The 50884-nt window shown below is 44.5% G+C and carries 43 protein-coding genes, 1 tRNA gene and 2 pseudogenes; 38 read left to right on the plus strand and 8 right to left on the minus strand.

Annotation, left to right across the window (positions count from 1 at the left end):
* From ACFQ4A_RS06510 to ACFQ4A_RS06520, 3 genes are all read left to right on the plus strand, one after another.
* A partial coding sequence (locus ACFQ4A_RS06510; RefSeq protein WP_382398799.1) for a hypothetical protein occupies positions 1-233 on the plus strand: 233 nt, incomplete at its 5' end.
* A gap of 694 nt (positions 234-927) precedes the next feature.
* Positions 928-3195, plus strand: a complete 2268-nt coding sequence (locus tag ACFQ4A_RS06515) for a YhgE/Pip family protein (RefSeq protein WP_382398801.1) — start codon at positions 928-930, stop codon at positions 3193-3195.
* A 178-nt stretch (positions 3196-3373) separates the two neighbouring features.
* Positions 3374-4336 carry an alpha/beta hydrolase gene (locus tag ACFQ4A_RS06520; protein ID WP_382398803.1) on the plus strand — a complete coding sequence of 321 codons (963 nt, stop codon included), beginning with the start codon at positions 3374-3376 and terminating at the stop codon, positions 4334-4336.
* Positions 4337-4510: 174 nt separating this feature from the next.
* On the opposite strand, the gene ACFQ4A_RS06525 is transcribed toward ACFQ4A_RS06520, so the two are convergent.
* Together ACFQ4A_RS06525 and dat are read right to left on the minus strand one after the other, a co-directional pair.
* A complete protein-coding gene (locus tag ACFQ4A_RS06525) occupies positions 4511-6511 on the minus strand; it encodes a S9 family peptidase (RefSeq protein ID WP_382398805.1) in 2001 nt (666 codons plus the stop codon).
* Between the two features lie 109 nt (positions 6512-6620).
* Entirely contained in the window at positions 6621-7484 is an 864-nt protein-coding gene (gene dat, locus ACFQ4A_RS06530) for a D-amino-acid transaminase (protein WP_382398807.1), read from the minus strand.
* 112 nt (positions 7485-7596) lie between these two features.
* On the opposite strand from dat, the gene ACFQ4A_RS06535 reads away from it, so the two are divergent.
* The 9 genes from ACFQ4A_RS06535 to odhB all read left to right on the plus strand — a co-directional run bounded on the left by ACFQ4A_RS06535 (position 7597) and on the right by odhB (position 18232).
* Positions 7597-8286: a Crp/Fnr family transcriptional regulator gene (locus ACFQ4A_RS06535; protein WP_382398809.1), complete on the plus strand. Its 690-nt coding sequence runs from the start codon at positions 7597-7599 to the stop codon at positions 8284-8286.
* 221 nt (positions 8287-8507) lie between these two features.
* A tRNA-Gly gene (locus ACFQ4A_RS06540) sits at positions 8508-8581 on the plus strand.
* Between the two features lie 143 nt (positions 8582-8724).
* Complete coding sequence (locus ACFQ4A_RS06545) at positions 8725-10428, plus strand: ABC-ATPase domain-containing protein (protein ID WP_382398811.1); 1704 nt, start codon at positions 8725-8727, stop codon at positions 10426-10428.
* Positions 10429-10461: 33 nt separating this feature from the next.
* A complete protein-coding gene (gene queG / locus ACFQ4A_RS06550; protein WP_382398813.1) occupies positions 10462-11604 on the plus strand; it encodes a tRNA epoxyqueuosine(34) reductase QueG in 1143 nt (380 codons plus the stop codon).
* Positions 11605-11634: 30 nt separating this feature from the next.
* On the plus strand, positions 11635-12141 hold the full coding sequence (locus tag ACFQ4A_RS06555; RefSeq protein WP_382398815.1) for a methylated-DNA--[protein]-cysteine S-methyltransferase: 507 nt from the start codon (positions 11635-11637) through the stop codon (positions 12139-12141).
* A 52-nt stretch (positions 12142-12193) separates the two neighbouring features.
* Positions 12194-13039 carry an amidase domain-containing protein gene (locus tag ACFQ4A_RS06560; protein WP_382398817.1) on the plus strand — a complete coding sequence of 282 codons (846 nt, stop codon included), beginning with the start codon at positions 12194-12196 and terminating at the stop codon, positions 13037-13039.
* Between the two features lie 46 nt (positions 13040-13085).
* Entirely contained in the window at positions 13086-13559 is a 474-nt protein-coding gene (locus ACFQ4A_RS06565) for a tRNA (cytidine(34)-2'-O)-methyltransferase (RefSeq protein WP_382398819.1), read from the plus strand.
* A gap of 517 nt (positions 13560-14076) precedes the next feature.
* On the plus strand, positions 14077-16935 hold the full coding sequence (locus tag ACFQ4A_RS06570; protein WP_382398821.1) for a 2-oxoglutarate dehydrogenase E1 component: 2859 nt from the start codon (positions 14077-14079) through the stop codon (positions 16933-16935).
* On the plus strand, positions 16928-18232 hold the full coding sequence (odhB, locus tag ACFQ4A_RS06575; protein WP_382398823.1) for a 2-oxoglutarate dehydrogenase complex dihydrolipoyllysine-residue succinyltransferase: 1305 nt from the start codon (positions 16928-16930) through the stop codon (positions 18230-18232). Before ACFQ4A_RS06570 ends, odhB begins: the two co-directional genes overlap by 8 nt.
* A gap of 97 nt (positions 18233-18329) precedes the next feature.
* Here odhB and ACFQ4A_RS06580 read toward each other — a convergent pair whose 3' ends face one another.
* Positions 18330-18965 carry a hypothetical protein gene (locus ACFQ4A_RS06580; RefSeq protein ID WP_382398825.1) on the minus strand — a complete coding sequence of 212 codons (636 nt, stop codon included), beginning with the start codon at positions 18963-18965 and terminating at the stop codon, positions 18330-18332.
* Between the two features lie 304 nt (positions 18966-19269).
* Between ACFQ4A_RS06580 and ACFQ4A_RS06585 the strand changes: the two genes are divergently transcribed.
* From ACFQ4A_RS06585 to ACFQ4A_RS06605, 5 genes are all read left to right on the plus strand, one after another.
* A complete protein-coding gene (locus ACFQ4A_RS06585; RefSeq protein ID WP_382398827.1) occupies positions 19270-20460 on the plus strand; it encodes a NupC/NupG family nucleoside CNT transporter in 1191 nt (396 codons plus the stop codon).
* A 292-nt stretch (positions 20461-20752) separates the two neighbouring features.
* On the plus strand, positions 20753-21832 hold the full coding sequence (locus ACFQ4A_RS06590; protein ID WP_382398829.1) for an undecaprenyldiphospho-muramoylpentapeptide beta-N-acetylglucosaminyltransferase: 1080 nt from the start codon (positions 20753-20755) through the stop codon (positions 21830-21832).
* Between the two features lie 524 nt (positions 21833-22356).
* The gene (locus ACFQ4A_RS06595; RefSeq protein WP_382398831.1) at positions 22357-23373 is read left to right on the plus strand and encodes an ABC transporter substrate-binding protein; all 1017 of its coding nucleotides are present in this window, start codon (positions 22357-22359) and stop codon (positions 23371-23373) included.
* 187 nt (positions 23374-23560) lie between these two features.
* Entirely contained in the window at positions 23561-24418 is an 858-nt protein-coding gene (locus ACFQ4A_RS06600) for an ABC transporter permease (RefSeq protein ID WP_382398833.1), read from the plus strand.
* Positions 24418-25626 carry a quaternary amine ABC transporter ATP-binding protein gene (locus ACFQ4A_RS06605; RefSeq protein WP_382398835.1) on the plus strand — a complete coding sequence of 403 codons (1209 nt, stop codon included), beginning with the start codon at positions 24418-24420 and terminating at the stop codon, positions 25624-25626. The genes ACFQ4A_RS06600 and ACFQ4A_RS06605 overlap by 1 nt, the downstream gene beginning before the upstream one ends.
* Before the next feature lie 45 nt (positions 25627-25671).
* On the opposite strand, the gene ACFQ4A_RS06610 is transcribed toward ACFQ4A_RS06605, so the two are convergent.
* Both ACFQ4A_RS06610 and ACFQ4A_RS06615 read right to left on the minus strand, forming a co-directional pair.
* The gene (locus tag ACFQ4A_RS06610) at positions 25672-26226 is read right to left on the minus strand and encodes a beta-class carbonic anhydrase (RefSeq protein WP_382398837.1); all 555 of its coding nucleotides are present in this window, start codon (positions 26224-26226) and stop codon (positions 25672-25674) included.
* A gap of 12 nt (positions 26227-26238) precedes the next feature.
* Positions 26239-27297 (minus strand): hypothetical protein, encoded by a 1059-nt coding sequence (locus ACFQ4A_RS06615; protein WP_382398839.1) that lies wholly within the window; start codon positions 27295-27297, stop codon positions 26239-26241.
* Between the two features lie 297 nt (positions 27298-27594).
* On the opposite strand from ACFQ4A_RS06615, the gene ACFQ4A_RS06620 reads away from it, so the two are divergent.
* From ACFQ4A_RS06620 to ACFQ4A_RS06630, 3 genes are all read left to right on the plus strand, one after another.
* Entirely contained in the window at positions 27595-28413 is an 819-nt protein-coding gene (locus tag ACFQ4A_RS06620; protein ID WP_382398841.1) for a S1C family serine protease, read from the plus strand.
* A 269-nt stretch (positions 28414-28682) separates the two neighbouring features.
* Positions 28683-29408 (plus strand): RNA polymerase sigma-I factor, encoded by a 726-nt coding sequence (sigI, locus tag ACFQ4A_RS06625; protein ID WP_382398879.1) that lies wholly within the window; start codon positions 28683-28685, stop codon positions 29406-29408.
* Positions 29408-30727: an anti-sigma-I factor RsgI family protein gene (locus ACFQ4A_RS06630; protein WP_382398843.1), complete on the plus strand. Its 1320-nt coding sequence runs from the start codon at positions 29408-29410 to the stop codon at positions 30725-30727. The genes sigI and ACFQ4A_RS06630 overlap by 1 nt, the downstream gene beginning before the upstream one ends.
* 62 nt (positions 30728-30789) lie before the next feature.
* Here the strand turns inward: ACFQ4A_RS06630 and ACFQ4A_RS06635 are convergent, their stop codons facing one another.
* Positions 30790-31026: a YhdB family protein gene (locus ACFQ4A_RS06635; RefSeq protein WP_382398845.1), complete on the minus strand. Its 237-nt coding sequence runs from the start codon at positions 31024-31026 to the stop codon at positions 30790-30792.
* Between the two features lie 161 nt (positions 31027-31187).
* Here ACFQ4A_RS06635 and ACFQ4A_RS06640 point away from each other — a divergent pair, with 161 nt between their 5' ends.
* The 8 genes and pseudogenes from ACFQ4A_RS06640 to ACFQ4A_RS06675 all read left to right on the plus strand — a co-directional run bounded on the left by ACFQ4A_RS06640 (position 31188) and on the right by ACFQ4A_RS06675 (position 38308).
* On the plus strand, positions 31188-31874 hold the full coding sequence (locus ACFQ4A_RS06640) for a YhcN/YlaJ family sporulation lipoprotein (RefSeq protein WP_382398847.1): 687 nt from the start codon (positions 31188-31190) through the stop codon (positions 31872-31874).
* A 77-nt stretch (positions 31875-31951) separates the two neighbouring features.
* Positions 31952-32047 (plus strand): annotated as a pseudogene (locus tag ACFQ4A_RS06645) (SAM-dependent methyltransferase); the annotation flags it as partial.
* A 140-nt stretch (positions 32048-32187) separates the two neighbouring features.
* Entirely contained in the window at positions 32188-32655 is a 468-nt protein-coding gene (locus ACFQ4A_RS06650; RefSeq protein ID WP_382398849.1) for an S-ribosylhomocysteine lyase, read from the plus strand.
* A 77-nt stretch (positions 32656-32732) separates the two neighbouring features.
* Positions 32733-33253: pseudogene (locus ACFQ4A_RS06655) on the plus strand (PLP-dependent cysteine synthase family protein); the annotation flags it as partial.
* 652 nt (positions 33254-33905) lie between these two features.
* Positions 33906-35276, plus strand: a complete 1371-nt coding sequence (locus ACFQ4A_RS06660; RefSeq protein WP_382398851.1) for a dipeptidase — start codon at positions 33906-33908, stop codon at positions 35274-35276.
* A gap of 89 nt (positions 35277-35365) precedes the next feature.
* Positions 35366-36124 carry a (S)-benzoin forming benzil reductase gene (locus tag ACFQ4A_RS06665; protein ID WP_382398853.1) on the plus strand — a complete coding sequence of 253 codons (759 nt, stop codon included), beginning with the start codon at positions 35366-35368 and terminating at the stop codon, positions 36122-36124.
* A gap of 532 nt (positions 36125-36656) precedes the next feature.
* Complete coding sequence (gene map / locus ACFQ4A_RS06670; protein WP_382398881.1) at positions 36657-37409, plus strand: type I methionyl aminopeptidase; 753 nt, start codon at positions 36657-36659, stop codon at positions 37407-37409.
* Between the two features lie 134 nt (positions 37410-37543).
* The gene (locus tag ACFQ4A_RS06675; protein ID WP_382398855.1) at positions 37544-38308 is read left to right on the plus strand and encodes a cobalamin-binding protein; all 765 of its coding nucleotides are present in this window, start codon (positions 37544-37546) and stop codon (positions 38306-38308) included.
* Positions 38309-38490: 182 nt separating this feature from the next.
* On the opposite strand, the gene nhaC is transcribed toward ACFQ4A_RS06675, so the two are convergent.
* Positions 38491-39855, minus strand: a complete 1365-nt coding sequence (nhaC, locus tag ACFQ4A_RS06680) for a Na+/H+ antiporter NhaC (RefSeq protein WP_382398857.1) — start codon at positions 39853-39855, stop codon at positions 38491-38493.
* 430 nt (positions 39856-40285) lie between these two features.
* Between nhaC and ACFQ4A_RS06685 the strand changes: the two genes are divergently transcribed.
* The gene (locus tag ACFQ4A_RS06685; protein WP_382398859.1) at positions 40286-41014 is read left to right on the plus strand and encodes an AzlC family ABC transporter permease; all 729 of its coding nucleotides are present in this window, start codon (positions 40286-40288) and stop codon (positions 41012-41014) included.
* A complete protein-coding gene (locus tag ACFQ4A_RS06690; protein WP_382398861.1) occupies positions 41011-41304 on the plus strand; it encodes an AzlD domain-containing protein in 294 nt (97 codons plus the stop codon). The genes ACFQ4A_RS06685 and ACFQ4A_RS06690 overlap by 4 nt, the downstream gene beginning before the upstream one ends.
* 53 nt (positions 41305-41357) lie before the next feature.
* On the opposite strand, the gene ACFQ4A_RS06695 is transcribed toward ACFQ4A_RS06690, so the two are convergent.
* A complete protein-coding gene (locus tag ACFQ4A_RS06695) occupies positions 41358-42224 on the minus strand; it encodes a cation diffusion facilitator family transporter (RefSeq protein WP_382398863.1) in 867 nt (288 codons plus the stop codon).
* Between the two features lie 228 nt (positions 42225-42452).
* Here ACFQ4A_RS06695 and ACFQ4A_RS06700 point away from each other — a divergent pair, with 228 nt between their 5' ends.
* From ACFQ4A_RS06700 to ACFQ4A_RS06735, 8 genes are all read left to right on the plus strand, one after another.
* Positions 42453-43652: an MFS transporter gene (locus ACFQ4A_RS06700; protein WP_382398865.1), complete on the plus strand. Its 1200-nt coding sequence runs from the start codon at positions 42453-42455 to the stop codon at positions 43650-43652.
* Positions 43653-43749: 97 nt separating this feature from the next.
* Positions 43750-43983, plus strand: a complete 234-nt coding sequence (locus ACFQ4A_RS06705) for an IDEAL domain-containing protein (RefSeq protein ID WP_382398867.1) — start codon at positions 43750-43752, stop codon at positions 43981-43983.
* A gap of 70 nt (positions 43984-44053) precedes the next feature.
* Entirely contained in the window at positions 44054-45325 is a 1272-nt protein-coding gene (locus ACFQ4A_RS06710) for an MFS transporter (protein WP_382398869.1), read from the plus strand.
* Between the two features lie 47 nt (positions 45326-45372).
* Positions 45373-45525 carry a hypothetical protein gene (locus tag ACFQ4A_RS06715; RefSeq protein WP_382398871.1) on the plus strand — a complete coding sequence of 51 codons (153 nt, stop codon included), beginning with the start codon at positions 45373-45375 and terminating at the stop codon, positions 45523-45525.
* Between the two features lie 660 nt (positions 45526-46185).
* A complete protein-coding gene (locus ACFQ4A_RS06720; RefSeq protein ID WP_382398883.1) occupies positions 46186-46881 on the plus strand; it encodes a response regulator transcription factor in 696 nt (231 codons plus the stop codon).
* Positions 46878-47879, plus strand: coding sequence for a sensor histidine kinase (locus ACFQ4A_RS06725; protein WP_382398873.1), 1002 nt, complete (start codon positions 46878-46880; stop codon positions 47877-47879). Before ACFQ4A_RS06720 ends, ACFQ4A_RS06725 begins: the two co-directional genes overlap by 4 nt.
* A 102-nt stretch (positions 47880-47981) precedes the next feature.
* Positions 47982-48749, plus strand: coding sequence for an ABC transporter ATP-binding protein (locus ACFQ4A_RS06730; protein ID WP_382398875.1), 768 nt, complete (start codon positions 47982-47984; stop codon positions 48747-48749).
* Positions 48721-50619 (plus strand): ABC transporter permease, encoded by a 1899-nt coding sequence (locus ACFQ4A_RS06735; RefSeq protein ID WP_382398877.1) that lies wholly within the window; start codon positions 48721-48723, stop codon positions 50617-50619. Before ACFQ4A_RS06730 ends, ACFQ4A_RS06735 begins: the two co-directional genes overlap by 29 nt.
* Positions 50620-50884 lie beyond the last annotated feature (265 nt).

The raw sequence follows: 50884 nt of genomic DNA on the forward strand, positions 1-50884 counted from the left end.
TATCTTTAAATTACCATCCACCAGCCCTGTGCCTGGATGTTATACGAAACGTTTTAACGGGAAACGTGAAGATTGGAAGCAAATTTAGACTTTATTTGATGGATTCCGCATCCGAATATGGTATAATTGAATTAAGACAAAAGTATGATTTTATAGGTGGCACTGGAACTTATTGTATAAGTGGGCTAAAAAATTTAAATATCATTTTAATGAATAATGGTCGCTCCAACTAAATAAAATGACATTGGCTGTTTTTTTGGCGGATGAGAAAGATAAATCTTTCTTTTGCATATGTGCAAATTTGGCTTGGCGATAAGCCACGTGATCTAACAAGGCCGTAAACAGGCCGCAAGCGGCAACTTGCGGCCCGGACGGTTATCCTATGAGTGTGGCGGCCTCGATCAGGGACCGAAAAAAGTAATGCCCCCGGATTTTAGCTTGATCATTCGACGGGGGATTACTTTTTTTCATTGGAATCAACAATTAACAATACAAGCGTGCCGAACATGAGCATCAACTCAAGGGTCTTGTCAATTGGAATCACTTACGTCTACCCCCTTCATTTAAGGGATTTGAAGCCGACAAGCAAGGGAAAACCCACTTGCTTTTTTCTCCGTAAGCACACTCCAGAATAACCCGTCCCTTTCATTATACTACATATGGACTGGAAAAGCTTGTAATTCTCAATAAATGGTAAATTGTTCTCATAAGTCTGTTAATTATAATTCCTCTGCGTGCTATTTTGTTTCCTCGTAATGGTTTTTGAAAGACTGCCCTTCAATGAACTCCGTTTTAAAAAGTTTGATAACAAAGCACATGTTCTTTCTAATGTGACTTTTTTGGGGCTGATGCTATAATGTTTAAATATGGCATTATGACAAATACCTAGAATATATAAGTGTCTAGATTGGAACAAGGAGCAAAACCATGAAAAACAGCAGGATGATTTACGTAAGGGATATGAACAATATTGCTAGAAACTGGGTTGCAGCGATTCTAATTGGTGGTCTGATTATACTGCCATCGCTGTATGCCTGGTTCAATATCATAGCGTCCTGGGATCCGTACGGCCAGACAGACCAGATCCCAATTGGCGTGGTGAACGAAGACACAGGTTCGGAGGTACGTGGTGAAGACATCGATGTCGGTAATGATGTTGTGGACACCCTTAAACATAACGACTCGATGGACTGGCATTTCACAAACCGTGAAGATGCTATGAAAAATCTGAAATATGGTGATTATTTTGCTGTCATTATCGTTCCGGAAGATTTTTCGGAAAAACTGACAACCGTTATCTCGGATCAACCGGAAAAAAGTGAAATGGAATACTATGTAAACGAAAAAATTAATGCCATAGCACCTAAAATTACGGATAAGGGCGCCGGTACGATTGTCGAGCAGGTCACCAGCAAATTCATATCCACGGTGAATGGCGTTATTTTTGATATGTTTGACGAAATCGGCATTGAATTAAATGAAAATCTGCCGGATATCCGAAAGTTTGAGGATTATATCTTTACGATGGAAGACGAACTGCCGGAGATTCACGATTTGGTCTCCAGCGGACTTGAGGATACAGAAAATGCTCAGGCCATCATTAAGGAAGCCCAGGAAAAGATTCCAGAGGCCGAGCAGACAACAAACAGTGGTCTTGAAACAGTCAAGGAGACATCTAGCTTATTAACGAAAGCGGCGGATCGCTTGAATGAATTGGCGCCGCAGATTGTGGAAGATTTGCAGAAAGCACAAACCACAGCTGAAGATATTCATCAACTGCTTCAGGATGTCCAGGGACAGGACATTGATTTCAGCAGAGGCAAAGAGCTTGAGCAGAATATCAGTGGCTCATTGGATGATGCCACAAACCGGATCGGTGACATCGAAGCAGCATTGCAGCAGCTGAAGGAAATGAATCGGAACCAGCAGGATGGTGACCCTTCAGGCGGTGATGGCGAGGGGAGTGACAATAGTGGCCAGGACGGTCCAGGAGACTCCTCCAATCAGGGTGATAGTGCTTCGCAGAATACGAACAACCAGAATCAAGTGATCGATGATGCGTTAGAGCAGCTGGTTACACTTCGCAAGGCCCTTGAAGAGGCACAGCAGAACGGTGGTCAAATCACATCATTCATTAACGATAAGCAACAGGAAGTGGATTCAATCCTTTCCGATCTTGAAGACCTATCCGGCAACACGGCAAATCGAATTGGCGATTTTTTGGCAGATTATCAAGAAAATATTGAGCCCGAAGTCAGACAGAAAATAGGTAATGCCCAGCAGACGTTATCGAATGCCAATGAGATTTTAAATGGGATTCAATCAACCATACCAGAAGTGAAGCGCGTTCTTAACAATACGGATGAGGACATTGGGAAAGGTCAGGATTACCTTCATACCATTCTTGGTGAGTATCCCTACGTCAATGAAAAAGTTAATAAGCTTGCTGACAAGATCCGTGATATTCAGGACGAAGCGGATATTAACGAGATTATTGCGTTATTACGGAACGACCCGGAAGCAGAGCGCGGTTTTTTTGAAGAACCGGTCAAACTGAATAAGAATGAGGTTTTTCCAATTCAGAATTACGGCACCGGGATGACACCATTTTACACGGTGCTCGCCATTTGGGTCGGTGGCTTGTTGCTGATTTCTCTGCTGGCTGCAGATGTGCATCATAAGGAAGAGTTGACAGGCCGGGAACGGTATTTCGGTAAACTGTTCACATTTGGCACCATCGGATTATTACAGGCACTTGTTGTGACACTGGGTGATATATTCATTCTGGATATCAATATGGTACACCCGGTATGGTTTGTCATATTTGGTCTGTTCATCAGTCTGGTGTTCATGCTTATTACGTACACACTCGTTTCCCTATTCGGTGATGTCGGGAAGGCAATGGTGATCGTCCTGCTGGTTCTGCAGATTGCTGGAGCCGGTGGAACGTACCCGGTTGTGCTGTTGCCGGAGTTTTTCCAAAAAATCAACCCATTCCTGCCATTCACCTATGCTATTGATCTTATGCGGGAAGCAGTCGGGGGTATTATATGGGAGACCGTTATACACGATGTGGTCATCCTGGCATCATTCGGAATTGGCTTTCTGCTGTTCGGTGCATTGTTAAAAAACGTGCTCAACAAACAGACAGAACAACTGATGAAAAAATCCAGAGAAGCAGGTTTATTCCACTGAAGAGGCGGTTCTCATATGCAGCGGACAGAGCATTCTGTCCGTTTTTGCTATACGGCGATACAATTCTGTTTACTGACTATCAATGAAATTCCATGAATTGCTATACGCTAAACAGCCCGGGTCTTTGTATAGTCCTGTATAATACAGATAGACGATTTTTTGGGAAAGAGGGGAAAATGTGAAACGAAAACGATGGCTAAAAATTATTATCGGCATTGTAAGTGTCGCTTTAATCATAGATATTATCGCCAGTTTTTATTTCTATCAGCTGGCCATTGACCGCAATCAGAAGGATTTTTTGCAGGGGAATGAGGATTTGGAAGTATCGGCTGAAACAATGGAAGAACTGCTGGAAGGTGACTGGCGGACATGGGTTGATCAGCAGACATTTGACGAGTGGGAAATGACATCGGATGATGGGCTGGAATTGACGGGCTACTTTCTTGAAGCAGAAGAGCCGACCAATAAAGTTATCGTCATGGCCCATGGGTATCTTGGAAATGCGATGGACATGGGGTTGTTCGGTCAGTATTATTATGAGCAGGAAGGCTATAACCTGTTTACAGCAGACGCCAGGGGCCATGGTGCAAGCGGTGGTGATTACATCGGTTTCGGCTGGCATGACCGTCTGGATTATGTGGACTGGATTGATAAGATAATTGACACCTATGGGGAGGATACAGAAATCATTCTGCACGGAATCTCCATGGGTGCGGCAACCGTACTCATGACTGCTGGTGAAGACCTCCCGGATAATGTCAAAGCCGTTATTGCTGACAGTCCCTACACGAGTGTGAACGATTTGTTCGCATACCAGATGGACCGGATGTTTCATTTGCCGGCGTTCCCATTTCTGCCATCTACCAGTGTGGTGACGGAATTAAGGGCAGGCTATTCGTTGAAAGAAGCCTCAGCTCTGAAGCAGGTCAAAAAAGCGGATGTTCCAATATTATATATTCATGGGAACGCCGATACGTTTGTGCCCGCCACCATGTCGCAAACACTCTATGAAAATACGAAAAGTGAAGCACAGCTTATGACAGTAGACAATGCCGGGCACGGGGAGTCATTTGTCGTTACCAAAGAAAGATACATTGACAAGCTCAATACCTTTTTGGCTGAGTATGCGAATTGGCCATAAGAAAAACTCGGCTTCCGCCTCGTCTTTCCAGAGGTCAGAGGCCGGAAGTCAGACTTGAAGAAATCGGCGAACCAGCCGATTTCACGATTATAGACTTAACCTGAAATGTTATACTTTTGTATCTTTAAAAAAAGCGGACGTATCCCGTTTGTGGGAACGTCCGCTTTTTGTTTTTTACAAGTATTGCTCAAACCAGCGCGTGATGTGGTTCAAGCGTTCGATACGCATTTCCGGCTTGCCGCTCCGGCTCAATTCATGATTGGCATCGGGGAAGCGGACAAATTCAACGTCTTTCTTCATATGTTTTAATGTCACAAATAGTTGCTCACTTTGTTCGATCGGACAGCGATAATCATTTTCCCCGTGCACAATCAACAAAGGTGTTTCCATGTTTTCGGCATACTTCAGCGGTGAGAAATCCCACAGTTGAGCAGGATCTTCCAGCAGGTTTTTGCCCAGTTCCCACTTTGTAAAGAAATAACCAATATCGCTGACACCGTAAAAACTGAGCCAGTTACTGATACAGCGTTGTGTTACCGCTGCTTTAAACCGGTTGGTATGGCCGATAATCCAGTTGGTCATAAACCCGCCATAACTGCCGCCAGTTACGCCGAGACGTTCCTCATCAATGAAATCATATGTTTCCAGCACGTCGTCAACAGCGCTCATCAAATCGGTATAGTCCTTACCGCCATAATCTGTACGGCAGGCATCGACAAACGCTTGACCGTATCCGTGGCTTCCGCGGGGATTGGTGTACAGGACAACATAGCCTTTAGCAGCAAGCAGCTGCATTTCGTGGAAAAATGTCTGTCCGTACATGGCATGCGGTCCGCCGTGCACTTCCAGCACAAATGGATATTTTTTGCCTTCTTCAAACCCATAAGGCCGTAGCAACCAGCCCTGAATTTCCCAACCGTCGTCTGCCTCGAATGTCAGTGTTTCTGGCTCGCTCAACGCGACCTCATCCAAAAATGCCCTATTGGCATCTGTTAACCGACTGATGTGTCCTTTTTTGTCCAGTTGATAGAAGTTGCCCGGATTGGTCGGTGTACTGATGCCAAGAATAAACGTTCCTTCGTGATACGAAAAGCCAAACACATGGCTGTTTTCCTTGTACATCACTGTTAAGTCACCATCAAGGCTGGCCTGGTAAATACCGGTCGCCCCGAAATCAGTCGCAATAAAAAATAAATGTGCTTCGTCTTCATGCCAAACGGGGCCATTTTCGGATTGTCCCATTCGGGTATCACCGATCATCGCATCACCAAGCTGAATATCCCATACATGGCTTAAGCACGACCGGTCTCCTGTTTCGGCATCAAATACGAATAATTCATTCAAGGTGGCCCCCTGGTAGGCGAAATCATGGCCGAGGCAGGCGATTTTTCCGCCGCTTGGTGAGAATCGTGCGTTTCCATACTGGCCCTTACCGTTCGTTAAAGTCGTGATGTTCTTTGTTGCCAGATCAAGGAGGTAAAGGTCATTGGTCAGTTCGTAATCCCGGTCTTCACTGAGGTTGGCACTGAATAATAGCTGTTGGTCATCCGGTGATATATCCTCGAAATGGTGGTCCGTGTAAGCTGAAGTCAGCTGTTCAAACGTTTCATTCGCAACGTCATAGCGGATAATCTGTGTACGTTTAGCATCGTGGAATCCACTGGCGTCTGATTTATACTTTAACCGGTTGATAACTAGCGGCTGTTTCCGTTTTTTCTCTTTTTCTTTTTGGCGTTCTTCTTCGTTTGGTTCTTGTTGATCGTTTGCGTCGTCCGCTTCTTCCAGTGGTGCGCTGAAAATGATAGATTGGCCATCCTTGGACCATTCCGGGTTACCAGCACCATGTTTGAAGGTTGTCAGCTGTTTCGCTTCACCGCCATCCGTATGTAACAGCCATAATTGTGGTATCCCAGTGCGCGTTGATTGAAACACAACATTTTGGCCATCTGGCGAAAAACGCGGGTGACTATTCTGAGCGTCAGCAAATGTCCATTGTGTCGCCTTTTGGTCGTTTAACGCTTGAAAAAACACGTGCGACGTATAATCGTTGTCATCGTTTGCGGCGGTGGAGACAAAGGTATAGCCGTGTCCATCGGGTGTGAACTGCGGATCACTATAAACATTAATCTTTTTCAGGTCTTTTGCCGTCAATGCCTGCTTTGCCTTATCATTCATAATGGATCCTCCTTGTTAAGATGTGAATTTGTTTCATAGTAAACTATTTCGGGTGACGAATCAAATGTATTTTACTGAAAAAAGAAAAGCCTTTTGAAAAGTCAAAAGGCTAGTGTTTTACTTCAGAGAGATTAGCATCTGTTTCATAGACTTCCTGAATTTGCCGGGTTATTTTTCCTGGTTTCCCATCGGCGACCGGTTCTCCGTCAATTTCCACGACAGGCATAACTTCAGACGTGCTGCTGGACAGGAATAATTCATCAGCATCCGCGATCGCGTCAACGGAAAAAGCTTCTTCCATAAACGGAATTTCCAAATCAGCAGCAAATTGTTCAACGCGCATACGAACACAGCCGTGCAGAATATGGTTTGTGGCTGGGTGTGTGTAAATATGGCCGTCTTTGACAAGGTAAATATTTGACGAACTGCATTCAGTGACAAGGCCATCCTTTTGTAGAATCGCTTCATAACAGCCGTTTTCTTGTGCTTCCTGTTTGGCAAGTACGTTCGGCAGCAGGTTCAGACTTTTAATATAGCAGTTTTCCCAACGGGTATCACGATGGGTAATAGCTGCGACACCGTTTGTCAGTTGTTGCAGTTTACGCGGCATCTCCCGGATATAAGCATAGACATTAGCTGGTGTATCATCCGGAAAAGCATGATTGCGCGGGGCTGATCCACGCGTAGCCTGCAGATAGACAATGCCGTCTTCTGTTATGGCGTTCTTGCTCAGCAATTCCTGTAACAGGCTGGTAATTTCTTGATTGGAAAATGGCAGTTCAATTTTGATCGCATCAGCAGACCGGAATAATCGATCGATATGTTCGGTGAGCAAATAATAGGAACCTTGATAAATGCGGATGACTTCATAGACCCCGTCGCCAAACTGCAGTCCTCGTTCTTCAAAAGGGTATGTCAGATCGTCACGGCTGATAAAGCTAGTTTGTGATAGAATAATAGGATAAACAGACACTTCATATGCCTCCTTAAAAAGTTATTTTCTGTAAAGCGTGATAATCGTCACAGAATAATCGTTTTACATCCCCTAAAATGTGGTATATGCAAGCGTATAGGGGGGACCGGAAATGGAACCATTAATGGAACGGTTAAATCATCAGGAACGTGAAAACCTTATAGCCGCTTCACATCGACTGCATGTGCCGAAAAATTCCTCTGTTTTCAAAGAAGGTGCACGCGCTGATTATTTGTATTTGATACATAATGGGAGCGTACGTATTTTTAAAAGTATTGAACCGGCCAAAGATTTGACCATCTTTACACGCGGTGCAAATGATGGATTTGGTGAAATCGGTGTGTTTGGTGGTGTCAACTACTCAAACTCGGCAAAAGCCATGCAGGATACTGAGCTATACAGGATCAAACGTGAAACGATTACTGACATTTTATCACAAAATGGCTGGCTCAGTCTGCACTTTACCCGCTGGATTGCTGAATCTTTGGAAGCAAGCAAAGCTAAAATGCGTGACTATATCGCTTTCGGGTCAGAAGGTGCTGTTGCTTCTGTCTTTGTCCGTTATGCGAATATGTACGGGGTCGTAACGCCCAAAGGTATTTCGATTACGGAGCCGATCATGATTCAGGACATCAGTAGACATATCGCCGTTTCCCGTGAAACTGTTAGCCGGATCGTTAATAAGTGGAAAAAAATGGGTGTTATTTCCAGTGGGGACAAGCATTTTCAGGTTATTGACATGGCCTATTTCAGGAAGATGCTTGCCTGCCATCAATGCAGTGTCGAAAATTGCGTCTTGTAGCCCTTGTTTATAACTATAATCGTATAGAGGCTGGAAAAGGTGGCGTGAAAAAAATTTTTTAGGACGCCCCTTTTTTGGTTGTGGGTTCGATTATAGTCATAACAGAAGTAAGCTAGAAAAATTAAAAAACGGTTGATTCGTCTTTGTTGAGTTGGTATAATATATTACATTCTTATAAAAATATTCACAGTTCATAAGCAAAAAATTATTTCGGATGCCATGCGGGTGTAGTTTAGTGGTAAAATCTCAGCTTCCCAAGCTGATGTCGTGGGTTCGATCCCCATCACCCGCTCCATACACATATGTCACAACGCAGTGTTTCGCCATATAACGAAGCATTGCGTTTTTTCATAGGATAACCGTTGCTTTGCTATACTTGAATGTGTCTTAATAACCATGTATTCTGAATTTGAAACTAAGATAGTTGAGGGATATGATATGAAACAATTAAGACAGATATTAAAACAGATTGATGGAAAAGGTTATAAAGCGTATAAAGGTATTCAAGGTCATTACAAATTTTCCGACTTTGATTTATTTATCGATTATGTACAGGGAGACCCGTTTGCGTCACCATCCAAAATACGAGCTGTTATACCAACCAAAAAACGCTCACTACAGGCAAGTTGGCTGGAATCCTCCAGGCGCAGAGTGGCGACAGAGGACGTCCTTGCCCGGAAAGTAGGCACGGCCATTGCCAAAGGTCATTTTTCCATTAAAGGATCGGGAAAAAGTGGCAGTATTCAATTTGACCGGCCGGGACAGGAAGTGCTCGAGCGGAGTGCAGTCCAGGCCGATGACGCCTCGATTACAGTCTGTATATCGGTCGGCTTGCCGGCGAACGGCCGGAAAATCAATGGCAAGGAAGCTGAGAAGTTATTTTTCAATGCCATACCTGATATTTTAAAACAGTCCATTTTCGCAATCACCGATAACGAGATTGAAAACGCGGTCCAATTGGCCGATCAGCAGGAAGCCATCCGAGCGGAAATGCGCCAAAACAACTGGATTTCATTCATTGCCAATGGTTCCATCCTGCCAAGAGAAAGTGGCATCAGTCATCGGCCGTTAAAAGCTGCGGTTCCGTTTCAGAGCCCTGAGGAAAATGAAGTGGCGATTGAAATCCCGCATCGAACAGAGCCGGTAAAAGGCATGGCGATTAAAAAAGGCATCACGCTGATTGTCGGTGGTGGTTATCACGGAAAAAGTACGATTCTGGAGGCGATGGAGCGCGGTGTGTATGCGCATACCAGTGGGGATGGCCGTGAATATGTTCTCACCGATCCGGACGCTGTCAAAATCCGGGCTGAAGACGGCCGGCAAGTAACGGGTGTCAATATTTCGCCGTTTATCAATAACTTGCCGCATAAGCAGGATACACATTTTTTCTCAACCGAAAATGCCAGCGGAAGTACCTCTCAGGCAGCCAATGTCATGGAAGCACTGGAAGCAGGGGCCGGGACACTGCTGATTGATGAGGACACGAGTGCGACGAATTTCATGATCCGTGATCAGCGTATGCAGCAGCTTGTCCATAAAGATAAAGAACCGATTACGCCGTTCATTGACAACATTAAGCAAATGCATGATCAGCTTGATGTATCAACCATTCTCGTGATGGGGGGCTCTGGTGATTACTTCGATGTGGCGGATACCGTTATCATGATGGAAGCATATAAGCCTTACAATGTGACAGCAGAAGCGAAACGGATTGTGTCGGAAAACCCGACTAACCGGGAGGCGGTAACAACTGACACGTTTGGCCGCATCAGTGAGCGGTATTTCCAGCAGTCATCACTGCAGACAAGAAAAGGGAATAAATCCAAAACACAGGCGAAAGGACTGACGACCATTTTAATGGGCCGGACCGATATCACATTTGCCGATACAGAGCAGCTGGTCGACACGTCTCAGACACGAATGATTGCAGAAATGATTCAACACCTTGACCGGACCAACGCGCTTGGCAGCAAATCACTGTATGAACTGCTGGATGAAATCGAGCAGCAAATGGATCAAAAAGGGCTGGCATCATTTACAGTGTTTAAAGACCAGCATCCGGGGGATATCGCCCGGCCGAGACGGTATGAAATTGCGGCAGTCCTTAACAGGATGCGTACAGCCAACATTAAGCAGCAATAAGTGCCACAACAAACAGAAAAGGAGGCAGCCCGAATGAATACGAATCAGCTGAGACAGGACATTATTGATTACAGCCAGAAAATCGGCATTGATAAAATCGGGTTTGCTTCTGCTGATATATTTGAAGGATTGAAACAACGATTGAAGCGGCAGCAGGAACTCGGCTATCAGTCTGGTTTTGAAAAAGGGTCGGTTGACGAACGGACCGAGCCGGCGCGGCTGCTGCCGGAGGCCAAGTCGATCATTTCGATTGCCTTGGCCTATCCTTCCCGTATTAAGGATGGCCCCAAAAGCACGAAGGAGGAGCGACGGGGTGTTTTTTGCCGGGCTTCATGGGGGACTGACTATCACGACGTACTCAGGGAAAAACTGGGAAAACTTGAGACGTTTATTAAAGCGCGCGTACCCGATGCCAATACAAAAATAATGGTCGATACCGGTGAACTATCCGACCGTGCTGTCGCTGAACGGGCCGGTATCGGGTTCAGCGGAAAAAATACCGCCATCATCACGCCTGAATTCGGTTCATATGTTTACCTTGGTGAATTGATGACGAATATTCCGTTTGTGCCGGATACACCGCTGGAAGACGGGTGCGGCTCCTGCAGGAAATGTCTCGATGCTTGTCCGACCGGTGCACTCGTCCAGGGCGGTCAGTTGAATGCACAGCGATGTCTGGCGTTTTTAACGCAGACGAAGGATTTTATGCCGGATGAATTCCGTCCGAAAATCGGCAATTTCATCTATGGTTTCGATACATGTCAGGTTGTTTGCCCATACAATAAACAAGTTGATTTTCATAACCACCCGGAATTTGAACCGGAACCGGACGTGGCCAAACCGAAACTGAAACCCATGCTTCGGGTTTCGAACCGGGAATTTAAAGAGACATTCGGGCATATTGCCGGTTCATGGCGCGGTAAAAAACCGCTGCAGCGCAATGCCTTAATAGCCCTTGCGCATTACAAGGATAAGACAGCTGTTGATACTATTATCGTTGTCATGAACGAGGACCCGAGGCCGGTCATCCGGGGGACAGCGGCTTGGTCACTCGGTAAAATTGGCACTGATAAAGCCTATGCTGCTATAAGGGAAGCAATGGAAAAGGAATCGGATGAGCAAGTACTGACTGAAATGGAAAAAGGACTGGCGTTTCAGGAGGTGTCGGCCACCTGATCGAGAATGACCGAAAAAGAGGTGTTCGTTATGAATTTTTATTACGATGAAATGGATTCCCCGGTTGGCATGCTCACCATTATGACGGATGGGGAGAAAGCGATCCGGATTGATTATGGCCCCTTTGCAGAACTTGAAGCCAGCATGCAAAAATGGGCCAAACGTTATTTTGAACATCCAGCGTTTATACAGAATTCCGAACAGGTGGATCATGTTAAAAGTGAACTGCTTGACTATTTTCAGGGAAAACGGCAAGATTTCTCATTTGCTTTTGCGTTCCACGGCACACCGTTTCAGCAAAAAGTCTGGCATGCTTTGTATGACGCGATTCCATACGGTCAGACACGGACGTACAAAGATATTGCTGAAGTGATTGGTAAGCCGAAAGCCATCCGTGCAGTCGGCGGTGCAGTCAATAAAAATCCATTTTCGATTGTGGTGCCATGCCATCGTGTCATTGGGTCAAATGGTAAAATGGTAGGTTATGGCGGCGGCGTGGACAAAAAAGAATTTCTGCTGGCTCATGAAGCGAAATAACAGGATTTGGACAACGATTCTCTCCATATACTGACAATGGAGGGGATTTTTTATGGAGAAACTGAAACATGACTGGCTTGACTTTTTCCAGTCTGATCGTCAGGTGAACAGTTGGTGGCGCCGGAAAAAGGATCTGCATCGCAGCCGCGACGCTGAAGTTGTAAGAATCAGGGGAGAGGGCCATGTTTTTGAGGCGCTTCGATACACCGGGCAAACGGTCTGCCGTTATTTATTGCACGTGTCGTTTCTGATTAAACAGCAGCAGCAATTTTTCCAGGAGGAACAGGTCATTCCGTTCCAGTTCAGATGGGAAAATGGCGAAATAGTGGATCATAAAATAGCAGAAAGGCCGTACCGGACAGACAATAAGGCGGAACTGGAAACGGCCGCGTTAAGAGAACCTGTCGGGGAACGATTTTCCTATGACAGACGTTCAGCCGTTCAGTATGCAGAACGTTGGTGGAACAGTTATAATTCGGCCTATCGGACGTTTGATGTTGATTGTACTAATTTCGTTTCCCAATGCATGCGGGCTGGTGGGGCGCCGATGCGGGGAGCACCTGACCGGGGAAACGGGTGGTGGTACCAGGATGATAATTGGAGCTACAGTTGGGCGGTGGCTCATTCATTACGCTGGTATTTAAGCGGATCAACTTCGGGTTTAAAAGGAAAAGAAATGGAATCGGCCCGTGAACTTATGCCCGGTGATATTATCTGTTATGACTTTGCAGGTGACGGCCGATGGGATCATAACACGATTGTTGTGACAAAAGATGCTGATGGAATGCCGCTGGTGAATGCGCACACTGATAACAGCCGCAACCGTTATTGGTCGTATGAAGATTCTACCGCTTGGACACCGGATATTCAGTATAAGTTTTTCCAGATTGGGGAGTAGTGCTATAATAATAGAGTCATTTTAGTCAAAAGAGGGGAATGGAACAGTGAGCCTGAATATCGTACTATATCAACCTGAAATTCCGGCAAATACAGGCAACATAGCTAGAACCTGCCTGTCAGCAAATGCAACACTTCATTTAATCCGTCCGCTTGGATTTTCAACTGATGATAAAATGGTCCGGCGGGCGGGGCTCGATTATTGGCGATATGTTGATGTGCGTGAATATGCTGGCATAGAAGATTTGTATACAGCTTTTCCCAATGGTATGTATTATTATATTGAAAATGTCGGGTCCAATTATTACACGGATTATGATTTATCGGATGCCAATCAGGATTTGTTTTTTGTATTTGGCCGTGAAGGCAGTGGGTTTCCGGATGATTTTCTGAATGGAAAAGAGGATCGGTGTTTAAGGGTGCATATGGGTGAAAAAGTCCGTTCATTGAATTTGGCCAATACGGCAGCCATTATTGTTTATGAGGCATTAAGGCAGCAGGGATTTCCGGAGATGCGATAGAAAAACGTCACTATAATAAAAGCATCGGCTGAGTCGCCGATGCTTTTATTATAGTGGCCTCTGAAGAATAGGGGTGCAGAGCACGTTTTTTATTGATCTTTTTTTGGTACGCCGGGTTTAGCTTCATACCCCGCTGTAAAGCAGGAAACCAGAAAAGTGACAGCAACGCCCAATATAAGTGCAAGTTTCATGTTATGGCCTCCTCGTATCGTTTATGTATGCCTCGTTGTGTTTTTATTATGCCCCTATTATATCGGATAATTCCTGTTATGTGAACCAAAAGTGTCGTCAATTGCGCAATGTTATATAATGCGAATTATTTTATTTTTCGAACAGTGGGTTCCTTTATTGTATAAGGGGGTAAAATAGAGTATATTAGTTGATGTAATGAAGGATAAAGTTCTATAATGAAATCTGAGTGTGAAAGCCGTAATAGTACGTGTTCAAGTGCGTGTGTGAAACGTTTGAGCTTCATTCTATTAACGGGATATAGTTAACGATTAATGGGGGTATAGACGTGGCACAAAATGAAGAATCTCACGAAAGATTCTGGGGCAGTTTTCATGGACCGAACATGGGGTATATTGAAGAGCAATACGAATTATATAAAGAAGATCATGACGCGGTTGATCCTTCTTTAAAAGAGCTCTTTGACCAGCATGGTACCCCTGTCCGGGTGCAGGCGTCACAGGGCGCTAGCCAGGAATCGGCTCGATCAACATCGTCCATAGGTGATGTCAAAAAGCTAACCTCAGCAATGCGACTTGTTGAGGCTATTCGTCGTTTTGGCCATCTTGAAGCTGACATTTATCCGGTAGGACGTGATGGGCGAAACACAAATCTTGTCGATCCGGAAACATATGAACTGACCGAAGAAGATTTACGGAGTATTCCTGCTTCCTGGCTGTGGGAGCAAGCGCCGTCCGGTGTGGAAGACGGCTATGACGTCATCCGGGAACTGAAAAAGTTATATTCCGGTACCATAACGTTTGAGTATGATCATGTCAACAATGATGATGAACGAGTATGGTTGTTGGATTATATCGAGTCCGGTAAATATGATGCGGCATTGTCTGATGAAAATAAAAAGAAATTGCTGGAACGCCTGGCTCAAGTTGAAGGATTTGAAGAATTTCTGCAAAAAACATTCGTCGGGCAGAAGCGTTTTTCAATTGAAGGTTTGGAGTCAATGATTCCGATGCTCGACCGGGTTGTCAACAATTCGATTGAAGACCGGATTGAACATATCATGATGGGAATGGCTCATCGGGGACGTCTCAGTGTACTGTCACATGTGCTGGGGAAACCGTTCGATAAAATATTTTCCGAATTTCATCATTCACCTGATAAAGAACTCATTCCTTCCGAAGGGTCAACAGGCATTAATTATGGCTGGACCGGGGATGTGAAGTATCACTTTGGGGCAACGAAGGACGTGAGGGAAGGCGATGAAACGGGAACACGCATTACACTTGCCAACAATCCGTCCCACCTTGAGTTTGTCAATCCGGTTGTGGAAGGCTTTGCTCGTGCAGGTCAGGACGATCGCTCACAAAAAGGTTATCCGGAGCAGGATTACAGCAAAGCACTTCCTGTATTGATTCATGGTGATGCGGCATTTATCGGGGAAGGTGTTGTGGCCGAAACGTTGAACTTCAAGGGACTGCCAGGCTATCAGACAGGTGGAACCCTGCATATTATCGCGAATAATCTGCTCGGTTATACGACCAACCAGCAAGACGGCCGATCAACCCGCTACGCCAGCGATCTGGCTAAAGGGTTCGAAATCCCGATTATTCATGTGAATGGTGATGATCCGGCGGCATGTGTCGTTGCCATCAAAATGGCTTATGAATACCGCCAGAAATTTCATAAAGACTTTTTGATCGATTTAGTTGGCTACCGCCGTTACGGCCATAACGAGATGGATGAACCGCGGGCGACACAGCCTTCCTTGTATCAGGATATTGATAATCATCTGACAGCGGCCAATGTTTTTGCGGAAAGACTGCAAAAAGAGGGTATTGTTGAAGCGGATGAACTGACAAATTTAAAAAATAAAACAGAATCCAGCTTACGGGACATTTATGAAAACATGAAAGAAAATGACTCTGGTGAAGCGGAAGCCAGAAGTATGCCTAAAGCGTTAGCAAATGGACTTGATCAATTTGATACAGCTGTACCACTTAAAACGCTGAAAAAGTTGAATGACGACCTGCAAAAGCGTCCTGAAGGATTTAACGTTTTCCGGAAATTAAAACGGATCCTCAGTCGCCGTGAAAGTGTTCTGGAAGAAGGGAACAAAGCTGACTGGGGTGCCGGAGAGGCGCTGACATACGCATCTATTCTGAATGACGGGATCCCGATTCGTATAACCGGTCAAGACACAGAGCGTGGGACGTTTGCTCACCGCCATTTGGTCCTGCACGATGCTGAAACCGGTGAAACGTACTGTCCGATGCACGGCCTTGATGGTGTTGAGGCGTCATTTGATATCCGGAACAGTCCACTTTCCGAAGCGGGTGTATTAGGCTTCGAATACGGGTATAGTGTGCAGGCACCGAATACGCTTGTTATTTGGGAAGCGCAATTTGGTGACTTTGCTAATGCGGCACAGGTTATTTTCGATCAATTCATTTCGGCAGCACGTGCCAAATGGGGCGATAAATCCAATATGGTTATGTTGCTGCCGCATAGTTATGAAGGTCAGGGTCCTGAACATTCCAGTGCTCGTCTTGAACGCTTTTTGCAACTGGCTGCGGAAAATAATTGGATTGTTGCCAATGTCACGTCAGCAGCGCAATATTTCCATTTGATCCGCCGACAGGCCGCCATGCGTGGTAAAGAAGAAGCACGGCCGTTGATTCTGATGTCACCAAAAAGTTTATTGCGTAACCAGCGAGTTGCTTCCAGTGCGGATGAATTTACGGATGGCAAATTCAAACCTTTAAGACAGCAGCCTAATTTGAAAGTGAGCAAGAAAAACGCAACACGCTTATTAATCGGCAGTGGTAAAGTCATGGTGGACATTGAAGAAGCGATTGTCGATTCGAACGAGACATTTGAATGGCTGCGTGCTTTAAGATTGGAACAAATTTATCCATTCCCGACAAAGCAGCTGGAACAAGAGTTGAAGGAATTACCGAACCTGAAAGAAATCGTCTGGGTCCAGGAAGAGCCACAAAACATGGGCAGCTGGGATTTCGTTGATGATTACTTGCGAGACTTGCTAACGGAAGAACAGACACTCAGATATATCGGACGTCCACATCGTGCATCACCGGCTGTCGGGGAACCGAACGTGGATAAAACGGAACAGCGGCAAATCATTGAACAAGCGATTAATCCGTCAGAAGGAGGAGATTCCAGTGAGTGAAATTAAAATCCCGGAACTTGCAGAGTCGATTACAGAAGGCACCATTTCCCAATGGCTCGTTAATAAAGGTGATAAAGTCGAAAAAGGGGATGCGGTTGTTGAACTGGAAACCGATAAAGTCAATGTCGAAGTAAACACGGATTATGCAGGTGTCATCACTGAGATCATTCATGAGGAAGGCGCCGACGTGGAAGTCGGAGATGTGATTGCCAACGTTGATGAAAATGGTGAAGCGGGCGCCAGTGCGTCTGCTGAAGAAAAAGAAGTCCCAGCTGAGGATACGGGTGCAAAAGAGGAAAAAGCGCCTGCTACCTCCTCAGAAGCGCCGAAGGAAGACAAGCAAAAAGAACAAAACGGACAGGATGACGCCTCAGGCAACAGCCAGGATGTCATTGCCTCACCTGCTGCCCGTAAGCGTGCACGGGAATTGGGCATTGATCTGAGCGATGTGCAGGCGCGCGATCCATTAGGGCGTATTCGTCCGGAAGATGTTGACTCCGCTGCAAAAGGCGGCAGTGAGAAAACAGAATCAAAGCCAGCTGCAAAAGCAGAATCCAAGAATCAGTCAGAACAGCCGGAGAAGACGGAATTTGATAAGCCGGTGGAGCGTATCAAAATGTCCCGCCGCCGCCAAACAATTGCTAACCGGCTCGTAGATGTGCAACAAGAATCAGCTATGCTTACGACATTTAATGAAGTTGACATGTCAGCTATCATGAAGCTGCGTAATCAACGGAAAGAGGACTTTAAGGAAAAGCATGGTGTGAAACTGGGCTTCATGTCCTTCTTTACGAAAGCCGTCATTGGCGCGCTAAAAGACTTCCCGCTTCTGAATGCGGAAATTCAGGGTAAAGAAATTGTTAAGAAAAAGTTCTATGATATCGGGATTGCTGTTTCCACCGATGAAGGTTTGGTCGTGCCGGTTGTACGTGATGCGGATAAGCTGGATTTTGCTGGCGTGGAAAAAGAAATCGGCAACTTGGGCCAAAAAGCCATCAATAAAGAATTGGCATTGAACGATCTGCAGGGCGGAACATTTACAATTACCAATGGTGGTACCTTTGGATCTATGCTGTCCACACCTATCCTTAATTCGCCGCAAGTGGGTATCTTGGGCATGCATAACATTCAAAAACGTCCAGTCGTCATGCCGGATGACTCCATTGAAGTACGTCCGATGATGTACCTGGCAGTATCATATGACCACCGGATTGTAGACGGTAAAGAAGCCGTCCAGTTCCTCGTCCGGATTAAAGAGCTGCTGGAAGACCCATATGACTTATTGCTGGAAGGTTAAATTATAAGAAAAAACCCTCGCTGTGACAGATATCATGGCGAGGGTTTTAAAATTGGATTAATTGTGAAAAGTATTATGTGTGGGTTTTGTAAGTGATTTAGTTGATGACAGCTTTTTTGAGCAGTTTAATATCTGAATCCATTTCCACGACTTTCTTGTTGAATGTACTGTCCATTGTTATTTGAAATTCATGATTTCTGGCGGTCTGGTCCCGAATAACGCTCAGGTCAGCCTCAATTCTTGTCATTCTGCCGTTCATGTCGGTCAGCTGCCCATCAATGACTGCAAACTTGTCATCAATTTGATTGAATCGCTGATCGATGTCTGCAAACTTGTCGTCAATTTGATTGAAACGCTGATCGATGTCTACAAACTTGTCGTCAATTTGATTGAAACGCTGATCGATGTCTGCAAACTTGTCATCAATTTGATTGAAACGCTGATCGATGTCTACAAACTTGTCGTCAATTTGATTGAAACGCTGATCGATGTCTACAAACTTGTCGTCAATTTGATTGAAACGCTGATCGATGTCTACAAACTTGTCGTCAATTTGATTGAAACGCTGATCGATGACTGCAAATTTGTCATCAATTTGATTGAATCGCTCATCAATGTCTACAAACTTATTATCAATCTCGTTAAACCGTTTATTAAGTACCTGCTGGAGTGTATCAAATCGATTGTTTAGTTTTTGAATTTCAGCTAATACCACATCCATATTCTCACTCAATGTTTTCACCTCCTTTTGATGTAGTATATCATGTTTGTAGTAAAACGCACATGTCCAAAAGATCATTTTTGTGGTAAGTAGGTGTGCCGAAAATTGCAAAATGACCTGTACGAAATTCAGATTCACCCGACTGGTTTTATATTAAATTTCAATTTTAACGGGGATGACTAATATATTCTGTGTCAATGGAAAATATTTTATTTGCCAGTCGTCTGACAAGCTGTTACAATCACTTATGAAAAAACGCATTTGTAAGCCATTTCAAGCTTTGGATACGTTTTAACATCATAAGGGAGGATCATCAGTGGATATTCTGCTTGGTATTTTAGCAATTATTATTGTATTGGGACTGGCTTATTTAATGTCCAATGATAAGAAAAATATTAATTATAAGGGCATTGGGATCATGATTGTAGCCCAGCTTATCATTACATGGTTCATGTTTAATACGGTCATTGGGCGTTCCATTATCAATGGTATTTCGGCTGGCTTTAATAAATTGATTGAGTTTGGTACGGAAGGTGTCAATTTTGTTGTCGGTGGTATTATGGTAGAGGAAGGTGGCGATGTCTTCTTCTTCAATGTGTTGCTCTTGATAATCTTTTTCTCGACACTCCTTTCTGTGCTTACGTATTTGCGGATTTTGCCGCCTGTTATCAAATATTTGGGCGGATTTTTGTCAAAAATCACCGGACTGCCAAAAGTGGAATCGTTTAACGCTGTTAACAGTATCTTTTTTGGCCAATCGGAAGCATTATTGGCGGTTAAAACACAATTCCATCATTTGAACAATAACCGGTTGTACATCGTCAGTGCATCGGCTATGGGGTCAGTATCTGCGTCAATTGTCGGCGCCTATCTGCAAATTCTGCCGCCTGAGTATGTGCTGGCAGCACTGCCGCTTAATATGTTCAGTGCCTTGATTCTGGCATCCGTAATTGCTCCGGTTAACGTATCAAAAGAGGATGATAAAGTCGATGTAAAGGAAGTCTCAAATGACAAAAGTATTTTCGAAGCAATGAGCAATGGTGCACTGGATGGCGGAAGAATTGCTCTGATCGTGGCAGCGATGCTGATTGCCTTCATTGCTGCTCTGGAACTGGTCAATTGGCTGATTCAGTTTGTCTTTGCCGGCGTCACCCTGCAGGAGATTCTCGGGTATATCATTGCACCAATTGGTATTCTAATGGGGATTTCACCAGGGGAAGTCATTGAAGCCGGCGGCGTAATGGGAACGAAAATCGTCACCAATGAATTTGTTGCGATGCTGGAATTCGAGCAATTACTTGGCAGCATGTCGGAAAAAACAACCGGAATTGTTTCCGTCTTCCTGACAAGTTTCGCCAATTTCTCATCGATTGGGATTATTGCAGGGACCGTGCAGGGAATTGACAGTAAAAAAGCCGTGGAAGTTTCTGGCTTTGGCATGAAATTATTGGTGGGAGCAACACTCGCATCCATTCTGTCCGCAACCATTGCGGGGTTGTTCTTATAAATGAAAAAACCGCCTTTACATGGGCGGTTTTCTTATTCAAGAGCTTTGTTCGGTTTCAGTCATGTTGTCTCAGATACAAGACGCGCCATACATTAAATACATACCAACCTACTTAACCAGGACGGTATGAGGATGATGGTGAATAATGTCAGCTTTTCTTTTAACGTCGATGTTTCGTACACATGGCTCTTCCTTTTTGTGCATTTTTCCCTTAGGATGGAAGAGGTAACGATACATGTAACGATCATTATATCGTTTAATTTTGTTTCGCGAAAGAAGGAGTGCTTCGTTTATGGGTACTAATAGAATTTTATTTACAGGCGGAGGCACTGCTGGTCATGTGATTGTCAATCTTGCCCTTATTCCTGTCTTTCAGAAGGAAGGGTGGGAAATTGATTATATCGGCTCCCACAACAGCATTGAACGGAAGCTGATTGAATCACTTGATGGTGTCACCTATCATCCCATTTCCACCGGAAAGCTGCGCCGCTATCTATCAAAAGAAAACATAAAAGACCCCTTTAAGGTGTTGAAAGGGACGATGCAGGCATGGCGTATTATCGGGAAGCGAAAACCGGCTATTATTTTTTCCAAGGGAGGTTTCGTGTCTGTACCGGTTATGCTGGCAGCAAAACTGCGCGGGGTCCCGGCCGTGATCCATGAATCCGACTTTACCCCCGGTTTAGCTAACAAGCTCTCGATCCCGTTTGCCCAAAAAGTGCTGGCGACATTTCCTGAGACGATGGATTATCTACCGGAAAAGAAAGCGGAATACGTTGGGGCGGTCATAAGAGATGAGCTTTTTGAAGGTGATAAAGCAAAAGGGCTGGAGCTATGCGGGTTTACAAAAGAAAAGCCCGTCCTGCTCATTATGGGCGGAAGCGGTGGAGCCGAGAAGATCAATCAGACAGTACGCGCAAGTCTTGATCAGCTTTTGTCTGAATTTCAGGTCGCCCATATTTGCGGGCAGGGAAAAACAGATCCCACCATTGAACAAGCTGGTTATACCCAATTTGATTATGTCAATGACGAATTGAAGGATATATTCGCAGCCACTGATTTTGTGCTGTCTCGTGCTGGTTCCAATGCTATTTTTGAATTTTTGGCGCTCCATAAACCGATGCTGCTGATTCCACTGTCGAAAGCGGCAAGCAGAGGAGACCAAATCATCAACGCCAATTCATTTAAGGAAAAACACTACGCACGGGTGATGGAAGAGGACTCCTTAACGGCGGAATCGCTGGTACAGGAGCTGTTTAAGCTGAAAAAACAGGCCCCGGTCATGGTTGACCACATGAAAGATTATCAGAGTGAAAAAGCCCGGGATCGGGTTATCGATATTATTAAGCATACAGGCATGACGAATGACTGAACGCGATCAATGACGGCCAAATGCACAAATAATGATTATCACGTACTGTTTTTTTAGAAACTGTCTCCACTGTTGCGGGAGACAGTTTTTTTACATAGATAAGAAAGTATAAAATTTTGAAATCGGCTACCTCGCCGATTTCCTCCAATCCGACTTCTGACCTCTGGCATCTGAAAAGACGCGTCAGCGTTTTTTCTAAGTATAAACGTTTCAATTTAAATGTCAGACTTTATCGATAAGTGAAGTATTTTGCATTATAACGCTGATTTTAACGTGTTATTAAAAAATATAATTAGAATAGGCGATATTATCGTGTTAAATCGCGTTATATGCCATTTGATTAAAATGTTTAGGTTTATTATGCTATATAAGTGTTAACAAGCGACACAACCCGCGTGAACGCTTCGTTTCATGTCATTCATGCTTCGTTAAATCCTTCAGAAGCATCGTCATCCTCGTCAATTAAGACGACACTTGTTTTAGTACTTTCAACATTCAATAAAAAAACAAAAAGGGGTAGTCAAATGAAAAAACTATTAATCTCGTTATCTGCCGTTCTTTTAGTAGTGCTTGCTGCATGTGGCGGTTCAGATACGGAAGGAAAAGAAGATTCGGAACCGAGCGTTGACAAGCTGGTTTTAGCTGACGCCGGCTGGAACAGTATAAGAGTACATAACTCGATTGCACAAAAAATTATTGAAGAAGGCTATGGCATTGATACAGAAGTCACACCCGGGTCAACTGCGGCAACCGTTCAAGGGCTTCGTGAAGGCGATATTGATGTTTACACGGAATTATGGACAGATAACATTAAAGAGGCATACGAGGAAGCAATTGAAGCTGGTGATTTTGAGAAGGTATCGACCAACTTTGATGACAATATGCAAGGCATTTACGTCCCGACATACGTTATTGAAGGCGATGAAGAGCGTGGAATTGAACCAATGGCACCGGAACTGGAAACAGTTGAGGATTTAAAAAACTATCCAGAACTATTTGAAGACGAAGCCGAGCCGGGCAAAGGACGTTTAATTAACGCACCAAGCGGATGGGCAGCTGAGAAAAGCATTACACAAAAAATGGAAACGTATGGTTTGAATGATACTTTCGTCAACTTTAAACCTGGTTCAGATGCTGCTATTGTTGCATCACTAGCTGATGCCTATGAAGCCGGTGAACCGTGGGTTGGTTATTATTGGTCTCCAACTGCAGTAACGGCAAAATATGACCTAACACTACTGGAGGAACCGGCGTTTGATCGGGAAACATGGGATGAAACAAAAGGAACCGAATTCCCGCCAAACGACGTTGCTGTTGGTGTTCATAAAGATGTTCCAGAAGCGGCGCCGGAAGTCGTGGAATTCCTCAGCAACTACGAAACAAGCAGTGCTCTAACGGAAGAAGCACTGGACTATATGAATGAAAATGAGGGTGCATCCGCAGAAGAGGCAGCACTATGGTGGATGGATAAACATGAGGATGTGTGGACCAGTTGGGTTCCTGAAGATGTAGCAGATAAGGTCAAGGACTCATTGGAATAACGGATAAAAGCAGCTGGCCTGCCGGTTGGCTGCTTTTCTAATTTTCCCGCATGTAACGGACAGTAACCCGCCAGAAGACGGTGGCTAACTGACCATAAATGCCCGATAAGTTTCGCTATCATTCAGTAAGGAAAATCGTCTCACTGAATGAAGTCTCACTTTAAATTTAAAAAGAGGTGTTAATTATATGGGTGTATTTCCCGATATAACCTTTAAACTCGGTGATTATGTTGAATTATTTATTAATTTTTTGGATCGGTCATTGGACAGTTTTTTCGAGTTCATTTATTTATTTTCCTCGGGCGTCATTAACGGAATTGAAGGCTTTTTGCTATGGTTGCCGTGGTGGCTGTTTATTTTACTCATCGTGCTGCTCGGCTGGTACTTTAAATCGATTTCTGCGGGTATCCTCTATGGTATCTTCATATTTCTGGTTGGCACGTTTGGCTTATGGGAAGATTTGATGACGACCATCGCCATTGTTATGACCGCTGTTATTATTTCGCTGGGACTGGGCATTCCGCTTGGCGTATGGATGGCATTCAGCAGAGGGTTTTCAACAGTCATGCGACCTATACTTGATGCGATGCAGACAATGCCGAGCTTCGTCTACTTGATTCCGGCCATTTTCTTCTTCGGATTAGGTAACATTTCCGCTATTTTTGCTACATTGATTTATGCCATTCCTCCCGTTATCAGGCTGACAGAGTTGGCCATCCGCGGTGTTGATCAGGAAGTGATTGAATCAGCACAGTCGTTTGGTTCGTCCAACATGCAGATGCTGTTCAAGATACAGCTGCCGCAAGCTCTGCCGACGATTATGGCAGGGGTCAACCAGACGACCATGATGGCACTGGCTATGGTGGTTATCGCGTCAATGGTCGGTGCGCAGGGTCTGGGAGAGCAAGTGCTTGTTTCGATTAACCAAATTGACATTGCCTTAGGGTTTGAAGCAGGTATCAGTATCGTGTTTCTTGCCATTATTATTGACCGGATCACCGGCGGCGTTGCGGGTAAATTCCAGAAGCACAGGAGGCAAAGCTAATGGATACAAAGATAAAAGTCGAACATGTATCAAAAATTTTTGGGTCAAGACCTAAGTCAGTTATCCCCAAAATTAAAGACGGTATGAGTAAAGACGAGATACTTGCTGAAACAGGTCATACAGTTGGTGTTTATGACGCATCAATGGAGATAAACCGGGGTGAAACGTTTGTCATCATGGGTCTTTCGGGAAGTGGCAAGTCAACCCTGATCCGCTGTTTTAATTTATTAAATAAGCCAACAGATGGTTCGATATTTATCGACGGGGAAGATATCGTTAGGCATAACAAAGACAAGCTCAAAAAGGTGCGCCAGGAAAAAATTGCGATGGTATTTCAACATTTCGGCCTCTTCAATCACAGGACTATTATGGCCAACGTTGAATACGGATTGGAAGTTCGTAATATCTCCAAAGAAGAACGACGGAAAATCGCGCAAAAAAATATTGAGATTGTCGGCTTGAAAGGCTATGAAGATAAATACCCTGACGAACTTTCCGGTGGTATGCAGCAGCGTGTCGGTCTGGCCCGGGCGCTTGCCAACGATCCGGATATTCTGTTGATGGATGAGCCGTTCAGTGCGCTGGATCCGCTCATTCGCCGGGAAATGCAGCTTGAACTGCTGGATATTCAGGAGCGGCTGCAAAAAACGATTATTTTCATTACACATGATGTCAATGAGGCGTTCAAGCTTGGTGATCGGGTTGCTGTCATGAGGGATGGCAAAGTCAATCAGATCGGGACGCCTGAAGAAATTATTGAAAAACCGGCAAATGATTATATTTCGGAATTCATTAAGGATATTGACCGGTCAAAAGTATTTCAGGCGGAAAATATTATGATCAAACCAAATGCACTCGTTTCCTTGAAAGATGGCCTGAACGTTGCACGGAAGGAAATGGAGGAAAATGGGATATCGAGTGTATTTGTCGTCGACCGCAGCCGCCATGTCAGAGGGATTGTGACGATTGATGACGCCATCAAAGGGCTGAAGGAGCGAAAGACGCTTGAGGATATGATGCGGACGGATATTACGATCGTGAAAGAGGATGAATATGTCAATGATCTGATCGTTAAAGCGCTTGAATCCAGTTTTCCACTGGCGGTTGTCAATGAAGAAGAGAAGTTGATTGGCTTTATTTTACGTGTCCATGTATTGTCTGGTCTGGCAGCAGAAGACGTGGACGAAAGCGATGAATATCACGTATAAATGTGTGTAAAAAAACTGGCAGAATTCCTGCCAGTTTTTCGTTTTCTAACCCTTTGTCACAAGATCGGCTTTTCCGGTATCCGGGTTGATGACAAGCCCGTGAACGTGGACATATGATGGCAACAAAGGATGGCTTCGGACAACTGACACACTTTCTTTAACAGAGTCTTCAACCGAGCCAAAACCTTTAAACTCGCCTTCAAGATCAATTCCGGCATGGTGCATTGTGTTGAGCGCTTCCTCTGAGATGCCTTTTTCCAGCATGCTTTGCTTAAATGCAGCCGGGTCCATATGCGACATGCCGCAATCATGATGCCCGATGACTATAACTTGTTCTGCTTTCAGTGAATGAATGGCTACAAGAATACTCTTCATAATGCTGTCAAACGGGTCACGCAGAATCGCACCGGCATTTTTCACCATCTTGACATCACCGTTTTGGATGTTTAATGCTTTTGGGAGTAATTCAATTAAGCGTGACTCCATACAGGTGAAGATGACCGTACGCTTGTTGGGGACACTGTCAGTCCGGTAGGGCTCATACGCTTTGTTTTTTACAAATTGCGCGTTATGTTTAAGCATATCGTCAAGAATCATCATTATCCTTCCTTTCTACCGGGTAGTTTTGTGGCTGATAAGTTTTTCATGGTATAATGTGGTCATTCTGGCCTTCATAAAAATAGCAATCTCCCAAAGTATAGCCAGCAGGGTAACCCAGGCCCAATAATCCATAAACGTCCGCTGCAGGTTGTAAAGAAATCCGGCTATCGGATAAAAGGGATTTTCCTGCATAACTAACGTAAATGTATAGAACATACCAAATGTAAAATTTCGGGACCATTGTGTCACATGGTACGTAAAAATTGCCTTGTTCCAGCCATACAGTTTAATCCGCTTAATGGCGCGGACCACTTCAACCGCTTCAACACTGATTAATAAACCAAACACCAATACCCAAAAATAAGTAATGAATCCCGGCGTGAACGTATTGGTTGTTACAATCGCCAAACCAGTGATTGATAAGGCGCCATGAATGATACAGTTCGTATTTGCCCAATCATCAGCGAGGGTCCAGTTATGGTGTCTGACATACCTGTTAAAAAGTAATGAAATTCCGGCCAGATAAAATATCAGCCCTAAAATGATGATAGCCTCAGAAAAATAAACTGGAAACTGGAAAAATACATTATTTAGTAAAATAATAATCGACTGTGTCCCGACGGTCGACAGCAATATAGCCCCATGGACCGGATAGTCTTTATGATCAAAAAGTAGCTGTTTAAAATTATAAATGCAATTAGCTAAAAAGAAAAGCCATAAAAACGTATTGAATATCGCCATCGCCTGTGTCAATAATAAAATTTCCGGAAAATATCTCAGAAACACATTACACAACACGGATACCCCGGCAATCCATGTTCCAATGACAAACGAATTGACCGGATTTTGAATGAAAGGAATCAGAAAATCACGATGAAAAAACTGTATTGATAAATCTTTATAGATAATAACCCATGCCACAAGCAGAAAAAATGCGAGGTACTTTCCGTATATAACATCCAGAATTGGGAATGCCTCAACGGCACCGATCAGGAAAATGCCACACGCCATGATGATGGCACCGGAAGCCGGTTCTATTTTATTATAATGCCCTTTAAGTAACATAAACATCCACGTCCATCTTCATTTTTCTCTTAGAATTATACCATGTTTATGCGTTTTTTCATTATGAGAAAGGTAAAACGTGACAGTTATCACAAAAAAATATGGCGATTTAATGGACAAATGACAAAACCTATTTTCATAGGCGTCGACTGCTTTAATCATTTAACAGGCGTTTTCAATCTTTGCGCCCGAAAATGGTATAATAAAAGTACGGAAAAGACCAGCTTCTGATTATACTCAAATATGACCAGTTTTAACATGAAAAAGCCAGTCCGGGAATCATGGCTTGTTGGGCGGTGCGTTATGGATAACGATAAGCGAAACCGTGACATGATGGATGACGATTTATATGAAGAACTTGATGAGGAAGAACTATATGACCTTGTTGAGCAGGAGCGTCAGAAAGCGCTGGCACGATCGCGGGAGGCGACAAATCAAAAACCCCGCCGTCCGTTCCCGAAGTGGCTGTTTTGGCTGATTGCTGCTGTTATGGTATTAAATGTTGCTTCTCTTATTCCAAGGACATTTTCGATTCCGACCATCGATTTTTTAATGACATCCGCCAAACTATCAACACAGGATGACATACAGGCTTATAAAAAAGCCGTGGTTGTTATCGAAACGGACGAATCAAGAGGAACCGGTTTTTCCATATCTGCCGATGGTACAATCATTACCAATCATCATGTCATTGAAGGTGAAGATTCGGTGACAGTCGCTTTTCCGGAAGAGGGCCTATTTACCGGTGAGGTTGTGGCGACATATCCATCAGTTGATTTGGCCGTGCTGCATGTGGACGAAGAGGCGTTGCCTTATCTGGAGCTTGCCAAACAAACGTCATTTGAAGCAGGGGCGGAGCAGGTTTATTTCATCGGCAATCCCATCCGCTTTAACAGCATCGCGAATGAGGGGAAAGTAATTGACTATACAGATCTTAATGGCTGGGATAGGCCGGTTATCATGATGGAAGCACCGGTCTACCGCGGCAACAGCGGCAGTCCGGTCATCAGCCAGGATGGCCGTGTGATCGGTGTCGTTTTTGCAACCCTTCATCATGATGATTATGGACGCGTTGGTTTGTTTATCCCAATTGACTATTATCACACTTACCATGTCAGCTGATGGTTTAAAGAGCCGTTGTACCCGATACTGTTATAATTAGGAAGTCATTCATTTTTAAAATAAACGTAATCAATTTGTGATCGCAGCCGCATCGTTAGTGGGTTACGATGTGACTATAGGTGTTAAATTATCATAAAAAGATGGTGGGACATCATGAAAATTCGTGACTTAAACAGATATACCGGACGGAAACAGTATTTAGTACCAAATACACCCAAAAAGAATTGTTCTGAAACGAAATTTATGACAGACGGGAGTGTTGCCTGTTGATGAGCAATCAGCCTGTAACAGACATCCCGCTTGAAGAGATGGTTATTTTGGCGCAGGAAGGTGACCAGGCCATACATAATTATCTTTTGCGCTATTACCAGCCGTTTATCGCCAAATGTGTATCCGAAGTGTGCAAACGTTATATTGACCCGAAACAGGATGATGAATTCAGTATCGGCTTAAACGCTTTTCATGAGGCCATTATGTCCTATTGCCCTGATAAAGGCAGTTCTTTCCTATCTTTTTCCAAACTGGTTGTTAAGCGAAAAGTGATTGATTATATCCGTCATGTTCAGACAACACCGGCTGCCGTTTCATTGGATGAAAGCTATGATGGTGAACAGATGGAAAATCCGGTTGAAGTTTTGGCAGTGAAAGCATTTTATCGCGAGCAGCAGAATACGTGGTATCTCAGGGAAGAAATCATGGATTATAAGGAAAAACTGCGCGGCTATAAATTGTCATTAACCCAGCTGGCAGATGTGTCACCCAAACATAAAGATGCCCGGGAAACCGCGATTGCGATCGCAAGAATATTGTATAATGATCCGGAAATGTGCAATTATGTACAAAAGAAGAAAAAAATGCCGTTAAAAGATCTGGTGAAAAAAGTGAAGGTCAGTAAGAAAACGCTGGAGCGAAATCGAAAATTCATCCTGGCTATATTTATTATTTTGCAAGAGAACTACACCTATCTTAAAGAGTATCTTAAGGGGGTGGGGTAGTGAAAAAAGGTATCGTTATGGAAAAACATCGTGACTATATGATTGTTATGCGGAAAGATGGTGCCATTCAAAAAGCCTATCCGACCAAAAATGCCGCTATTGGTATGGAAGTCAGCTGCCAGCCGATCAAAGTAAAGCGCCGCCCCCAAGGAATGGCCGGCAAGAAGCCTGTTTCACTTTCAGTGGCGGCCATCGCCTGTTTATTGCTGTTACTGATTCCAGGATATAATGTCGTGGATGGTCATAAACCATATGCCTACATCAATATTACAGTTAATCCCAACCTGGAATTGGAGGTGGATGAAGATTTGCACGTACAGTCGATCACCCCTTTAAATGATGATGCTGAAAAGGTCCTGAATCAGCTGACAAATTATGAAGGGGATCATATAGAAGACGTCATCCAGGGAATTATGACGGAAAGCGAAGCAGCAAATATGCTGCAGAACGGCAAAAATATGCTGGTGGGCGTCAGTTATATGCCGGAGTCCCATGCAGTTTCTGTTACCGATCAGATTGACCAATATTTCCTTGATCACAATTCGGAATGGGCGATCACAACATTTTCCATACCGGCAGAAATACGGGAGCAGGCTAGGGAAAATGGGTCGTCGATGAATCGGCTGCTGGCCAACAATATGGATAAATCGGAAGATGCCGATGATGCAGACTCAGAACAAACGTCTGAAGCATCCGTTGATGACGAACAAAAAGCAATTATTCATTCATTTTATGATCATCGTGACCGTCAATCAAACGAAGCTTCGGACAAGGATCAGGCAGATCAGCGTGAGGATCGTCCGTCTTCGGAGGATAAGAACACCACTAACAATAACCAGCCCAACCCGGCTGCAACGTCATCTGATACAGAGAAGGCGAACGCAACAAGTGACGTAGAGCATCCTGGCAGAAAAAAAACTGAAAATACTGCGCACGGGAATGAAAATGGTAAACGTCCGAAGGCATCCATACATAAGCAAGCGAAACAGGATGATAAAGGAAACAGATCAAAGGCCAATAACGAAAAGAACGGCAAGGCCAAAGAGTATAACAAGGCCAAACAGAAAAATGGCAACACCAAAGAGCGTGACAAACAAAAGCAAAACAATGGAAAGGCCAAGGGACATAACAAGCAGCATAACGAACAAGCCAACGATCACCACAAGACCAATTCTAATCATGGACAGGCCAACGGGCAAGACAAGGCGAAACATCAGGAAAAAACGAACGAACATAAGCCCCGCGGTCATAATACGAAAAAGCAACGGGGGAATTCCGGGAAGAAGCATTCCAACTCTAACGGCAAGGGTCCAAAGTAATGTCTGTAAACGAAAAATGCACCCAAAAAGGTGCATTTTTCGCTTTCTGAAACGTAAAGGTACTACACTTCCATCGCAACCGGTGGTGTATATTTCATAGCATGGTCGATATAATACAGCAACGCATCATGCGAGTCGATGATTTTGGCCTGTTCAGGCGAGTAATGGTAAGCATGCAGGAAGAGCTGAATTTTTTTGGACAACATATCATCATTTGTCCGAACCATCAGCACGAGCAGTTCATCCCACTGTCCCCATAACGTATAATACAACGCTTTATCATAATCAGGAATTTCCATTCTTTGCCCTCCTTCATATTGCAAAGGAACAGTTATAGTCTCCCCGGATTTCATATATATTTGCCCGAAACAAAAATGGTGTTAGTGCCATTTTTTGTTAAGGAATAAAATCAAATTCCTGTTACATACTAAAATCAAAATTATAAGGAGGATTTAGTATCATGAAATGGAAACTATTCAGTATCATGGCAGCCACTACACTTGTTCTGGTAGCATGTACCGGAAACAATAATGGAGACAATAACGGAACCGACGACGGTCAAAACAATAATGACAATGTGGAGCAGACCCGGTTTGAAGATGATCGTGGAACAGATAACATGAACAATCGGGACAATAACAATGAGTTCAATAATGGCAATCGTACGCGAAATACCGATCGTGGAAACAATGGTGACCGAAACAATAATGAAGACCAATATGAACTGGCAGATGAAGCAGCGGATAGAATCACCGATGAGATGGACAGTATCGATAATTCATACGTCGTCAAGACCGATAATAATGCTTATGTCGCTGCAGAATTGGACCGGGACAACAATAACGGTAACAACATGAATAATGGCGATAACAATAACAACACGAACACTAACGGTACAACCAATAATAATGCCAATAGCAACGAGGGTGGCGAAGTGACAGATGACGTCAAAGACGAAATTAGCCGAATCGTGAAGTCCGTTGACTCTGATGTTGATAACGTCTATGTATCGACAAACCCTGACTTCTTTGACCTAACCGGTAATTACGCGGATGATGCCGACAGAGGTGAACCGGTTGAAGGACTGTTCGACCAAATGGGCAACATGATTGAACGCGTTTTCCCACAACAAGGGAACAACAGGTAATCACCAACAATTGATCTGAAGCGGATGCTTGAATGCATCCGTTTTTTTCTTTGTGCTTTTATGAACTTTTGTGGTATACATTTGGGAATGTGCTGGAATTCGGTGTTATTACGGGAAATTTAACCAAAAAGTTGGTGCAGTCAGGATATCACGTAACAGGGATAGGACCATCTTAAGCATGCGCGATAAGGCCGCAGCCAAACGAACGGAAGGAGCGTGTTTTTACGGAAAATGGTTTTCATGTTATGTTGAAATAAATGACTGATTCTGTTTGGTTAATATCAGCAGTCAAAACATAAAGGAGCGATTGATCATGACAGAAAAAATGAACGTCGAGAGTTTCAACCTTGACCATACAAAAGTAGCAGCACCTTACGTCCGCCTTGTCGGTGTGACATCAGGATCAAATGGTGACAAAGTGTATAAATATGATATCCGGTTTAAACAGCCGAATAAAGAGCATATGGATATGCCCGGACTGCATTCAATTGAGCACTTGATGGCAGAAAATATCCGCAACCACATGGATAATGTACTGGATATCGGCCCAATGGGATGCCAGACCGGATTTTATTTGTCCATCCTCAATAATGACAGCTACGACGATGTACTGGAAGCACTTGAAAAAACACTTCGGGATGTACTGGATGCAAATGACGTACCAGCCTGCAATGAAGTGCAGTGCGGCTGGGCGGCCAATCATAGTCTTGAAGGTGCCAAAACAATTGCCAAAAACATGCTGGCTAAAAAAGATGAGTGGCAGCAAGTGTTTGCTGAGTAAGAGGAAACAGAACAATGGCTGTCTATCATTCCATTCATGCGTTACTGGAGAAATACCATTGTTGGAAATAAATGGGTAAGCCCGTTCGTTTATTGGCCAAATTGGAATTTTTATAATCCGGGCGGCGGTGTGAAAGATCGATTAGACATTACGTCAATCGATGACGCATTAGCCAGCGGGAAAATCAGACATGGTGGAACGATTATTGAACCGACTGCTGGAAACACCGGGATTGGTCTGGTTCTGGCTGCACGTAATAAAGATTTAACGGTGATTTTTTGTGTCCCTGAGCAATTCAGTATTGAGAAACAGCAGCTTATGAAAGCATTAGGCGCAACCATTTTTTCGTTGCTGGTGCAGGATCGAGCGGCATATTTATGGGGGTTTCCAGATATCTGAAGGAGCAAAAACCCCGGGTATCCGATCCGTCATCGTGGAGCCTGAGAGTTCGATTATCGCTGGTGGTGAGCCTGGATCGCATAAAACAGAAGGAATCAGCATGGAATTTTTGCCCAATTCTTTTGACCAATCACTGGTGGATGGTATCTATACAGTAGCTGACCAAGATGCTTTTTTGCTGACGAAACATTTAGCGGAAAATTGAAGATGCAGATGATTTGATTGAAGATTTAGCACGGGCATTGGAATAATTTTTGGAGGAGGGACAGTCTTTTAAAAAGGCTGTCTTTTTTGTGCGAGGGCGTGAATATTCTGCAGATAAACGGGGGTATCTGCAGAACAGCGGGGAGAATCAACAGAAAAAGTGGCAGAATCAACAGAAGAGCGGCAGAATCGATAGAAGAGAGTGAGAATCAACAGAAAAAGTGGCAGAATCAACAGAAGAGCGGCAGAATCAATAGAAGAGAGTGAGAATCAACAGAAAAAGTGGCAGAATCAACAGAAGAGCGGCAGAATCAATAGAAGAGAGTGAGAATCAACAGAAAAAGTGGCAGAATCAACAGAAGAGCGGCAGAATCAATAGAAGAGAGTGAGAATCAACAGAAAAAGTGGCAGAATCAACAGAAGAGCGGCAGAATCGATAGAAGAGAGTGAGAATCAACAGAAAAACGAAAGAATCGACAGAAGAATGCAAGAATCAACAGAAAAGCGAACGGAATCTACAGAAGAACGGAAAAATCAACAGAAACTTATGGCGGCGCGCGCACAGAAGATTCCGCTCCGATTGCCGGGTTCGTTTTTCTGTCGTATAGTATGCTAAAATGGAACAAAATAAATGGAGGAGTGAGTCGATGAGTGACCAACCATTGCAATATTTATCCGAAAATCGTGAACAGCTGCTTGAAAAGCTGAATAACTTTTTATCGATTCCGAGTGTCAGCACGGACAGTGTACATAAACAAGATATTAACGAAGCTGCGAATTTCCTGGAAACTTATTTGAATGATATCGGGTTTGATAACGTCGCTCAACAGGATACCGGCGGGCACCCACTTATTTATGCTGAGTATAATCAGGCGGGCCCTGAGGCGCCAACGGTTTTATTTTACGGCCATTATGACGTGCAACCTGTTGATCCGATCGATCAGTGGGCGAGTGATCCGTTCAAACCGGAAATCCGGGACGGCCGGTTATATGCACGTGGCGCAAGTGATGACAAAGGACAGGTCTTTATGCACCTGGCTGTTTTTGAAGCATATATGAAGACAGAAGGAAAGCTGCCGCTTAACGTCAAAGTATGTATTGAAGGTGAAGAAGAGATCGGCAGTGAAAACCTTTATGATGTATTACATGACAAGAAACAGCAATTCGATGCTGATTTTGCCGTTATATCCGATTCGGGAATGGTTGCGCAAAATCAGCCGACCATTTTGTATGGCTTAAAAGGGTTCACTGGCATTGAAATTAACGTGAGCGGACCCGATCATGATCTGCATTCAGGCATGTACGGCGGGGCTGTCCGTAATCCGATTATGGCATTGAACCATATCCTAACATCGATGAAGAATGAGAATGAAGTTGTAACGGTTGATGGTTTTTATGATGGCGTCGAACCACTATCAGAGGAAGAGCGGGAATTAATTCAAAATGTCCAGGGTGAAGACTACGCGGAAGCAACCGGCGCTACGGAAACGGCCTCCGAAAAAGGCTACTCCGCCAAAGAACATACGATGGCCCGTCCAACGTTTGAAATTAATGGCATGTACGGCGGTTATCAGGGTGAAGGGACGAAAACAATCATCCCGTCAGATGCAACTGCGAAAATCACGTGCCGGCTTGTACCGGGACAGGATCCTGAACGAATCCAGGAACTGCTGGAAAAACATATTCACAACGTAACGCCATCCGGTGTAACGGTTGACGTCAAGAAAGAAAAACTGTCGGCTAAAGCGTATAAAGTCGAACCTGACCACCCACTCATCAAAAAAGCTGCCGAAAGTTATACAAAGGCATTCGGCAAAGACACCGTTTATGTGCGGATGGGTGGCTCAATCCCGGTCGTTGAATGGATTGAGGCGATTTATCAAATGCCGATTGTTTTGCTTGGATTTGGCACACCGGAGGACCGGCTGCATTCACCAAATGAAAGTTTCTTATTGGACAGCTTTGACAAAGGCATGGAAACACTTGTTTATTACTGGTCGAATGTCAATGGCTTATAGTCGGATCATGTAGATCGGCTAGCGACATTTGTTTTCACTGAAATGAAGCCGGGTATTGTCATAAACATGAATAAATAGGGGGATAAGATATGCGACATGCAGTCGTTACGGGTGTATCCAAAGGGTTAGGGGAGTCGATTGCGAAAATTTTAATGGAATCAGGGATACATGTGACAGGCATATCCCGGAGCAGGCAAGCACAGCTGGCTGATGTTGCCGCGGAGAACAATGTGACCTACCAGCACTACGCATGTGATTTAGGTGACTTGGCAGCAACGGAACAAACATTTCAGCAAATCAGCGAGGCGCTATTTTTACAGGAACCGGATACCGTTTATTTAATCAATAATGCGGCGGTTCTGGAACCAATTGATCAGTCCATGAATACTAGCAGTGCTGATGTGGCCTATCACATCCAGGTGAATACGACAGCGCCAATGGTTTTGACGAATTTATTTCTAAAGAAAGCTGCCGAGCATGATGTTCGCTTTATTGGCACGACGATCACTTCGGGAGCCGCGGAAAGGCCGATGTATGGTTGGAGCGCTTATTGTTCATCCAAGGCAAGCATTAATATGTACACGAAAACAGCAGCCCTGGAGCAGGATGAATTGAAGACCGATAGTAAAGTGATCGCCTTCAGTCCGGGGGTCATGGACACCCAAATGCAGGAAAGAATTCGCAACAGCAATAAAGATGCCTTCCGGGAGGTTGAACAGTTCCGGAAATACAAAGAGCAGAATAAGCTGAATGACACAGAAGTAGTCGGTGGTGTGCTCGTTGATATTTTGACGGATGAGACAAATATCGAGAACGGGAAAATATATCGTGTGACCGATTATCTTTAAATGAATCTCACACATTCAGGCTGCATAATTTAAGCTATAAATGCAAGGGACATCTATAACTCTGCATTTTCCGGCGTTATCATGAATGATGATAACGCCATTTATCCCGCATATAACGGTCAGTAACCCGCCCAACAACGGCGGCTAACTGCCCATAAATGTCCGATTCTGTTCGGGCCTGCAGGATGTAGGTCACAAAGGCGTTGCAACAGGACGTTGCGAACTTAGCCTTTGTTCCTTAACATTCAGTGGAATAAAAACCGCTCCACTGAATGAAGTTTCACTTTATCCCGCATGTAACGGTCAGTAACCCGCCAAATAACGGCGGCTAACTGCCCATAAATGTCCGATTCTGTTCGGGCCTGCAGGATGTAGGTCACAAAGGCGTTGCAACAGGACGTTGCGAACTTAGCCTTTGTTCCTTAACATTCAGTGGGGAAAACCGCTCCACTGAATGAAGTTTCACTTTATGTTACAATCGTTGATGCCAATCCGTAAATCGGAAGCAGTTTTTGCAGAAAGGACGAAACAGATGATAACACGGAAAAGTAAACGCGAGATTGAGAAAATGCAAACAGCAGGGGATATCCTCGTTCAATGCCATAAAGAAATCGCGAAAAGGATAAAACCAGGGGTCACTACCATGGAGATCGATGCTTTTGTGGAAAAATTTCTCGCTGAACATGGCGCAACGCCGGAACAAAAAGGCTTTAGCGGGTATCCATATGCGACCTGTGCGTCGGTTAATGATGAGATTTGCCATGGTTTCCCCCGGGATGAAAAGCTAGCTGATGGGGATATGGTAACGATTGATATGGTGGTTAACTTGAACGGAGGGCTGGCTGATTCCGCCTGGACGTATAAGGTTGGAACTCTCGATGAAGCCGGTGAGAAACTGCTTGACGTTACAAAAACATCGCTTTATAAAGGTATTGAACAGGCGCAACCAGGTAACCGGATTGGTGATATCGGCCATGCGATTCAGACCTATGCTGAAGGGGAAGGTTTTTCAGTTGTTCGGGATTTCACCGGTCATGGGATCGGTCCAACCCTTCATGAAGAGCCCCATATCCCGCATTTTGGATTGCCGAACAAGGGAACACGTTTGAAAGAAGGTATGGTCATAACCATTGAGCCGATGATCAACGAAGGCAGCTGGCAAAGTAAGATGGATGCGAATAACTGGACAGCCCGCACAGTTGATGAAGGACGCTCGGCACAATACGAGCATACAGTCGTCATTACAAAAGATGGTCCACTGGTAACGACTGATCAGGATAAGTAACATTTGAGACATTGAGCTATCACTAGATGAATTCGGCTGATTCACCGTTTGCCGTCTTTGACTTCTGGTGTCTTGTCATTAAAGCGTAACGAGACGAATGCCAGGTTTTTCTAGAAGGGGGAGAGGAATGGTTCATGCGTGTTGTCTCGATTTGCCCAAGCAACACCGAAATTGTAGCGTATCTTGGTAAAACTGACTTGCTGGTTGGTACTGATAATTACTCTGATTGGCCTTCAGAAGTACTGCCATTACCGAAAGTTGGTCCTGATCTTTCAATCGATATGGATAAAGTAGAAGCCTTACATCCTGATCTTGTGCTCGCTTCATTGAGTGTGCCTGGTATGGAAAAAAATATTGAAGTACTCGACGAACGGAAGTTGCCTTACATTATTTTAAACCCCAACTCGCTGGACGAAATTGCTGATGATATTGCGACAGTCGGAGCTGCTCTCGGCGATCAGTCGCTTGGTGCAAAAAAGGCAGCTGTTTTTCGTGCAGAAGTGAACAACTTTCGGGAACAGGCTGCCATGAAGGAACATCCCCCCTCTTTATATTGGGAGTGGTGGCCAAAACCTGTTTTCACCCCCGGGGGTCGCAACTGGCTGACCGAAATCAGCGATCTTGCTGGCGCATCAAATATTTTTGCAACGGAAGATTTAGCAAGTGTCCAGACAAATTGGGACGATGTCAAAGAACGGAACCCTGACCATATTTGCATGGTGTGGGTAGGCGTGAAGGAGTCCAAAATGCGGCCTGAACTTGTTCGGAAAAGGCCTGGCTGGCATGATATGAAAGCCATCCGGGAAAACAATATTCATGTTCTTGAAGAATCACTTTTCTGCCGCCCGTCACCAAGACTGCTTGAAGGACTGCGTTATTTAACAGCTATATTGGCATGAACAATCCCCTTGGTACCAGGGGATTTTTTCATCTTCAAAATATATTGAAGCAGGAAAACTTCGGCGCGAGATTGGGAACTTCAGCCGGAGCGTAGAAGCTTCGGCCGGAGATCGAGACCAAAGCCGAAGAGCGAAAACTCTCCCTCGGGCGGAACAGCATTCCGGTCTCGTGGTTACCTGTACTAGCCTTTCAATGACCTTCCACCAAAAAATATGGTGATGATCGGACTCAACAGACAGAAGAACGCAAACGGCAGGTAAGTGAGCACCGGGACACCGAGAACGTCAGCGATAAAGACACCACAGACACTCCAGGGTACGAGTGGGTTAATGACGGTTCCCGCGTCTTCCAATGTTCGGGCAAGTGCCTTATTGGATAATCCGGCTTGCTGATAAATACCCTTAAAGGTTTCACCGGTTAACATGACGGAAAGATATTGTTCACCAATCAGTACATTGACACCAAGGGCCGTGCCAGCGGTTGAGGCAATAATCGCCCGTACCTTTTTCAGTTTCTGCTGGAATGATGACAAAATGGCTGGGATAATGCCAGTTACAAATAATAACCCACCAAATCCGAGTGCCAGAATGACAAGTGAAATCGTAAACAGCATGCTGTTGAGGCCGCCTTTTGTCAATAGCTCATCAACGGGCGCAAAACCGGTTGCCGCTGTATAACCGTTAAACCAGATATCCCAGATTTCGGACCACGCAAACCCGCTTGTGATACGGGCCAACACTGTTGCTGCTACACTGCTGAGGGCGATGGCAATAAAGGCGGGAATCCGAAAAATCGTTGCCAGGACAAGAATGATCAGCGGAATCCATGATGTCCAATGGATCAGCCCTGTAGCTGCCAGACTTGATTTGTATGCATCCAGGTCAGCAACGGCAATGGCTTCATCCGGTGACAAAATCACAAATAAGATGAATGAAATTAAAAATGCCGGAATGGTCGTTAAGCTCATATGTTTAATATGCTCAAATAGATCTACTTGCACAATCGTGGAAGCAAGATTGGTTGTGTCTGACAGTGGTGACATTTTATCACCGAAAAATGCCCCGGAAACAATGGCGCCGGCTGTCATCGCCATGGAAGCATCTATGGCATTACCCATACCGATAAAGGCGACTCCAATTGTTGCAGTCGTTGTCAGTGAGCTACCAAGTGACACGCCAATGATCGCCGTGACGGCAAATACAATGGCATAAAACCACGTACCGCCAATAAACGAAAACCCGGTATCGATTAAAACGGGAATGGTTCCGCTGATGATCCAGCTGCTGATTAAAATGCCTATCAGCAAAAACAGAAAGACAGCCGCCATGCCGGACCTGGCACCCGCAATCATACCTGCTTCAAGATCTTTAAACGAAATCCCCCTAATAATTCCGTACATAACGGTAAGCAGCACGGCAATCAGAATGGGAATGTGCGGTTCTGTCCCAAGGCCAATTAGAAAATAGCTGATAAGTCCAATGGTTAATATGAAAAATAAAATCGACTCACGAAGCGCCGGTTGATATTTTGGCTGTACTGAAAACATCATGAACGCCTCCTTTTTAATCTAAAATAAAAAAGCCCCGCCCCCAAAATAGGGACGAAGCTATACTCCGCGTTACCACCCTGATTGATGAGCACTAGGAAATGACACGCAAAAGGACCGGTACGTGTAATCGATCAGCTTTTGTATCTATTTCCAGGGAAGCCCATCCACTCGAAAAAAACCCGCCAAGTTTGAATGTGTACTTCGACTCCCGTCCTGCCGGGGATTCCACCATACGCCCCGTCTCTGATTGCTGCCCAGACAGATTCTACTGTCATTCACGGATGATGCTATTGAGTTAAAATATTATTAACGACTATACATGTTATATGAACCGTTTGTCAATGTTCCATTTAAAACTGAAATACTTTTTCTTCGTGGTGAAGTAAGTTATAATAGTCTTAATTTTTACTTGAGGGAGGGGACGAGAATGGATGCAGACGTCGTAGATAAACAAAAATCATCCCCGGCAGTACATATGGTTCGCAGAGGAATCGCAGTGGGTTTCCCGATCATGCTCGGTTATTTACCAATTGCCATCACGTACGGTGTGCTGGCCAAACAGGCCGGGATGACGCTCACTGAATTAACATTGATGAGTGTGATGGTTTTTGCCGGTGCCAGCCAGTTTATGGGAGCCAATATGATTGCTGTTGGTGCTGGTGCTGCAGAAATTATCGTCGCCACGTTTGTCCTTAATTTTCGTCATTTCGTGATGAGTTTGTCTTTCATGAATCGACTGCGGGATCTTGGTATAAGATGGAAGGCACCTTTATCACTGGGGTTGACGGATGAAACATTTGCTGTCTCATCCTTACATACAAAAGAGGCGAAAATGGAAAAAGGCGCCTATTTTTATGCAGCTCTGATTTTAACAGCCTATTTGTCATGGATTATGGGTTCTTTTTTAGGTGGCGTTCTTGGTGAAGTGATTCCCGAGCAATTGAGTCAGAGCATGGGGATTGCGCTGTATGCCATGTTTATCGGCTTGCTTATTCCATCGGTGAAAAAAGAATGGCGTGTCGGTCTTGTGGCAGGTATCGCCATGCTTATTAATCTTATTTGCAGTCAATTCATGAGTGAAGGCTGGGCAATTGTATTCGGGACAGTACTGGGTGGTTTAAGTGGTGTCTTTTTGCTGAAGGAGGGTGATTCATGATTTTAGCCATTATTATCGGTATGGCGCTCGTAACGATGATCCCCCGCGTCATTCCGGCGTACATCGTGGATAAACTGCAGTTCCGTGATTGGGTAAACCGCTGGCTGAACGCCATCCCCTTTGCCGCATTGGGTGCTCTCATATTTCCGGGGATTTTGAGTGTGATACCTAATCGGCCATATATTGGATTACTCGGCGGGCTGGCAGCTGTTGCGTTGGCATTTCTGGGTATGAATGTTATTTTTGTCGTCATAGGGGCGATTGTGACAGTCTTCTTGTTGACAATGTGAGCATGGCTATCATGATTTTTTTCAAAAAAGCTGTCCGTTATGGACAGCTTTTCTTATTCATACGGTTCTATATGGATATGGGCATACGGAATATGATGCTTATCCTGCAGAAAACGTTCGATTCTTTCCGTTATGGCGTGACTCTCCTTGACATTTAAATCGGGGTCAACAAGAATTGTTACCTCAATAAACGCTTGGTTCCCATGGAATCTTCCTTTCACATCCACAACGTTTTTAACTTCGGGCACTCTCGCTATGCTCGATTTTATTTTTTTAATCTGTCTTTCATCAAATCCGTCCGTTAGCGTATGGGTGGCATCCCTGAAAATATCCCATGCGGTTTTGCAGATGATGATGCCAACAATCAATCCTGCTAGCGGGTCAAGCCAATAAAGTCCAAACTGAGCACCGATGATGCCGGCAAAAGCGCCGAGACTTACGTACGCATCCGACCGGTTATCCTGGGCCGCCGCATCGAGTGAGCTGCTGCCGATTTCCCGTGCGAGTGACACATTATAGCGATAAACGGCATACATCACCATAGCTGCCCCAAGTGCGGTCCAGGCTGTTAGCATATGAGGCTGGGCGGTTACACCGGCCAGCACGTTTCTGAATGTATCAGCAATGACTTGTATACCCACCGTGACAATCACAAAGGCCGCAAATAAAGAGGCGACGGTTTCGGCCCGGTAATGGCCATAATGATGATCAGCATCTGGGGGTTTTCGTGAGATTTTCAGCCCAATCAGAACAGCAATCGAAGCAACGACATCGGTTGTGTTGTTCAATCCGTCCGCCCGCAGTGCATCCGAATTCCCGATTGAAGCGATGGCCAATTTGGCTATGGCTAAAACAATATAGGCATAAATACTGATCCAGGCACCTTTTTCACCTTTTTTTAAATGATTTGCCTTCTCCATCTAAACGGCCTCCGTTTTGAAAAACCATTTTAAGTCACATCGCGTTACAATTATAACAGTCTATCAAAATTCGCTGTTGTGCGTCCAGAGAAATAGGACGGACAATGATCATTTATTTTGTTTCCAGTAGTAGCCATTTATCGACACCATTATTCACCGGGAATAAAACTGACTGTCAGGTAAATAGTAATTTTAGTGTGATTATAACGCAAAAAAAGGAGTAAGGTTATGGCGGATCATCTCAAGGAGCAGGAAAAACGCCGGGCAGTTTTAGCATTGGCTTCGATCCCATTAATCATGACATTGGGAAATTCAATGCTGATTCCCATCCTGCCGGTTATGGAACAGGAACTGGACATTTCCAAGCTGCAATCAAGTTATATTATTACGGTTTATTCCATTGTCGGTATTTTCTTAATCCCTGTTGCCGGGTTTTTATCGGATCGATTTGGTAGGAAGAATGTGATTATTCCATCATTGATTATTACCGGGGTGGGAGGGCTGCTGGCCGGTCTGGCATCGCAGCTGATGGATAATCCTTTTTTAGTTATACTGGCTGGCAGGATACTGCAGGGTATTGGTTCATCGGGCGCTTTTCCCATTGTGTTGCCGCTTGTGGGTGATATGTTTAAAGATGATAAGGAAGCCAGTACGACTCTTGGTATTATCGAAACATCGAATACGGTCGGGAAGGTGTTGAGTCCGATACTTGGTGCTGCGCTTGCAGCAGCTGTCTGGTATCTGCCCTTTTATTCCATTCCGGTGTTCTGTGCTGTGTCGGCCTTAATGGTTGCTTTTCTGATTAAAAATAAAGAGGAAAAAGCGAAACAGACACGATTTAAAGCGTATATTGGGTTTATCAGGGATGTCATGAAACAGCACGGCCGGTGGTTGATTGCCGTATTTATTATTGGCGCGATCCTTATGTTTATTTTATTCGGATTTCTTTTTTATTTATCCAGTATTCTTGAGGAGAAATATGATTACAAAGGCATCTGGAAAGGAATGCTGCTTGCTGTTCCATTACTGGCACTGTCCATTGCTTCATTTATAAGTGGACGCAAAATAAAAGATAACTTAAATGTCATGAAGTGGGTTACCTTCACTGGCGTTATTTTGACCGGTGTATCTGTTGCTGTGATTCCATTTATGGATCATCCCGTCTATTTGCTGTCGATCTTCCTTGTTTGTGGGACCGGCATCGGCATGGCGCTACCTTGTCTTGACGCACTGATTACTGAGAGCCTGGACAAAAGTGTACGAGGTGTCATAACATCACTCTATAGTTCGATGCGGTTTATCGGTGTTGCGGCAGGCCCGCCGGTCATTGCCATGATGATGAAAGGTAATATTAGCTGGATGGCCAGTGTCTTGACTATTTTTGCATTAGTGGCCGGATTTCTAGGTTATCGAAATATCAAACCTTAGCTGCCGGTAGCGTTCATGAACATTTCCAAAAAATAATACTTGCAAATTTTTAAATTATTTAGGATAATGGAAAAAAGGAACAAGGGGGAATGTTCCATTGAAGAAACAAAAAATGACCTATCAGCTTTACCGGTATACTGGGACGGCCATAAAGGCCACACGAGAGGTTCCGTTTGAACTGAAGTTATCAGCTCAATTATTATTGGATGAGGTATGCTTTAACTGGAATAAACAGCGATTAGAAACAGCTATCAACCATGCCATTGATACTGGGGACAGAGAACAATTTAAGCAATTATGTGAGGAATACAGAAGTTTCATCTGGGAGTGACCGGATGCGACAATGCCTTGCCTGAATATTGGTGAGGCTTTTTTCATGTGACGGGATAGGGGGAGACGGTATGAAACGGAAAACGGCTTTTAGCTGGATGATGTATGACTTTGGAAATTCAGCATTCGCTACGACGATTATGGCAGCAGTTCTTCCGGTTTTTTATTATGATGTGGCTGCTGTTGGTTTGGACGAAAGTCTGGCCGAGAGCTATTGGGGATACTCGCAATCGATTGCTGTCTTAATTGTTGCGATATTGGCACCGATTTTGGGGGCAATCAGCGATTTCTCCGCAGCCAAAAAGAAGTTTTTACGTTTTTTTGCCTATATGGGAATGATTGCCAGTATCCTGCTGGCCTTCGTTAGTGAAGGGGATTATTTGTTTGCTTCAATTTTATTGATTGTCGGAAATATCGGTTTTTCAGGCGCGAATGTGTTTTATGATGCTTTTTTGCCGGAGCTTGCAAAAGATGAAGATGAAATGGATCGCATGTCTTCAAGTGGTTTTGCATTCGGCTATATAGGTGGCGGGATATTGCTTGCTATCAATATTTTGATGATTACACAGTATAACTGGTTCGGTATTCCGGATGTGACAACGGCGAGCCAACTGTCATTTGCCTCGGTCGGTTTATGGTGGTTTATTTTTTCAATCCCGCTTTTCAGAAATGTGCAGGAAGAGGAAAAAACGGTCAAAACTCGGAAAAAATCCTATGCTGCAATCGGTTTTTCCCGGGTGATTCATACCTTTAAGGAAATAAGACAGTTTAAGTATCTGCTGATTTTCCTGATTGCCTTTTGGTTATATAATGATGGCATCTCAACGATCATCCGCATGGCGACCATATATGGACGCGGTATCGGGATTGATTCCAATTCACTGATTATTGCTCTCCTGATCACACAATTTGTCGGTATTCCGTTCACGTTTTTCTTTGGCTGGCTGGCGACCAGAATAACGGCCAAGAGGGCCTTGTATGTGACACTCTATATTTACATCGGTGTTGTTATTCTCGGTTACTTTATGGCTTCTGCCCTCCACTTTTATTTACTGGCCATATGTGTCGGCATGGTGCAGGGCGGTGCCCAGTCACTCAGCCGATCGATTTACGGGCGAATGGTGCCGGCCGGTAAAAAAGCAGAATTCTTCGGTTTTTATGGTATTTCGTCAAAATTTGCGGCTGTGTTCGGGCCATTCCTGTTCGGCCTGGTCGGCCAGTTGACGGGATCCAGTAGACTCGGAATCGTATCGTTGCTTGTATTTTTTATAGCTGGTATTATTTTATTACGGTTTGTGAATATCGATAAAGGTATACAGCAGGCGAAACAGTATGCCGGTTAAATGACGATGCTGAGACCATCAGCATGCGAAAGGGGGAGGCGCGCGTCATGCGGATTAATAATATTCGGAAAGCACTGTACGCCATTTCCAAAATTTTGGGGGATGTGAATGCCGTGAAAAAAGGAAGGGTCGGCAAAAGAATTGGACGCCGGGTTGCCGGAAAGGGAACAGGCAGAATGATGCGCAAATTGTTTAAATAGCTTAAGAAAAAACGATGACGCATCTTTTTAGATGCCAGAGATCAGCAGTCGGATTGGAAGAAATCGGCGAGTTAGCCGATTTCGGTATTGAAAACATCATCCAACAATTTTCTTATCTTTGAACAAAAGGGACGTGGTATTCCGTGTCCCTTTTATAGTTGATTAGACGATCGGTTCACTGTATTGATTACGCACGATCTTTTCCCTTGTCAACAAGATCCATCAGGAATTGGCCACATTTTTCCTGATGCAGTTTCAGTCCGATATGATTAAAAGGTTCTTCTTTAATCCACGGCCAAAAATTGTAATAAAAAAACGGATCTGGCCCTTGAGCACCAAACTTCATGTAGGCTTCGTTATGCAAGAATGAACGGGGATTTTCGATGGAATCCGCCACATTTTCACAAAAAAGGATATGCGTCCAAATATTGGGCGTAATGGAAATTCATCCCTCACACAATCCTTTCTACAAGTATAAAAGAAACCTTTCCAAAAACATATCAAAATACTTACTATTTTGTGACCGACTATTATTTTTGCCTTAATACAATCAGTTTTTGTTCTGAATATGAATGGATCGTGTACGATTCGTTTGAGACAAATGTTATAATGGTGCCAGATCACACGCTGAAATGAGGGTTATGTGTGGAAGCAAAAATCATGATTGTGGAAGATGATCCGAAAATAGCCGAGCATCTAAACGGATTTATTGCCAAGTATGGATTTGATGTTTTTACAGCCGATGATTTTTATAACTTGATGGATACATTTCGCAGCTTTCGCCCGGATTTAGTCCTGCTTGATATTAACCTCCCAAGTTTCGATGGTTTTTATTGGTGCCGGCAAATTCGTCTCGAGTCAATTTGCCCGGTCATCTTCATTTCCGCCCGGACCGGTGAAATGGATCAGGTGATGGCGCATGAAAATGGCGGCGATGATTTTATAACCAAACCGTTTCACCCGGATGTTGTCATGGCCAAAATCCGCAGTCAACTACGCCGGGCTTACGGGGCGTATGCCTCGGGTTACGGTGAACGCATTCTGCAGAAGGGTGGGCTGAAACTCTTGCCGGAACGTCTTGAGCTCAGGTTTGGATATGAAGCGGTATTCCTCACGAAAAAAGAAGCGGATATTATTGAAAGTCTGATGAGCAGGCATCCGCGAGTGGCCGGCCGCGAAGATTTGCTGGAGAAATTGTGGGATAATCAAACGTATGTGGATGAAAATACACTCAACGTGAATATGACGCGGGTACGCAAAAAATTTCAAGAACTTGGCATCAATGATGCGGTGGAGACTGTTCGGGGGGCAGGCTACCGGCTGCTTGTTACCTGGAATGAGGCGGAAGAGTCATGAAGCTGTTTTTCAAAGAACATCAATTGCTGATTGGGCTGCAAGCACTCCAGTTTGGTCTCATTTGCTTTATTCTATGGCTGGACGGTTACCGGGATATGCGGACTGTTTTCTACGCGGTCTTTATCGGTTTTTTCTTATTTAGCAGTTATCTCGTATACCGTTACTTTACACGGCGCAGATTTTACAAACGACTTGAGAAACCGATGGTGTCATTTGATGAATCACTTCAGAAAACCGAACATGTGCCGGTTGGCAAAGCACTCGATCAGCTGCTGAAATCGCAGTACAGGCTATACCAAGAAAAGATCAGCGAGACCGAAATGAGGAAGGAAGAGCATTTAACCTTTATTGATCGCTGGGTTCACCAAATGAAAACACCCCTTTCGGTCATTGAATTGACGGCCCGCGATCTGGATGAGCCAGAATCGTCCAACATCCGCGAAGAGACCGACCGCATCAAAACAGGTTTGAATACAGTTCTCTACATGGCACGCCTCCGCACGATTGAGCAGGATTTCCGGATCAAGCCGGTTATGCTGGAAAGCCTGGTCCACGACGTCAACCTGGAAAACAAGCGTTTTTTCATCCGCAATGACGTCTATCCCAAACTGGAAAAAGAACGTTCCGGAATAACTGTTGAAACGGATGAGAAGTGGCTTTTGTTTATGATGACACAGCTCATCCAGAATGCGGTGAAATATTCTGCCGGAAAGAGCAATCAAATCATGATTTCATTGTATGAACGGGAGGGAGCGGCCATTTTTGAAGTGGCAGATTTCGGCATTGGTATTCCCGAAGAAGACAGGAAGCGGATTTTCAATGCATTTTATACCGGCGGGAATGGGCGCCAATACAGGGAGTCAACCGGGATGGGGCTGTTTCTTGTCAAAGAAGTAGCCGATTATTTGGGACATGGAATTGAAATGGAAAGCATGGTAGGTGAAGGAACGACATTCCGTATCATATTTTCACCAGCCCAGAACATGACACAAATGTAAGGAAAATGAAAGGGTAATCGATCGTTTGTCGGGGCAAAGGGCGATACACTAAAGACAGCGATATTGGGTGTTACTGTACACCCGAGGAAAAGGGGTATAAATATGCTGCAAGTTAAACATGTAAGCAAAGTGTATGAAGGTAAAATCGCCTATCGTGCCTTGTCAAATATCGATCTGGCCATTGAGAAGGGAGAATTTGTTGCCATCATGGGACCGTCGGGGAGTGGGAAAACAACACTTCTCAACATGGTTGCTACGATCGACGAACCGACAACCGGTGAGGTGTTGATTGAAGGCCAAAATCCGCATACCCTGAACCGGAATGATCTGGCCAAGTTTCGTCGCCGTGAGTTGGGGTTTGTTTTTCAGGAATTCAACTTGCTGGATACGTTGACGGTGGAGGAAAATATGGTTCTACCGCTCACATTGGATGGTAAGCGGGTGAAGGAGATGAAGCAGAAGGCTGATGCTATTGCCGAAAAATTGGGCATTTCCGGTATCATGAACAAGCGAACCCATGAGATATCCGGCGGGCAGGCACAGCGGGCAGCGATTGCCAGAGCGATGATCCATCAACCGAAGCTGCTCCTTGCTGATGAGCCAACAGGAAATCTTGATTCCAAGTCCTCCAAGGATGTGATGGCGATGCTCTCGTCGCTTAATAAACAGGAGAAAACAACGATGATGCTTGTCACGCACGATCCGCAGGCGGCAAGTTATGCGGATCAGGTCATTTTTATTCAGGATGGGAAGTTCTATTCGGAAATTCACCGTGGTGATAGCCGGCAGACGTTTTTCCAAAACATCATTGATACGCTTTCCTTGATGGGAGGGGATGACAGTGACTTTTCGTCAATTCGCGATCAATAATGTCATCCGTAACAAGCGTCTGTATGCCGCCTATTTTTTGAGCAGCCTGTTTACCGTGATGGTCTTTTTTACATTTGCCATCTTTGCCTTTCACCCTGCATTCTTTGATGGGTCGATAAGAGGCGAGGTATTGTACGGTATGGGTGTCGCCGGCGGGATTATTTATGTGTTTTCCTTTTTCTTCGTGTTGTATTCGATGAGTTCCTTTTTACAATCGCGCAAGAAGGAATTTGGCCTGTTGATGATGCAGGGGATGTCCACGAGGCAAATCCGGCTGATGGTCTTTATGGAAAATATGTTAATCGGCTTTTTTGCAACCTTAAGCGGGATTTTGTTGGGCCTTGTGTTTGCCAAGGCAATTCTCTTGCTTGCGGAAAATGTTCTGGTGATTGATGAAGCACTTCATTTTTATTTTCCGTTATGGGCCATTGTCGTAACGTTTGTGTCATTTATTGTGCTATTTTTGTTCATTTCGCTGTTCGTGTCATTTATTCTTCGGACAAAGAAACTCGTTGACTTAATCAAAGCAGACAAACAATCAAAAGGTGAGCCGAAAGCGTCTATTACGCTGGCCATTGTTGCTGCGGTGTTACTTGCTGCTGGTTACGCAACGGCACTGTATGTTAAGGGGCAAGTTGTTATCATTGCCATGTTGCCGGTTATCATTGTTGTGACGATCGGGACGTATTTGTTGTTTACCCAGTTGAGTGTTTATGTGATCCGGCGGTTGAAGGCCAGCAAAGGTATTTTTTGGCGGAAAACAAATATGGTGCTTTTCTCGGATTTGTCATTCCGAATGAAGGACAACGCCCGGACCTTTTTCATGGTGGCAATCATTTCGACCGTTGCGTTTAGCGCGATTGGGTCGTTGTATGGGTTTCAGTCGTATTTGACCAAAGAAGTAAAAGACATGAGTCCTTATACGTATACGTACGCCACCAGCGAAGCGGATAATTCACAAATACAGGAACATACTGGGATGATTGATGAAACATTGAATAACTATGATATTCAGACTGACAAGGCTTCAGGTGAATTAAATTATTTTGAAGTGGATAACAGCGGACGGCCACAGGTTCTGATTGCTAAAGAATCGGAATATAATCATTTTGCTGAGCTTCAGGGTGAGGCGGAAGTTGAAGTCGATAACCAGGAAGCGATCGTCGTCTCGGACAGTTCGAAAGTTATGATAGGTGCATCCAAAAAAGAGCGGTTGATGGATGTGCCAATTGAATTGTCGGATGGTGGGAGTATTCAACCGAACCAATTCATATCGACGGTTGTGCTGCCGGAAATGTATTCGTATTATATTGTTGATGATGACACATTCGAATCCTTACCGGAACCTGTTGAAACAAAGACGCACATAGCCTGGCAGGCGGTAGAAGGATCCAAGGATGCGATCATCGAGGCCGGGGGAATATTACAGAATAAGTTCCAGGCAGGTTTATTCCAGTCGATTGATTATACAATTTATACCCTCAACAAGAGTTTTGGGCCAGTGTTGTTCATTGGGTTGTTTATCGGCATCGTGTTCTTTGTATCGGCTGGAAGCTTCCTTTATTTCCGATTGTACTCGGACCTTGATCAAGACAAGGAAAAGTTCAAATCAATTGCCAAAATGGGCTTGACGGATAAAGAATTGAAAAAAGTGATCAACCGTCAGACGGTGCTCCTGTTTTTCGCGCCAATTGTTGTTGCGCTCGTGCACGGGGCAGTCGCACTTACCGCGCTGTCGCATTTGTTTGACTACTCGCTAGTCCATGAATCGGCACTGGTGCTTGGCACATTTGCTTTGATCCAGATTATTTATTTCGGGATTGTCAGGTATTTCTATACGAAGCAGATTAGGCGCGTGGTTTTTTATTAGGCCGTTTTCAAAATGGTTGTTGTTTTTGACACAACATTCATAAACTGCGACGTAACTGTTGCTGGGTTGTTTTCTATAAGTACGTGTCATTCCCGCCGTCCGGGATCGCTTCGGGCGGATGCTTTCCGCGGGCACGGCCTCAGACTCCTCAGAAGCAAAGAACGCTTCTTCCGGGGTCTTCGGACACGTGCTTTCCCGCAGGAGTCACCGCCCTCCACTCACCCGGACTAGTTAAGTTGCGTGACGCGATTTACTATTACAACCA

The sequence above is a fragment of the Lentibacillus salinarum genome (assembly GCF_042679865.1).
GTDB classification, from domain to species: Bacteria; Bacillota; Bacilli; order Bacillales; family Amphibacillaceae; genus Lentibacillus; species Lentibacillus salinarum.

Excerpts from the sequence above, each read along its gene's own strand:
- ACFQ4A_RS06535 (WP_382398809.1), top strand. The coding sequence starts at position 7,597 with ATGGAACCATTAATGGAACGGTTAAATCATCAGGAACGTGAAAACCTT.
- queG (WP_382398813.1), top strand. The coding sequence starts at position 10,462 with ATGAATACGAATCAGCTGAGACAGGACATTATTGATTACAGCCAGAAA.
- ACFQ4A_RS06700 (WP_382398865.1), top strand. The coding sequence starts at position 42,453 with ATGGCGGATCATCTCAAGGAGCAGGAAAAACGCCGGGCAGTTTTAGCA.
- ACFQ4A_RS06545 (WP_382398811.1), top strand. The coding sequence starts at position 8,725 with ATGAAACAATTAAGACAGATATTAAAACAGATTGATGGAAAAGGTTAT.
- ACFQ4A_RS06695 (WP_382398863.1), bottom strand. The coding sequence starts at position 42,224 with ATGGAGAAGGCAAATCATTTAAAAAAAGGTGAAAAAGGTGCCTGGATC.
- ACFQ4A_RS06635 (WP_382398845.1), bottom strand. The coding sequence starts at position 31,026 with ATGGAAATTCCTGATTATGATAAAGCGTTGTATTATACGTTATGGGGA.
- ACFQ4A_RS06665 (WP_382398853.1), top strand. The coding sequence starts at position 35,366 with ATGCGACATGCAGTCGTTACGGGTGTATCCAAAGGGTTAGGGGAGTCG.
- ACFQ4A_RS06515 (WP_382398801.1), top strand. The coding sequence starts at position 928 with ATGAAAAACAGCAGGATGATTTACGTAAGGGATATGAACAATATTGCT.
- ACFQ4A_RS06660 (WP_382398851.1), top strand. The coding sequence starts at position 33,906 with ATGAGTGACCAACCATTGCAATATTTATCCGAAAATCGTGAACAGCTG.
- ACFQ4A_RS06620 (WP_382398841.1), top strand. The coding sequence starts at position 27,595 with ATGGATAACGATAAGCGAAACCGTGACATGATGGATGACGATTTATAT.
- ACFQ4A_RS06640 (WP_382398847.1), top strand. The coding sequence starts at position 31,188 with ATGAAATGGAAACTATTCAGTATCATGGCAGCCACTACACTTGTTCTG.
- ACFQ4A_RS06600 (WP_382398833.1), top strand. The coding sequence starts at position 23,561 with ATGGGTGTATTTCCCGATATAACCTTTAAACTCGGTGATTATGTTGAA.
- ACFQ4A_RS06690 (WP_382398861.1), top strand. The coding sequence starts at position 41,011 with ATGATTTTAGCCATTATTATCGGTATGGCGCTCGTAACGATGATCCCC.
- ACFQ4A_RS06675 (WP_382398855.1), top strand. The coding sequence starts at position 37,544 with ATGCGTGTTGTCTCGATTTGCCCAAGCAACACCGAAATTGTAGCGTAT.
- ACFQ4A_RS06650 (WP_382398849.1), top strand. The coding sequence starts at position 32,188 with ATGACAGAAAAAATGAACGTCGAGAGTTTCAACCTTGACCATACAAAA.
- ACFQ4A_RS06730 (WP_382398875.1), top strand. The coding sequence starts at position 47,982 with ATGCTGCAAGTTAAACATGTAAGCAAAGTGTATGAAGGTAAAATCGCC.
- sigI (WP_382398879.1), top strand. The coding sequence starts at position 28,683 with ATGAGCAATCAGCCTGTAACAGACATCCCGCTTGAAGAGATGGTTATT.
- nhaC (WP_382398857.1), bottom strand. The coding sequence starts at position 39,855 with ATGTTTTCAGTACAGCCAAAATATCAACCGGCGCTTCGTGAGTCGATT.
- ACFQ4A_RS06710 (WP_382398869.1), top strand. The coding sequence starts at position 44,054 with ATGAAACGGAAAACGGCTTTTAGCTGGATGATGTATGACTTTGGAAAT.
- ACFQ4A_RS06615 (WP_382398839.1), bottom strand. The coding sequence starts at position 27,297 with ATGTTTATGTTACTTAAAGGGCATTATAATAAAATAGAACCGGCTTCC.
- ACFQ4A_RS06610 (WP_382398837.1), bottom strand. The coding sequence starts at position 26,226 with ATGATGATTCTTGACGATATGCTTAAACATAACGCGCAATTTGTAAAA.
- ACFQ4A_RS06605 (WP_382398835.1), top strand. The coding sequence starts at position 24,418 with ATGGATACAAAGATAAAAGTCGAACATGTATCAAAAATTTTTGGGTCA.
- ACFQ4A_RS06590 (WP_382398829.1), top strand. The coding sequence starts at position 20,753 with ATGGGTACTAATAGAATTTTATTTACAGGCGGAGGCACTGCTGGTCAT.
- ACFQ4A_RS06595 (WP_382398831.1), top strand. The coding sequence starts at position 22,357 with ATGAAAAAACTATTAATCTCGTTATCTGCCGTTCTTTTAGTAGTGCTT.
- ACFQ4A_RS06555 (WP_382398815.1), top strand. The coding sequence starts at position 11,635 with ATGAATTTTTATTACGATGAAATGGATTCCCCGGTTGGCATGCTCACC.
- ACFQ4A_RS06725 (WP_382398873.1), top strand. The coding sequence starts at position 46,878 with ATGAAGCTGTTTTTCAAAGAACATCAATTGCTGATTGGGCTGCAAGCA.
- ACFQ4A_RS06525 (WP_382398805.1), bottom strand. The coding sequence starts at position 6,511 with ATGAATGATAAGGCAAAGCAGGCATTGACGGCAAAAGACCTGAAAAAG.
- map (WP_382398881.1), top strand. The coding sequence starts at position 36,657 with ATGATAACACGGAAAAGTAAACGCGAGATTGAGAAAATGCAAACAGCA.
- ACFQ4A_RS06715 (WP_382398871.1), top strand. The coding sequence starts at position 45,373 with ATGCGGATTAATAATATTCGGAAAGCACTGTACGCCATTTCCAAAATT.
- ACFQ4A_RS06720 (WP_382398883.1), top strand. The coding sequence starts at position 46,186 with ATGATTGTGGAAGATGATCCGAAAATAGCCGAGCATCTAAACGGATTT.
- ACFQ4A_RS06560 (WP_382398817.1), top strand. The coding sequence starts at position 12,194 with ATGGAGAAACTGAAACATGACTGGCTTGACTTTTTCCAGTCTGATCGT.
- ACFQ4A_RS06685 (WP_382398859.1), top strand. The coding sequence starts at position 40,286 with ATGGATGCAGACGTCGTAGATAAACAAAAATCATCCCCGGCAGTACAT.